This window comes from Streptomyces sp. NPDC007863 (assembly GCF_040633895.1).
Lineage (GTDB): Bacteria > Actinomycetota > Actinomycetes > Streptomycetales > Streptomycetaceae > Streptomyces.
Map to the genome: position 1 here is coordinate 142,399 of NZ_JBEYEI010000013.1, position 55,710 is coordinate 198,108.

Genomic DNA, 55,710 nt, shown 5'->3' on the forward strand with positions numbered 1-55,710 from the left:
CCAGGACAACTGCACCGTCCACGTCGACCCCGGCTTCCCCGTCTCCATCGGCGACCGCGTCACGATCGGGCACAACGCCACCGTCCACGGCTGCGTCATCGAGGACGACGTCCTCGTCGGCATGGGCGCGACGGTGCTCAACGGCGCCCGGATCGGCGCGGGCTCGCTGATCGCCGCGCAGGCGCTCGTGCCGCAGGGCATGGAGGTCCCGCCCGGCTCGCTCGTCGCCGGCGTCCCCGCGAAGGTCCGCCGGGCGCTGACCGAGGAGGAGCGGGCGGGCATCCGGCTGAACGCCGAGATGTACCTCCACCTGGCCAAGACCCACGCCGAGGCCTACGAGGACTGACCGCGCCCGTCCCCTCGTACGCGACGGAGGGCGGCGCCCGGAACGCTCCCGGGTGCCGCCCTCCGTCACGTACGGACGCGTCGCGCGCTCACTCCGCCGCGACCGGCTCCCGCAGGGCCTCCGGCTCCGGCTGCGGCTGCTGTCGCGCCTCGGCGGCCGCCTTCTTGGCGCGGTTCCTGATGACGAGCATCGAGGTGACGCCGACGAGGACGGCGAGCACCAGGCCCAGCCAGGAGAAGCGCTTCAGCCACGCCTCGGCGACGATGCCGACGGAGTAGATGACGGCGGTGGTGCCGCCCGCCCAGAGGATGCCGCCGAAGACGTTGGCGATGAGGAACTTCCAGTACGGCATCTTCAGGACGCCCGCCAGCGGGCCGGCGAAGATCCGCAGCAGGGCGATGAAGCGGCCGAAGAAGACCGCCCACATGCCCCACTTCTGGAAGGAGCGCTCGGCGAGCGCGATGTTCGCCTCGCTGAAGTGCTTGGGGAACTTCCCCCCGAGCCAGGCGAGCAGCGGACGGCCGCCCTTCCGGCCGATGGCGTACCCGATCGAGTCGCCGATGATCGCGCCGGCGGTGGCACAGCCGCCCAGCACCCACGGGTTGATGTCCCCGTGCTGCGAGGCGAGCAGGGCCGAGCTGACGAGGACGATCTCGCCGGGGAGCGGGATGCCCAGGCTCTCCAGTCCGATCACCACCCCCACCAGCGCGTAGATGGCGACGGCCGGGATCGTCTCCAGCCACTCCTGGACGTGCAACGCGGGTTCCTCCCGTTGAGCCGGCACGGCCCCGGTCGCGGGCCGCTGCGGTGGCGCGCCCCGCGTCGGGCACGCCGGGGCAGCCTACCCGGTCAGCCCGAACGGACCTCGACCGTGGCCCGGAGCCCCGGGTCCGCGGCCGACCGCGCGACCCGCAGCGCCCGCCGCCCGGTGCCGAGGACGAAACCGCCGACCGCGGTCGACCAGGAGGAGAGGGTGCGGGCGGTGAGGTGGACGGTGACGCGGCGCCGCTCCCCCGCGGCCAGTTCGAGCCGCCGGTAGCCGGCGAGGAGGGAGCGGGGCTGGTCGATGCCGCGCGCGGCGAGGTCGGGCGAGGCGCCGAGATAGATCTGGGGGACGTCGACGCCGGGGCGGTCGCCGGTGTTGCGGACGGTGAAGGTGACGTCGACGCCGCCGCCCTCCCCGGGGGCCGCGATCAGGTCCTCGTGGGCGAAGCTCGCGTACGACAGGCCGTGCCCGAAGGGGAAGAGCGGGGCGATGCCCTCCTTCTCGTACCAGCGGTGGCCGATGTGGACGCCCTCGGAGTACTCCTCGATCCCGTCGCGCCCCGGGTAGCGGCGCGGGTCGCCGGCGGTCGGGTGGCGGTCCTCGGCGGCGGGGAAGGTCTGGGTGAGCCGGCCGCCGGGGTCGGCGTCGCCGAAGAGCACGGCCGTCGTCGCGGCGGCGCCCTCCTGTCCCGGGTAGTACATCTGGAGGACGGCGGCGGTGCGGTCCAGCCACTCCATGGTGACGGCCGAGGAGGTGTTGAGGACGACGGTCGTCCTCGGGTTGACGGCCGTCACCGCCTCGATGAGGTCCCGCTGGTTCCCGGGGAGCGCGAGGCTCGTCCGGTCCTGGCCCTCGGTGGCGTCCTCGTACGCGAAGAGGACGACGGCCGCCGCCACGCGCGCGTGCCCGACGGCCTCGGCCACGTCGGCGGCCCGGTCCGCGCCGGAGACGGCGCGGAGCCGGAACAGCTGCCCGTCCGTGCCGCCCGGCGCGGTGACGGCGAGGGTGTGGTCCCCGGCCGCGAGCCGCAGGGTGACGCGGCGCACGGCGAGGCCGTCGGGGGCGGCGGCGAGCAGTCCGCCGGCGAAGAACTCGGCGACGCCCTGGCGGACGGGGAAGAGTTCGGCGCCGTCGAGGGTGACGGTGGGCCGGGTGCCGCTGTAGTGGACGAGGAAGGTCCACTCGTCGGCCTCGGCGGTCGTGAGCGTGGCGGTCCGGCTCCAGGTGGCGCCGGCGGCGACCCGGACGGCGTCGAGGTCCACGGCGGGCACGAGCGGCGGCAGCGGGCGGCCGAAGAGGTCCTCGCCGACGGCGTGGGCGACGGTGGCGTCGGCGCCGGCCCGCGCGCGGATCGCGTCGAAGGGGCGGGCGGCGGCGTCGGGAACGACGTGGGCGCTGCCGCCGCCGCTGACGAAGGGGACGGACGCGGTGGGTCCGATCACGGCGATCGAGCGGGCGGCCGGGCCGGTCAGCGGGAGGGCGGCGCCCTCGTTGCGGAGCAGGGTCGCGCCCGCGGTGGCGACGCGCAGCGCGAGCCGCGCCCCGGAGGCGGCGTCCCGCGCCGGCCGGGCGGCGGGCGGCTGGTCGAGCAGCCCGAGCCGGTCGCGTACGGCGAGGGCGCGGCGTACGGCCCGGTCGACGGCGGCCTCCGGGATCCGGCCCGCGCGCACCGCGTCGCGGAGCGGGGCGCCGTAGCGGGCACCGCCCGGCATCTCCATGTCGAGGCCGGCGGTGAGCGCGCCGGCGGTGGTGTGGACGGCGTCCCAGTCGCTCATGACCCAGCCGTCGAAGCCCCAGCGTTCGCGCAGGACCGTGGTGAGGAGGGCGGCGCTCTCGGCCGCGTGGACGCCGCCGACCTTGTTGTACGCGGCCATCACGGCGCCCGCGCCGGCCGCGACGGCGGCCTCGAAGCCGCGCAGTTCGGTCTCGTGGGCGGTCTGGTCGTCGGCGCGGACGTCGACCGAGTCTCGGTCGCGTTCCTGGTTGTTGAGGGCGAAGTGCTTGACGGTGGCGACGAGGCCCTCGGCCTGCACGCCGCGGACGAGTTCGGCGACGAGGTCGGCGGAGAGGAGCGGGTCCTCGGAGAAGGTCTCGAAGTTCCGCCCGGCGTACGGGGTCCGGATCAGGTTGACCATCGGCGCGAGCAGGACGTCCTGGCCGAGCGCGCGCCCCTCGCGGCCCAGCACCCGCCCGTACGCGCGGGCGAGGCCCGGGTCGAAGGCGGCGGCGAGCATCACCGGCGCGGGCAGCGCGGTGGCCGTCCCGCGCACCCGGATCCCGGCGGGCCCGTCGGCGAGCCGCAGCGGCGGGATCCCCAGCCGGGGCACCCCGGGCACGTACCCGGCCTGCCCGAGACTCGCGGGATCGGGAGCCCCGTGGAGGAGCCCGACCTTCTCGTCGAGCGTGAGCCGGGCGAGGAGGCCGTCGGCCCGGCTGCCGGAAGCGCCGGGAGCGGCCCGCGGCCCGGCGTGGGCGGTCCCCCGGGCGAGCGCGACCGTGGCGGCGGCCCCGCCCCCGCCGGCGAGCGCCAGCAGCACCGCCCGCCGCGACAGCCGGCCCCGGCCGCCCCGCACGCGCGCGTGCCCCCGGCCAGGAGCGCCCGCGGCGACCGGAGCGGGGTCGGCGGCGTCCGGTGCGCCGGGGGCCCGGGGCGTGTCCGCGCCCTCCGTGGAGGGGCGTCCGGGGTGGGCGGAGGGTGTCGGCTCGTCCGGCATGGGGCGGCTCCTCGGGGCGGACGGCCGGCCGCCTGCCGGTCCGGCCCGTGCCCGCAGTGTGCGGGAGCGCCCGGCCGCTTCCGGGGCGCCGCCCCGGGACGCGACCGCCCCCGCACCCGAAGGGAGGGTGCGGGGGCGGGGAGGCGGTCCCTACCGGTGGCTCACTTGCCGAAGCCGTTGGGCCGCAGCGTCCACAGGACGGTCATCTCGCCGGTGACGGCGCCGTCCTCGCGGGTGATGTCGATGCGGACCGGGAACTCGGGGCGCTCCCCGGCGTCGAGCTCGGCGACGACGTCGGCGATCGGGCGGCCGAGGGTGGCGGTCGCGGTGACGACGCCCATGGCGAGCTTCTTGTACGCGATCTCCGCGTTGACGGCGAGCGGCACGGCTCGGCCGAGCTGGTCGCCGAAGGCGGCGAGGACGATGGCGCCGCTGGCGGACTCGGCGAGGGTGAACATCGCGCCGGCGTGCGGGCCGCCCACGTGGTTGTGGTACGCGGGCTGGTCGGGCAGGCGCACGACGGCGCGCTCGGCGGTGGTCTCCAGGAACTCCAGGTTGAGGGTTCCCGCCATGGGGACCGTGGCGGCGAGCATCTCGCCGACGGACTTCTGGTCTGCGCTCATGGGCCGTGATGTTACCCGCGAGTAGAAGTCTTGGCCATGCCTTCCCGGACCGAACCGTGACCGCCCCGGGCGGGGCCGGGCGTGGCCGGGCCCGCCCCACCCCTCTATCGTTACGGCCCATGTGGCCAGGACAGCAGCCGCCCGGGGGCGAGCAGAACCCGCAGGACCAGAACCAGAACCCGTACCAGCAGCCGGGATACCAGCAGCCGAACCCGTACCAGCAGCCGACGCAGCCGGGATACCCGCAGCAGGGCGGCTACCCGCAGTACCCGCAGCAGGGATACGCGCAGCCCAACCCGTACCAGCAGCCGACCGTGCCGCAGTACCAGGTGCCCGGCCCGGTCCCGCCGCAGGGCCCGGGCGGCGGCGGCCGGAAGCGGACCACGCTCATCGCGATCGTCGCCGCCACGGCCGTGGTCGTCGCGGGCGGCGTGACCGCCTTCCTCGTCCTGGGCGACGACGAGGGCAAGAAGGACGTCGCCGACAAGCCGACGACCAGCTCCTCCGCGCCCTCCTCCCCCGCGACCACGTCGAGCGAGCCCTCGGAGGCGCCGACCTCCGAGATCGACAACCCGCGCGGCGCCGGCGAGGAGTACCAGCCGACGATCCCCGGCTGGAAGGTCGTCCACAACCCCTCGTACGGCACCCTCTTCGACGTGCCGCCGGAGTGGGAGGTCGGCAAGCCGACCATGCGCGTGGGCTTCGAGGACGCGGAGAAGGGCGACGGCAGCCCGCTCGTCGTCATGTCCGGACCCGCCGACTTCAAGAGCAAGTGGTGCGCCGTCGACTCGGACAGGAGCGGCAGTCCCGAGTACTCGGGACTGGCGGGCGCCGGCACGAAGGGCGCCCAGGGCGCCAAGGACGCCGCCTCCGCCGCGCGCGGCCAGGCCGGCATGTGGGTGTGGGCGGCGTTCGCGCAGCACATGCCGGAGAAGACCATCAAGATCACCAACCCCGTCCCGTACACCACGGCGTCCGGTCTCAAGGGGAGCATGGCCACCGCCGTCGCCCCCGGCGTGAAGAAGCGCAACAAGTGCGAGACCGACGGCAAGTCGATGGCCTTCAGCTTCCTCAACGCCAAGAACGACCTCTCGACCTTCGTGCTCTACGCGGCGGACGGCGTGAAGGACGAGCTCCCGGACGCGACGATGCGGAAGATCCTCTCCACGGTCCGCCTCACCCCGGGCTCCTGAGCGTCCGCCAGGACGAATCCGGTTTGGCAGGAAGGGGAGGCGGCGGGGATAGTCCCCCAGTGACGAAACGCTCCGCCTCCCCCCGCGCCACCCGCCGCCCCGCGTGGGCCGGCCGCAACTACGTGCTGCTCACCGCCGCCACCATCGTGACGAGCCTCGGTGCGAACGGCGCCCTGATCGCCACCACCTGGGCCGTCTTCGAGTCCGGCGGCGACGCGGGCGACGTGGGCCTCGTCGCCATGGCGCGCTTCCTGCCGCTCGTGCTGTTCCTGCTCATAGGCGGCGCGGTCGCCGACCGCTTCCCCCGGCACCGCGTGATGGTCGCCGCGAACACGATGAACTTCGTCTCCCAGGCGGTCTTCGCGGCGCTGGTCCTCTCCGGCACCGCCGAGATCTGGCAGATGATGGTGCTCACCGGCCTCTGCGGCGCCGGGCAGGCCTTCTTCAACCCGGCGGCCGAGGGCATGCTCATGTCCAGCGTCTCGGGCGAGCAGGCGAGCCGGGCCTTCGCCTTCTACCGGATGGCGATGCACGGCGCGGGCATCGGCGGCGCCGCGCTCGGCGGCGCGCTCGTCGCCTTCGTCGGCGCCGGCTGGGTCCTCGCCGTCGACGCCGCCGCCTTCGCCGTGGCGGCCGCCCTGCGCGCCTTCCTCGACGTCAGCGGCATCTCGGAGCGCAAGCCCGGCGGCGGACTCCTCTCCGATCTGCGCGAGGGCTGGCAGGAGTTCGTCGGCCGCCCGTGGCTGTGGTCGATCGTCGCCCAGTTCTCCGTCGTCGTCGGACTCATCGGCGCGGTCGAGTCGGTGTACGGACCGCTGGTCGCCCGGGACGAGCTCGGCGGCGCCCGCCCCTGGGGCATCGCGCTCGCGGGGTACGGCGTGGGCACGGTCGTCGGCGCGATCCTGATGACCCGGTGGAAGCCGCGCCGGATGCTCCTCGTCGGCACCCTCGGCGTCTTCCCGATCGCGCTGCCCTCGGCGGCGCTCGCCGTCCCGCTGCCCGCGATCGGCCTCACGGCCGTGATGTTCGCCAGCGGCGTGGCGATGGAGATCTTCGGCGTCTCCTGGATGACCACGCTGCACCAGGAGATCCCGGAGGAGAAGCTGTCCCGGGTCTCCGCCTACGACTGGTTCGGCTCCACCGCGCTGCTGCCCCTGACGACCGCCCTGGCCGGGCCGTCCGAGACGGCCTTCGGCCGGACGGCCTCGCTGTGGGGCGCGGCGGTCCTGATGACCCTGGTCACCGCGCTCGTCCTGCTGGTCCCCGACGTCCGCAACCTGACGCGGCGTCCGCACCGGGAGGGGGCCGCCGCGGCGGGCGGCGGCACGACACCCGCCGCCGTCCCCGCGCCGGGTGCGTCAGCCGATGCCGAAGGCGCCCTCGGGCGGCACGGGTGACCCGACGGCCTCCGCGTCGCCGACCGGGGGCGCGCCCCCGGTGAACCGCGCCAGCGCCTCCCCGTGCTCCACGCGCGCGGGGAAGGCGTCCGCGGCCGCCCGGCGGGTCAGCCCGGCCACGTCGAGGGCCTCGTCGGAGGCGACCAGGACCGCGTTCCCGAACCGCCGGCCGCGCAGCACCGCCGGCTCGGCGATCAGGGCGAGCTCGGGGAAGACCGCCGCGAAGGTGGCGAGCTGGCCCCGGAGGAAGCCGAACGGCGCCCCGTCGGCGAGGTTGGCCGCGTAGATCCCGCCCGGGCGCAGCACCCGCCGGACCTCCCGGGCGTACGTGAGCGAGGTCAGGTGCGCGGGGACGCGCGAGCCGCCGAAGACGTCGCCGACGATCAGGTCGGCCGAGGCGGTGGGCGCCGCCTCCAGCCAGGCGCGGGCGTCGGCGGTGTGCACGGTGACGCCGGAGCCGTCCGGCAGCGGCAGGTGCTCGGCGACGAGCGCGACGAGCCCGCCGTCGGCCTCGACGACGTCCTGGCGCGACCCGGGCCGGGTGACGGAGACGTACCGGGGCAGCGAGAGGGCCCCGCCGCCGAGGTGGAGCACGTCCAGCGGCGCCCCCTCCTCGGCGGCCGTGTCGACGACGTGGCCGAGCCGGCGGGCGTACTCGAACTCCAGGTGGCCGGGCTCGTCGAGGTCGACGTACGACTGCGGCGCCCCGTCGACGGTGAGCAGCCAGGCCCGCTCCCGGTCCACGTCGGGCATGAGGCGCGCGGTGCCGTGGTCGACCTCGCGGAGGACGGGAATCTGCTCGTTCACCCCTTCATTGTGCTCCCGCGCGGATCATGCTCGCGCCCTCCCGTCACCCGGCCAGGACGGCGGCGACCGCCTTCGCGTGCGCGGCGGCCTGGGCGCGGCCGGCACGGGCGGCGGCACCCCGCTGGGCGGGGTCGAGCGCGCGGGCGCCGATGACGGCCTTGGCGTCCGCGTCGGGGGTGATCACCACGACACGGCTGCCGGCGGCGGTGAGGGCGGCGGCCTGCCGGGCCGGGGAGTGCACGGCCTTGTTGCCCATGGCGCTGGGCGCGACGACGATCACCCGTTCCCGGCCGGCGGCGAGGTGGGCGTTGGCGGTGGAGTGGACGCCGCCGTCGATCCAGCGCCGTCCGGCGAGGCTCGCGGGCGGCCAGACACCCGGGATCGCGCAGCCGGCCGTGACCGCGTCGACGAGCCCGACCCCGTCCGGGCCGCCGTCGAACACGCCGAGCGCGCCGCTCTCCGCGTCGACGGCGGTGAGCCGCAGCCGGCCGGCGCCGGGCCACTCGGTGGCCTCGCCGAGGCGCTTCGCGACGACGGCCCGCCGGGCGGCCTCGTCGACGGTGCGGGCCCGCAGGGCGAGCCGGCCGAGCTTGCGGCCGTACGCCTCCGGGGTGCGGGAGGTGAGGACGGCGAGGGTGTAGCGGAGGAGGGTCCCGGCGCCGAAGCGGACGGCCGGCTCGGTGTCGGTGCCGTCGAGCTGCCGTTCGTACAGCTCGGCGAGAGGGGTGGTGCCGGCGGTGAGCAGGGCGCCGACGACGGCGCCGGCGGAGCTGCCGACGACCAGGCCGGCGTCGGAGAGGTCCGTGCCCGCCTCGGCGAGGCCGTGGAGGAGCCCGATCTCCCAGGCGGCGCCGACCAGGCCGCCCGCTCCGAGGACCAGTGCGGTCCCGCCGTCCGTCGTGCCGCCCCCTGGCGTGTCCGTGTCGCTCATGGCCCGAGTCTCGCGCAGCCGCCCGGCGCGGCCCCCGGCAGGGTGGGTCACAGGTGCTTGAGGGCCTCGCGGACCGAGAGCGGGGAGAGGAGGGAGCGGTGGTCGGCGACGAAGGCGCGCACCTCGCCCGGGGCGGTTTTGCCGTACTCGCGCAGGCTCCAGCCGATGGCCTTGCGCAGGAAGAAGTCGGTGTCGGCGGCGCGCCGCAGGCAGTACGCGAAGAGCCGGTCGGCGTCCGTGTCCTCCTTGAGGCGCAGCTGGTGGAGGAGGGCGGTGCGGGCGATCCACAGGTCCTCGTCGTCGATCCACCGGTCCATCTCGGCGCCGAGCGCCGGGTCGGCGGCGACGAGTCCGCCGACGACGTGGGCGGCGAGGTGGTCGACGGTGTCCCACCAGGAGACCGTGGTCACGAGCCGCCGGGCGACGGGCAGGAAGCCGGACGAGCACCGCTTCACGTGGCGGCGCAGGTAGTCGACGGCGAAGTAGTGGTACTCCCGCTCGGGGAGCGCGAAGCAGCGCAGCGCGACGGCCGCGCAGTCGTCCTCGGCGGGCCGCGGGGTGCCGTCGAGGACGGTGCGGGAGAGGGCGCGGCGCTCCGGCGTCCGGATGCCGAGGAAGGGCGCCACGCCCTTCATGTACGCGACCATCTCCTGCGCCCGGAAGGGGTTCCCGGCGGCGGGGTAGAGCGTGGTGAGGCGGCCGAGGACGGTGTCGGCGAGCTCGCTGTCGGGGACGTCGCTGTCGGGGACGTCACGCGGGAGCGGTCCGGGGACGTCGTACGGAGGCTGCCCCGGCCCGGGGTCGAGCGGCCGGCCGGGGTCGGACATGGCGCACATTACGGCGATCATACGGAGGTCTCCGCTACTCTCCCCGGATGCTCGCTCCCGTGCCCCGGCCGACGGACCCGTTCGCCGTCCGCTGCTCCCGGGCCCTGATCTCGCCCCGGTCGCGTCTCGCGCTGCTCGCGCTCGTCCTGCTGACCGCCGGCACGCTGGTGGTGCTGTACGAGCCGCAGCGCCTGCTGGCCTCGGGGTGGCCGCGGACGGACGGAGCGGGTGCGGGCGCGGTGCTGCTGTTCGGTCTGGCGTACGGGCTGTGCACGGCGGCGTTCGTGCCGCGCCCGGTGCTGAACCTCGCGGCGGGGGCGCTCTTCGGTTCCGCGTACGGGCTGACGGCCGCGGTGGCGGGGACGGTGCTCGGCGCCGGCATCTCGTTCACCCTGGGCCGGGTGCTCGGCCAGGACGCGCTGCGGCCGCTCCTCAAGGGGCGCTGGCTGCGGGCGGCGGACGGGCAGCTGAGCCGGCACGGCTTCCGCTCGATGCTGGCGATCCGGCTCTTCCCCGGCGTGCCGTTCGCCGCGGCCAACTACTGCGCGGCGGTCTCGCGGATGGGGTACGTGCCGTTCCTGCTGGCGACGGCGATCGGGACGGTGCCGAACACGGCGGCGTACGTGGTGGCCGGCGCTCAGGCGGGCGAGCCCGGTTCGCCGGCGTTCCTGTTCTCGGCCGGTTTCATCGTGGTGTCGGGGCTCGCGGCGGCGGTGGTCGCCTGGCGGAAGCGGCACGCCCTGCGCCGGCCGCGGGTGCCCGCGACCGCCGACGCCACCTGATCACGGACGCGTCACCTTGGGGCGGTACGCTGCGCTCGACCTTCTGACCGCACACGTACATACGGGACGGCCCAAGCCCCATGAGTTGGTTCGAATCGTTCATCCTCGGACTCGTCCAGGGGCTGACGGAGTTCCTTCCCATCTCCTCCAGCGCACATCTCCGGCTCACCGCCGCCTTCGCCGGCTGGGAGGACCCGGGCGCGGCCTTCACGGCGATCACGCAGATCGGCACGGAGACCGCCGTCCTGATCTACTTCCGCAAGGACATCGGCCGGATCATCTCGGCGTGGTTCCGCTCGCTGACGGACAAGTCGATGCGCTCCGACCACGACGCCCAGATGGGCTGGCTGGTGATCGTCGGCTCCATCCCGATCGGCGTCCTCGGCGTCACGCTCAAGGACCAGATCGAGGGTCCCTTCCGTGACCTGCGGCTCATCGCCACCACGCTCATCGTGATGGGCGTCGTCCTCGGCGTCGCCGACCGGCTCGCCGCCCGCGACGAGATCGGCGGCCGCCACCGGGTGGTCCGGGAGCGCAAGACGCTGAAGGACCTCGGCGTCCGCGACGGCCTGATCTTCGGCTTCTGCCAGGCGATGGCGCTCATCCCCGGCGTCTCCCGCTCCGGCGCGACGATCTCCGGCGGTCTGCTGATGGGCTACACCCGCGAGTCCGCCGCCCGCTACTCGTTCCTCCTGGCGATCCCCGCCGTCCTCGCCTCGGGCGTCTTCGAGCTGAAGGACGCGACCGAGGGCGGGCACGTCTCCTGGGGTCCGACGATCTTCGCCACGATCGTCGCCTTCGGCGTGGGCTACGCGGTGATCGCCTGGTTCATGAAGTTCATCACCACGAAGTCCTTCATGCCGTTCGTGTACTACCGCATCGCGCTGGGCATCCTGCTGTTCATCCTGGTCGGCACGGACGTCCTCAGCCCGCACGCGGGCGAGTCCGGCGACTGACCGGAAGCCGAGACACCCCACCAGGGCCCGCACGGCATGCCGTGCGGGCCCTTTCGTCTCCGAGGAGAACCGTCCTGCGCGCGACTACTCGTCGGGGATGCGCGCCGCGCAGGTGCTGAACGGCTCGTTCAGGACGCAGTCGAAGAGCGCGGCCCAGCCGCTGCCGCTGTCCGCGGCGCCCGCCTTCACCGTGGCCTCACAGGACGTGTCGGTCAGGCCCCAGAGGGAGCCGTCCGGCCAGCCGGCCTGCTGCGTCCGGGTCTGGACGACGTCGAGGCAGGCCTGCGGTGCCTTCAGGCGCTTGAGCTCCGCCACGAGCTTCAGGTACGCGGGGTCGTTCACCGCCCGTGCCTGCTCGTCGAGCGTCGCCTTGGCCTCGGCCCGCTCCGACTCGGAGGAGCCGGCGCTCTGATAGACCTTCAGCGCCGCCGCGTTCTTCTGCAGCTGCTCCTGGGTCTTCTTCTTGTCCTCCGGATTCGTCGGCGCGGTGCCCGTCTCCTCGGCGGCCAGCAGGCCGCCGAGGAGCACGTCGACGTACTTGGTGTAGAACGCCTTGCCGTCCGCGTCGAGTGCCGGGTCCGTGAGGCCCGTGATGACGGCGTTCAGGTTCGTGAGGATGTCCCCGTAGATGAGCTGGTCCTCGACGGACGCGTTCGGGGCGAAGACCTTCGCGGACGCCTCGCCGATGCCGCGCGCGATCTTGTTGAACCTGTCCCGCTCCTCCTGCGACAGGGTGTCGTCCTGACCGAGCCTCAGGGCCTCTCCCAGCCCCTGCGCGAGGCTCGCCGCAATGGCCTTCTCCTCCGCCGACCCGTTGGTGGCGAGCTCGACGAGGTCGTCCAGGGCCTTCTGGGCCTTCGCCTTGTCCGCGGCCGAGAGCTGGGACTCCGCGATCCGGGTGGTGACCTGCTTCTGGATCTCTTCGGGAGGCAGGTTCGGGAATTCGGCGGTCTGGGCCGCAGGGGCTTCCTCGCCCTCGGCCGGCAGTTCGCCCTCCACTCCGGCCCCCTGCCCTTCCTCCGGCGGGACCTGCTCGCCCTCCTCCGGCGGGACCTGCTCGCCCTCCTCCGGCGGGACCTGCTCCTCACCCTCCTCGGGCGGGACCTGCTCGCCCTCCTCGGGTGGCACCTGCTCCTCCTCGCCAGGAGGCGGGTCCACCGGCTCCCCTGGATCCACCGGCTCCACCGGCTCCGCCGGCTCCACCGGCTCCGCCGGGTCCCCGTCCTCCGGAGGTGGTGGCGGTGTCGGCTGGGCCGGCTCGGCGCCCACGGCCTGGAACTGCGGGGGCGCGGCGGCCGCCGTGGCGCCCATTCCCGCCGACAGGGCCATGCCTGCCGCCAGGAGGGACGCGCTCGCGGCGCGGACGACTCGTCTCTGGGCGGATCTGGTCATGGTGGATCCAGGTAGCTGTAGCTGTAGCTGTAGCTGTAGCTGTAGCTGTCAGTGTGCTGCTTCGTCCGCGGGGGCCGACCCGTGTAGCGGCCCGAGGTGACCGGAGTTCCACGACTCAACGGTGCACAGGAATCACACGGCCCACTCTTCTCCTGTGCCCCCGAGTTGGCAACTCGGGCGGCGGTGCGGGCCGGGACGCGCAGCGGCCGCGAGTGGGCCGACGAGTCCGCTTCGGTCTCGCAGGGCGTGAGCGGGCGTCAGATCGGTGCCCCGGACCCGCCGTTCCCTCCGTGAGCACGGTGCCGTGCTCACGGAGGCGCGTCGTTCAGGCCTGGTAGGGGACCCGGGCGATCTCCCTGACGCCGCCGAGGGTGCCCCACTCGTTCTTCCCGAGCCGGGTCAGCGGGCGCATCCGGGTGATCTCGGGGTGGCCGTCGTCCAGGAACGCCTCGTCGACGGCGACGTGCACGACCCGGCCGAAGACGACGGTCGAGTCGCCGATCCGGAGCGTGCTGTGGAGCTCGCACTCCAGGGCCACCGGGGAGGCGGCCACGCGGGGCACCTTCACCCGGCGGCCCGGTTCGCGCTCCACCCCGCAGGCGTCGAACTCGCTCGTGCCGCGCGGGAAGTCCGTGGCCGTCGCGTTGATCTGCTCGAAGAGCCCCTCGGGGGCGAGGTTCACCACGAACTCGCCGGTCTCCTCCACGTTGCGCAGCGAGTCCTTCCGGCCGACGGAGGTGAACTGCACGACCGGCGGGTTCACCGAGGCGATGGTGAAGAAGGAGTGCGGCGCGAGGTTGTCCGTGCCGTCGGCGGCGCGGGTGGAGACCCAGGCGATCGGCCGGGGCACCACCGTCGCGGTCAGCAGCCGGTAGACGGCGGTGGGGTCGGTCAGAGCGGGGTCGACGTCGATGCGCATCCGGCCAGTATGACCGCGGCCCGGGACGGGGCGACGCGCGCACGCCTCTTGGCGCCGTGCGCCCGCTGCCCGACACTGAGGCGATGACGCAGCGCGTGGACCTCGCGAACGTGATGGACCGGCTCGCCGTCGACGACCTGGTCACCGGGTACGCGGCGGCCGTGGACGACGCCGACTGGCCCGGCTACCGCGCCCTCTTCACCCCGGACGGGCGCGCCGACTACTCCGGCTCCGGCGGCATCGAGGGGCCCGCCGCCGAGGTCGCCGACTGGCTGGCGGCGACGATGACCCTCTTCCCGGTGCGCCAGCACCTGATCGTCAACCGCCGGGTGACCCTGCACCGGCCCGGCGGCTACGCGGAGACCGGCGACGGGGCCGAGGTCCGCGCCGACTACGTGAATCCGATGCGGATGGCCTCCGGGGACGACTTCGTCTGCGGCGGCCGGTACGCCTTCACGGCCCGCAGGACCGCCGACGGCTGGCGGCTGCGCTCGGTCGTCGTGGAGGAGCGCTGGCGCCGGCTTCCCTGACCGGGCGCAGACTGGAGGCGACGGGCGGGAGGCACACCATGCGGAACCCCCTGGGGCGCGTGAGGCCGGTGCGGTCGCTGCTCGCCGTCGGCTGCGGCGCGCTGCCGGCGCTCGCCTTCCCCGCGCCCGGGCTGTGGTGGTGGGCGTACGTCTGCCTGGTGCCCTGGCTGCTGCTCGTCCGTACGGCTCCGGGCCCGCGCCGGGCCGCCCTGGACGGCTGGTGCGGCGGTGTCGGCTTCCTGCTGGCCGTGCACCACTGGCTGCTGCCGAGCGTCCATGTGTTCCTGCTGGTGATGGCGGTTCTCCTGGGACTGCTCTGGGCGCCCTGGGGCGTGCTCGTACGGGCGCTGCTCGGCGGGGCTCCGACTCCGGCGCGGGCCGCCGTGGCGCTGGGCGCGGTGCCGTCGGGGTGGCTGCTGATCGAGCTGGTGCGGTCGTGGGAGGGGCTCGGCGGCCCGTGGGGGCTGCTCGGCGCGAGCCAGTGGGAGGTGCCGGCGGCGCTGCGGCTCGCCTCGGTGGGCGGGGTGTGGCTGGTGAGCCTGCTGGTGGTGGCGGTGAACACGGCGTTGGTGCTGCTCGTCGCCGTGCCCGGGCTGCGGTCGGTGGGGGTGGCGGGGCTCGCCGCGTGCGCCCTGGTGGCGGGGACGGCGGCGTGGGGCGTCGGGCCGCCGCGCCCGTCGGGCGTGGTGCGGGTCGCGATGGTGCAGCCGGGGGTGCACGGCGGGCCGGAGGGTGCCGGGCGGCGCCTGGACCGGGCCGTGGAGCTGACGCGCGGCCTCGCCGGGCAGCGGCTCGATCTCGTGGTGTGGGGCGAGAGCGGGGTGGGCCGGGACCCGGCCGGGGATCCGGCGCTGACGGCCCGGCTGACCGCGCTCGCCCGGACGGTCGACGCGCCGCTCCTGGTGAACGTGGACGCGCGGCGGGCGGACCGCCCCGGCATCTACAAGAGCGCGCTGCTGTTCGCGCCGGACGGACCGACCGGTGACCGGTACGACAAGATGCGGCTGGTGCCGTTCGGCGAGTACGTGCCCGCCCGGGCGCTGCTCGGCTGGGCGACCTCGGTGGGGAAGGCGGCCGAGGAGGACCGGCGGCGGGGCACGGCGCCGGCGGTGATGGCGCTGCCCGGCGCGGGGCGGCCGGCGATCGGGCCGCTGGTCTGCTTCGAGTCCGCGTTCCCCGACATGGGCCGGCGGCTCGCCCGGGACGGGGCGGACGTGATCGTCGTCCAGTCCTCGACCAGCACCTTCCAGGGCAGCTGGGCGCCGGCGCAGCACGCCTCGCTCGCGGCGCTGCGGGCGGCGGAGACCGGCCGTCCGGTGGTGCACGCGACGCTGACCGGGGTCAGCGCCGCGTACGGCCCCGACGGCCGGCGCGTGGGCCCGCCCGTCGGCACGGACGCGAGCACCGCCGTCGTCCGCGAACTGCCGCTGTCGGGGACGACGACGGCGTACGTCCGCTGGGGCGACTGGCCGCTGTACGGCGCCTGCGCCGTGGTCGGCGCGGTGTGCGCGGCGGCGGGCGCCGGGGCGCTCAGGAGGCCTGCTCCAGGGCGTCCCGGACGACGCGCTCGCACAGGGCGTGGGTGAGCAGGGCGTCGCGGGCGCTGAGGACGGTGCCGTCGCGGACGGCGTCGAGGAAGGCGTGGACGGCCTGTTCGATGCCCCGCTGGCGGGCGACCGGGACCCAGTCGCCGCGGCGGCGGACGCTCGGCTGGCCCTTGTGGTCGACGATCTCGGCGAGGTTGAGGACCTGGCGCTTGGTGTCCTGGCCGGAGACCTCCAGGATCTCCTCGGTGGAGCCGTTCATCCGGTTCATCATGCCGATGGCGGTGAAGCCGTCGCCGGAGAGCTGGAGCACCACGTGGTGCAGGAGGCCGTCGCGGATCCGGGCCCGGACGTCGATGTGGTCGGCCTCGCCGGGGAGGAGGAAGCGGAGGGTGTCGACGACGTGGATGAAGTCGTCGAGGACGAAGGTGCGCGGGTCCTCGGGGAGCCCGATGCGGTTCTTCTGCATCAGGATCAGCTCGCGCGGGTGGTCGAGGCACTGGGCGTAGCCGGGGGCGAGGCGCCGGTTGAAGCCGACGGCGAGGGAGACCCCGCGCTTCTCGGCCAGTTCGACGATCCGCTCGGATTCGGCGTACTCGTAGGCGAGCGGCTTGTCGACGTAGGTGGGGACGCCGGCGTCGAGGAGGCGGCCGGCGATCTCGGCGTGGGCGGCGGTGGAGGCGTGCACGAAGGCCGCGTCGAGTCCGGCGGCGAGCAGCGTGTCGAGGTCCCGGTGGCGGCGGGCGGCCGGCACGTGGAAGGTCTCGGCGACGCGGTCCAGGGTGGCCGGGGTGCGGGTCTGGAGGTGGAGTTCGACCCCGGGGAGGGTGGCGAGGACGGGCAGGTACGCCTTCTGCGCGATGTCGCCGAGTCCGATGCAGCCGATCTTCACGGGGTCTCCCTCTGCGGTGGTCCGACGGCCCGTGCTTCGGGGGCCGTTCGCGCAGGTCAGCTTACGCGGGAGGGCTCCGCGACCGGGGGCCGCCAGTCGGCGATGCCGTCGAAGCCGCGCAGGACGAATCCGGGGCCGAAGCGGGAGACGGTCCGCACGAGCGTGTCGCGCAGGGCGACGGCCGGGCGGACCGACACGAGGGTGAGGGCGCCGGTGCGGGCCGCCTTGCGGACCAGGGCGGTGGTGCGGGGCAGCCGGTCGGCGGTGTACGCGGCGAGCGCCGGGCCCGGGTCGAACGCGGCGGGGACGCGGGCGTGGTGGGCGAGGACGACGGCGTCCTCGACGGCCTGGTTCCCGCCCTGCCCGAGGCTGGGCATCATGGCGTGCGCCGCGTCGCCGAGGAGCACGGTACGGCCCTGGTGGAAGGCGGGCAGCGGGTCGGTGAGGTGGTGGACGTCGTGGCGCAGCACCCCCGCGGGGTCGGCGGCGGCGAGGATCTCGGGCACGGGGTGGTGCCAGTCGCCGAAGAGCCTGCGGAGTTCGGCGAGTTCGCCGTCGGGCGCGTGGGCTCCGGCGGGCGCGGCGGCCATGGCGTAGGAGTAGATCCGGCCGTCCTTGAGGGGCTGGGTGCCCCAGAGGCGGCCGCGGCCCCAGGTCTCGTGCGGGGCGAAGGGGCGGTCGGGGGCGGGGATGACGATCCGCCAGGTGGTGCAGCCGGAGTAGCGCGGTCCGGGGTGGCCGGGGAAGAGCGTCGTCCGGGCGGCGGAGCGGATGCCGTCGGCGGCGACGGCGAGTTCGGCCTCCAGGTCGCCGTCGGGGGTGGTGACCCGGGCGGGGGTCCGGGCGTCGCCGGGGTGGGCGAGGGCGGCGGGCGCGCCGGTGCGGACGGCCTCCGCCGGGAGGGCGGAGGCGAGGATCTCGACGAGGGTGGCGCGGTGGAGGAGGACGAGGGGGCCGCCGAAGCGCTCGGCGGCGGCGCGGGCGTCGGTGCGGGCGAGCCAGCGGCCGTCGGGGGAGCGCATGCCGCCGTCGCCCTGCCAGGCGGCGAGGTCGCGGACGCGGTCGCCGAGGCCGAGGGTGTCGAGGGCGCGCAGGGCGTTGGGGGCGAGGCCGATGCCGGCGCCGACGGGGGCGAGGTCGGCGGCGCGTTCCAGGACGGTGACGTCCCAGCCGCGCCGGTGGAGGCCGACGGCCGCGGTGAGGCCGCCGATGCCCGCTCCCAGGACGACGGCGCGGTGCTGTGTCATGACTGCTCCCTCGGTGCGACGGCCGCGTCCGCGGGCTGCGGAAGCCCGCCGACTACAGCTGTAGTAGCCGGACACCATGACCGTACTACAGCTGTAGTCGCGAGAGGAAGCGGGGAGGCGGAGGGGGCGCCCCCATGACCTAGGTTGGTCCCCATGACCGCGCACACCCCCGCCCCGGACCCCGCCCCGACCCGCGCCGAGCGGATCGGCGACGCGGCCCTCGACCTCCTGGTGGAGCGCGGGATGCGGGGGCTCACCCACCGCGCGGTGGACGAGCGGGCCGGACTGCCGCAGGGCTCCACCTCCAACCACGCGCGCACCCGCCAGGCCCTCCTGGAGACGGCCGTGCGCCGCCAGGCCGAGCGCGAGGCACGGGTCCTCGCCCCGGACGAGCTGCCGCCGCCGGGCGCGAGCCCCGAGCTCCTCGCGGACGCCCTCGCGCTCGCCCTGCACCGCTATCTGACCGACCACCGCTCGCTGCTCGTCTCCCGCTACGAGCTGGCCCTGGAGGCGACCCGCCGCCCCGAGCTGCGCGGCTTCTTCGACCGCACCGGCGCCGCCTTCCACGGCCCGGTGACCGCGATGATGCGCGGCGCCGGCTCGCCCTCCCCGGAGCGGCACGCCCTCTCGGTGATCGCCTGGTGCGAGGGGCTGATGTTCTCCTGCGCCGCCGGCTCCTTCCACGCCGCCGTGCCCAGCCGCGGGGAGCTGCGGACCGGCTTCGACGAGCTGCTGCGCGGCATGCTCACCGGTCCGTCGCGCTGAAAGCCCTGGCGCGCCGGCACGCACCTCCGCCACGATTCCTCACATGACCATCGATCACACGGCAGCACCCGAGCGCGTCGCACCCTCCACCACCGCGGACGAGCGCCAGGCCCTGGAGCAGTGGCTCGACTACCACCGCGCGACCCTGGCGACGAAGTGCGCCGGCCTCACCGACGAGCAGCTGCGCACCACCTCCGCCCCGCCCTCCGACCTCAGCCTCCTCGGCCTCGTCCGGCACATGGCCGAGGTCGAGCGCGGCTGGTTCCGCAAGGTCCTCGCCGGCGAGGAGGCCACCTGGCTGTACGCCACCGACGAGGACTACGACCGGGACATCCACGCCACCGAGGAGGACACCTACGCGGAGGCGTACGCCACCTGGCAGGCCGAGATCGCCCACGCCCGCGAGGTCGCGGCCAAGCGGTCCCTGGACGACCTCGGAGCCGGCGTCCACCGCAGCGGCGAGCTGTTCAACCTGCGCTGGATCTACCTCCACATGATCGAGGAGTACGCGCGGCACAACGGGCACGCCGACCTCATCCGCGAACGGATCGACGGCGCCACCGGCGACTGACCCCCTCGGTCAAGGAGGGTGACCGGCCGCTCACCCGTGCGGGGCATTCTCCGCCGGTAGGGGTTCGAAGATCGGCGCGGGACCAGCAGAGTGGCGCGGGTGCATGGAACCCGAACCCCCGCGCGGCTGCTGGCCGGTGCCGCCGTCGCCGTCGCCCTGACCGGGTGCGTCGCCGTCGACGGGCCGCCCCCGGCGCCCGCGCCGTCCCCCGCGCCCGCCACCGACCCCGTACGCCCCGCCCAGGACATGGAGCCGCAGATCGCCCTCCAGGGACCGGCCCGGGAGGCCCTTGAAGCGGCGCTCCCGGCGCCGGCCCGGAGCACGGCCGCCCCGCGTAGCGAGACCCGCCGGGCCACCGGCCACGCGGCCCCGTCCCGTACCGCGACCGCGTCCCCCGCCTCCCCCGCGGCCTCCGCCCCCTCCCCCGCCGCCGCCCTGCCGACCGCCGGGCACCTGGCGCGGGTGTCGCCGCCCGCCGCGCCCGAGGTCCGGGAGCTGGAGCGGCTGGCCGAGCGGCTGCGGAAGGCTCCGCCCGTCACCGGGAAGGACGTCTGCGAGCTCGGCGAGCGGTACGGCGCCCTGGACCCCGCCGGCGTCCACGGAGGGCTGTGCCGGGGCGCGGACGAGCGCTGAGGCGGCGCCCGGCGCCGCCTCAGCCTTCGCGGAGCCGCCGGTCGAGGCGGTCGATGGCGGCCCTGACGCCCCGGCCGTACCGGTCGTCGTCGAGGGCGTCCGAGGCGGCGCGGGCCCGCTCCAGATGGGCCCGCGCGGCGTCCGGCCTGCTCAGCTTGGCGTAGTCGGCGGCGAGGTCGAGGTGGAGCTTGGGGTAGAGGGCCCGCAGGGCGGCCGCCGAGTCGTGCGCGGCGAGCCGCCCGTCCTCCAGGCCCTCGGCGGCGCTGAGGGCGCGCAGGTCCCAGGCGAGCTCGGTGTCGGGGTCGTCCTGGGTGTCGGCCAGATAGTGGGCGAGGGTGCAGCGGTGGAGGGGGTCCCCGTCGGGGCCGAGCTGCTGCCACAGGGCGCCGAGGCGGTTGCGCGCCTCCTCCCGGTCTCCGCCGTGGAGGAGCATCCTGGCCTGGCCGATCCTGGTCAGGACCCCCTCGTCCGACGTCCGCTGCTGCTCGGTCACCGCGGCCTCCCGGCGCTCACCCTGCGTGGAGATCCGACGCTAACCGGCGACGGCCCCGATCGCGCCGAGGCTCAGCCGAGGTCGGGGATGCGCCAGTCGATCGGCTCGTGGCCCTGGGCGGCGACGGCCGCGTCGATCTGGGTGAACGGCTGGGAGCCGAAGAACTTCTTCGCCGACAGCGGCGAGGGGTGGGCGCCCTTCACCACGATGTGCCGCTCCTCGTCGATGAGCGGCAGCTTCTTCTGGGCGTAGTTGCCCCACAGGACGAAGACGGCCGGGTCCGGGCGGGAGGCGACGGCCGTGATGACGGCGTCGGTGAACTTCTCCCAGCCCTTGTTCTTGTGCGAGTTCGCCTCGCCGGCGCGGACGGTCAGGACCGCGTTGAGCAGCAGGACGCCCTGCTCGGCCCACGGCATGAGATAGCCGTTGTCCGGGATCGGGTGGCCGAGCTCGGCGTGCATCTCCTTGTAGACGTTCCGCAGCGACGGCGGGGTCTTCACGCCGGGGCGGACGGAGAAGCACAGGCCGTGGCCCTGGCCCTCGCCGTGGTACGGGTCCTGACCGAGGATCAGGACCTTCACCCGGTCGTACGGGGTGGCGGACAGCGCCGCGAAGACCTCGTCCTTCGGCGGGTAGACCGGCCCGGCGGCCCGCTCCTGCTCGACGAACTCGGCGAGCTGGGCGAAGTACGGCTTGTCCAGCTCCTCGCCGAGGACGCCCCGCCAGGACTCGGGCAGCATGTTGATGTCGGTCACGGTCCACAACCTCCGGTGGTTCGGCAGTTCCGGATACGGAACCTACCGGGGCCCACTGACAACGGGCCCCGGCGGCCCTCCGTACCGCCGGCTACCAGCTGGCCCGGCGGTGCAGCTCCCACAGCTGCATGACGGTCTGCGGGTCGAGCGCGCGCTCGCCGCCGCCGATGTCCTCGCGGGCGGCGATGTACAGCTTGCCCTGCCACAGCGGCAGCAGCCGGACGTCGTCGACCATGATCGCCTGGGCCTCCTCGAACTCGTCGGTGACGGCCCCCCGGTCGCTCTCGCGGCGGGACTTGGGCAGCAGCTCGTCGGTGATGCGCGGGCTCAGGTAGGGGGTGCCGAGCACGTTCTTCTTGCCCAGGAAGGGCGCGATGAAGTTGTCCGGGTCCGGGAAGTCGGGGAACCAGCCGCGGCCGAAGACGGCGTACTCGCCCTGCTGGTAGGCGGCCTGGTACTCGGTCCACGGCTTGCCCTGGATGGTGACCTTGAAGAGGCCGGACTCCTCCAGCTGGCGCTTCAGCTCGGCGAACTCGGCGGCCGTGGAGGAGCCGTACCGGTCGGTCGTGTACCAGAAGCTCAGCTCGACCTTCTCGGTGATCCCGGCCTTCTGCAGGATCTTCGCGGCCTTCTTCTTGTCCGGGTGGCCGTAGGTGTCGAAGTACTTGGTGGTGTGGGCGGCGATGCCCTTGGGCACCATCGAGTACAGCGGCTCGGCGGTGCCGCGGTAGACCTTGCTGACCAGCTGGTCGCGGTCGACGAGCTGGGCGATGGCCCGGCGGACGGCCGGGTTCGCCACCGACTCGTCCTCGGTGTTGAAGACCAGGTAGCGGATGTCGGCGCCGGTGGACTCGACGAGCTGGAGACCCTTGTTCTCCTCGCTGTCCGACTCCAGGGAGGTGACCTCCTCCGCGGTCAGGCCGCGGTAGGTGGCGTCGATCTCCTCGTCGCGCAGGGCCTTGACCATCGCCTCCGACTCGTCGAAGTACTTGATGGTCACGCCGCCGTTCTTGCGGTCGGCGAAGCCCTTGTAGTTCGGGTTGCGGGTCAGCTCGGCCTGCTTGCCCACCTCGTACGCGTCGAGGACGTACGGGCCGGAGCCGGCGATCTTGCCGTCCTTCTCACGGAGCTTGTCGGCCGGGTACTCGGCCGGGTCCACGATCGACATCGCGGGGGTGGCGAGGACGAAGGGGAAGGTCGCGTCGGCCTTGTTCAGCTTGAAGACGACGGTGCGGTCGCCGACCGTCTCGACGGAGCCGAGCGAGCCGAGCATGCCGTTGGGGCCGCCCTCGGCGTCGATGGTGCGGATGCGCTCGATGGAGTGGCGCACGGCCTCGGCGTCGAGCTTGTGGCCGTTGGAGAACTTGAGACCCTCGAGGAGCGTGCACTCGAAGACCCGGCTGGACGCGTCGGTGAATTTGCATTCGGCCGCGTCGGGCTTCGGCACATTGGATCCCGTGGGGAAGCTCACCAGGGTCTGGTAGACATTCCGGAAAAGCTCCCAGGAATTGTCCCAGGAAGCCGCGGGATCGAGCGTCGTGGGGGAACTCGTCGTCCCGATGGTGATCCTCTGCTCCCCGGCGGACTCGGCATCCGAGAAAACACCGCATCCGGATACCAGGGATATGGACGCAAGGGCTGCAGCGGCCTGCAGACTCGTCCGGTTGAACACGTGCACGCTCCTCGTTCAGCCTGGGGTCGGCCGACGATACCGCAGTACCCCGCCAGGTCAATGGGCGAGCCCGGCGGGGCACTTGAGACGATCGAGACGCAACCGGGGCCAATCCGGACAGGAAATTCCGGAAAGTGTCCGGTAATCGGTCACCCGACTCCGGCGTTCAGGAAAATGCCGCCGTCGACGACCAGGGTCTGGCCGGTGATCCACCCCGACTGGTCCGAGGTCAGGAAGGCCGCGGCACCCCCGATGTCCTCGGGCACGCCGAGCCGGCCCATGGGGTACGCGGCGGCCGCCTCGGCCTCCCGGCCCTCGTACAGCGCCTGGGCGAATTTCGTCTTCACCACGGCCGGGGCGATGGCGTTCACCCGGACCACCGGCGCGAATTCGTGCGCCAGCTGCTGGGTCAGGTTGATCAGCGCGGCCTTGCTGACGCCATAGGCGCCGATGAAGGGCGAGGCGGAGATTCCGGCGACGGAGGCGATGTTCACGATCGTGCCGCCGTTCTCCTTCTGCCACGCGTGCCAGGTCCGCTGCGCGAATCCGAGCGCCGAGACCACATTCGTCTCGAAGACCTTCCGGGCCACGTCCAGATCCAGATCGGCGATCGGGCCGAAGACCGGATTCGTGCCGGCGTTGTTCACCAGGTGGTCGATCCGCCCGAAGGCGTCCATCGCGGCCTCGACGGCGGCGGCCTGGTGGGCGGTGTCGTGGGCCTTGCCCGCGACACCGACGGCACGGTCGGCACCCAGGCGCTCGACGGCCTCCTTGAGGGCCTCCTCGCCGCGTCCGGTGATGACGACCCGGTCGCCCCGGGCGACGAGCGCCTCGGCGATGCCGAAGCCGATGCCCCGGCTGGCGCCGGTGACGAGCGCGACCCTGCCGGAGAGCTCCGGCGGCTGCTGTGCGGTCATCCCGCTCTCCTTCTCTCTTGTCGCCGGAGTCAGTTGAGCGGGCCGCCGGCCACGTACATGACCTGGCCGGAGACGAAGCCGGCGTCGTCGCCCGCGAAGAAGGCGATGGCGTTGGCGACGTCCTCGGGGCGGCCGACGCGCTGGACCGGAATCATCGAGGCGGCGGCCGCCTGGAAGTCCTCGAAGCCCATGCCGACGCGCTCGGCGGTCTGGGCGGTCATCTCGGTGACGATGAAACCGGGGGCGACCGCGTTGGCGGTGATGCCGAACTTGCCGAGCTCCTTGGCGAGGGTCTTGGTGAAGCCCTGGAGGCCGGCCTTGACGGCCGCGTAGTTGGCCTGGCCGCGGTTGCCGAGCGCCGAGGAGGAGGAGAGCGAGACGATCCGGCCGAAGCCCGCGTCCACCATGTGCTTCTGGCAGGCCTTCGCCATCAGGAACGCGCCCTTGAGGTGCACGTTCATGACCAGGTCCCAGTCGGCCTCGGACATCTTGAAGAGCAGGTTGTCGCGGAGCACGCCGGCGTTGTTGACGAGGATCGTGGGCGCGCCGAGCTCGGCGGCGACGCGGGCGACCGCGGCCTCCACCTGGGCGCCGTCGGAGACGTCGCAGCCGACCGCGAGGGCGCGGCCGCCGGCGGCGGTGATCTTCTCGACGGTGTCCTTGCAGGCCGCCTCGTCCAGGTCGAGGACGGCGACGGCGCGGCCCTCGGCCGCGAGGCGGATCGCGGTGGCGGCGCCGATGCCCCGTGCGGCACCGGTGACGACGGCTACGCGCTGCTCGGTGGTGGACATGCTTGCTTCTCCTCGCCCTCAGGGGGTTCCCGGGCTCCCCCGGGACATGAGCGACCGCTTAGTACGACCGCTGCACGAGACGCTAGAAGCCCTGGCACCCGGTGTCAACGGCCCACCGGGTGCACCCCGTCACTCCGCCGTCACCCGGCGGACGGGCGCCGTCCCCTAACGGACGAGGACGTCGAGCAGGCGTTCCACCTCGGCCTCGGGGTCCCCGGTGAGGCCGGTGTGCACCGGGCCCGGCTGCACCACCGTGGAGCGCGGCGCGATCAGCCACCGGAAGCGCCGCCCCGCGTCGTCCCCGGAGGCCTGCCCCGCCGCCTCGCCGCCGAGGCAGACGCCCTCGACGGCCCGCAGGGCGGCGCGGACGCCGGTGACGTCCGCCGCCGGGTCGAGCGCGGCCAGCTTCGCCTCGTCCAGGTGGGTGCGGGCGGCGACGAAGGACCGCGCGCGGCAGTAGACGACCACGCCCGCGTTGAAGCACTCGCCGCGCTCGACGCGCGGCACCACGCGCAGCAGCGCGTACTCGAAGACATCGCGGTCGGTCACGGGGTGGCGTCCTTCTGGGCGGGGCGGGGGGCGAGGCGCTCGGCGAGCCAGCCGGGCGGCTGCTGCGGACGGCGGTCGGTGCGCGGGCCGAGGGTGATCCGCTCGTGGATGGTGGCGGCGCGCGGCAGCAGCGCCTCGACGTACGCGGCGCGCAGGGCGTCGGTGGAGTCGAAGCCGGGCTCGTCGACCAGCCACTCGTCGGGCACCTCGGCGGCGACCTCGTCGAGCAGCTCCCGGGTGACGAGCGGCGCGAGCTCGGCGGCGGCCGCGGCGACGTCCGGACCGAAGGGGGCGAGGGCGTGGTCGGACGCGTCGTACGGCTTGGCGGCCGAGGCGGCGGCGCCCGGCCAGTTGTGGTGCCAGATCATGGTGGCGCCGTGGTCGATGAGCCAGAGCTCACCGTGCCAGACGAGCATGTTCGGATTGCGCCAGGACCGGTCGACGTTGTTGATCACCGCGTCGAACCAGACGACCTTCCCGGCCTCCGCCGGGTCGACCTCGTACGCCAGCGGGTCGAAGCCCAGCGAACCGGGGAGGAAGTCCATCCCCAGGTTGAGCCCGCCGCTCGCCTTGAGCAGCTCCTGCACCTCCTGGTCGGGCTCGGAGAGCCCGATGACCGGATCGAGCTGGATGGTGACCAGCTCGGGCACCCGCAGCCCGAGCCGCCGGGCGAGCTGCCCGCAGACCACCTCCGCGACGAGCGTCTTGCGCCCCTGTCCCGCGCCGGTGAATTTCATGACGTACGTGCCGAGGTCGTCGGCCTCGACGATCCCGGGGAGCGAGCCGCCCTCACGCAGGGGCGTGACATAGCGGGTCGCTGTCACCTCTGTAAGCATTTCCTCAGGCTATACGCCTCAGTCCCCTGGCAATCAACGGAAGGACTCTGCGGTCTACGACCGGGCGGCCCATACCCTGGGGAGAATCCGGGGAGTTTGGGCGACAAAGTGCCCAGGTCGGCGACCTCGACGATCCCTGGCAGCGAGCCAGCCTCACACATGGGCGCTACATGGCAGGTCACTACGAAGTCTTCCAGTGCTTTCCCAGGCCGCTCATCTATTCAACCTTGCAATCCATAGGTGACTTCTTCAGGGCGTAGAGGTCGGAATCGCCGACCAACGACGCTGGGGAGAATCTGGGGAGTTTCGGCCGGCAAGCCAGTCTCCCCGCTCCCCAAGCAGACCGTCGATGGTGCCGTGCCCATTACCGCCAGCCTCCGGCATGAAGGGAGCGCAGTAACCGAGGATGATCGCTGGCGAGGGTGTCCGAGCCGGCGGGCCAGGGTGACAACGGACCCCCACTGCCAGGGAGACGTGCTCGCCCGCACCGAGGCGCTGCGCTCGGTCTACGCCGACGCCTTCTGCGCACCGCCCTGGAACCGCCGATCGTTGGATCACCTGTCAGGTTCCCCAGCCCGGAAGCGCGTGAGCCCCCATGAACAGTCGGACCCCCCGCCCCACAGCCCGCATCCTCGGCGGCAACCACGAGCTCGTCGTCGACAGTCTGTCGCTGGACGAGGACTCGTTCACCGTCCGTTACACGGTCAGGCCGCCCCTCCCCGAGGGGCAGGAAGGCGGGTCGCCCGTCCTGCTGGCGCTGGAGGCACGTGACGACGTCGCCAACGAGTACACCGACTGGGGCGGGGCGTACGGCCTGAGCGACGACGGCGGTCACACGGACGGCTCGATCAGCGGGCAGCCGGCCGTCGCCCAGTCCGCGCGTGTCCTCACGGTCCGCCTCACGTTCCTGCGGGAAGGGCGGGAATTCCCCTGCGACCTGCCGCTTCAAGTGCCGGGCACCCGACCGGACTCCGACTGACACGACCAGGCCCTCCACCGGCCTCATGTCGTCTTCTCCGGGGAGACAGCCGGACGTGACGGCGAGGGTCCGTCCGGCGTACGCAGGCCGAGGACCATGGTCAGCCCGCCCCCTGGGGTGTCCTCCGCCATCACCGTGCCGCCCATCGCCTCCAGGAAGCCGCGCGCCACGGCGAGGCCGAGGCCGACCCCCTCACCGCGCGGGGCGTCGCCGTACCGCTGGAAGGCGCCGAAGATGCGGTCCTTGGCCTCGTCGGGGACGCCGGGACCGCGGTCGACGACGCGGAGTTCGACGCGGTCGGCGAGGGCGCTCGCCGCGACGAGGACCGGTTCTCCGGGCGGGCTGTACTTGACGGCGTTCTCGACGATGTTGGCGACGGCCCGTTCCAGCAGGCCGCGGTCGACGGCGACCATCGGGAGCGTCTCGGGGATGTCCAGTTCGACGCTGTCCTCGGGAACGCCGAGCAGGGCCATCGGGACGACCTCGTCGAGGTCGGTCTCCCTGATCACGGCCGTGACGGTGCCGGTCTCCAGGCGGGACACGTCGAGGAGATTGCCGACGAGGTGGTCCAGCCGGTCGGCGCCGTCCTCGATGGTCGCGAGGAGTTCTGCCCGGTCCTCGTCCGACCACTCCACGTCGTCCGCACGCAGGGAGGAGACCGACGCCTTGATGCCGGCGAGCGGAGTACGCAGATCGTGGCTGACCGCGGCGAGCAGCGAGGTGCGGATCTTGTTGCCCTCGGCGAGCTTGCGGGCTTCCTCGGCCTGGTCCACGAGGCGTTGGCGGTCGAGGACGACGGCGGCCTGGGCGGCGAAGGCGCCGAGGACGCGCCGGTCCTCGGCCGGCAGGACGCGGCCGGTCAGGGCGAGGGTCAGGTGGTCGCCGACGGGCATGTCCACGTCGGCGTCTTCGGGGCGACCGATGGTGGGGTGGCCGACGGCGGTGACGCACGACCACGGTTCGGTGTCCTCGCCGCGTTCCAGGAGCGCCACCGATTCCATGGAGAAGGTCTCGCGGAGCCGTTCGAGCAGGGCATCAAGACTGGTCTCGCCGCGCAGGACGCTGCCGGCGAGGAAGGAGAGCGTCTCCGCCTCCGCACGTAGCCGGGCCGCCTGATGGGTGCGGCGGGCGGCGACGTCCACGACCGAGGCGACCGAGATCGCGACTCCGACGAAGATCACCAAGGCGACGATGTTGCGCGGGTCGGCGATCGTGAGCTGGTGGAGCGGCGGGGTGAAGTACCAGTTGAGCAGGAGCGATCCGACGGCCGCGGACGCCAGGGCGGGTCTGAGGCCGCCGAGGAGGGCCGCGGCCACGGTCAGGGTCAGGAAGAGCAGGACGTCGTTGGCCAGGCCGACGTCGGGCAGGGCGCTGCTCAGGAGCAGGGTGAGCAGGACGGGTCCGGCGAGGCCGACGGCCCAGCCCCACAGGGTGCGGGACCGGCCGAGCCTCGTCCGGCCGGCGGTGGGCAGGCCGCGGCCCTTGGCGGCTTCGTCGTGGGTGACGATGTGGACGTCGAGATCGGGGCCGGAGTCGCGGGCGACGGTGGCGCTGACGCCGGGCCCGAAGGCGTACTGCCACGTCCGGCGGCGGCTGACGCCGAGGACGATCTGGGTGGCGTTGACGCCTCGGGCGAATTCGAGCAGGCCGGTGGGGACGTCGTCGCCGACGACGTGGTGGAAGGTGCCGCCCAGGTCCTCGACGAGTGTCCGCTGGAGCGCCAGCTCCTTGGGCGAAGCGGCGGTGAGCCCGTCGCTGCGGGAGATGTAGACGGCGAGGACCTCCCCGCCCGCCCCCTTCTCGGCGAGGCGGACGGCGCGCCGGATGAGGGTGCGTCCCTCGGGGCCGCCGGTGAGGCCGACGACGATCCGCTCGCGGGAACCCCAGATCTTCGAGACCCGGTGCTCGGTCCTGTACTCCTGCAGGTATTCGTCGACCCGGTCGGCGGTCCACAGGAGGGCGAGTTCGCGCAGGGCGGTGAGGTTGCCGGGGCGGAAGTAGTTGGAGAGCGCCGCGTCGACCTTGTCGGGCTTGTAGACGTTGCCGTGTGCCATGCGGCGGCGCAGCGCCTGCGGCGACATGTCGACCAGCTCGATCTGGTCGGCCCGGCGGACGACCTCGTCGGGGACCGTCTCCTTCTGACGTACGCCGGTGATCGCCTCGACGACGTCCCCGAGGGACTCCAGGTGCTGGATGTTGACCGTGGATATGACGTCGATGCCCGCCGCGAGGAGCTCCTCGACGTCCTGCCAGCGCTTGGCATTGCGGGAGCCGGGAACGTTGGTGTGCGCGAGCTCGTCGACGAGCGCGACGGCCGGACGGCGGGCGAGGACCGCGTCGACGTCCATCTCGGTGAAGACGGTGTCCCGGTACGCGATCTCCTTGCGCGGCATCGCCTCCAGGCCGTGCAGCATCACCTCCGTACGCGGCCGGTGGTGGTGTTCGACGAAGGCGACGACGCAGTCGGTGCCGCGTTCGACCCGGCGGTGGGCCTCCGAGAGCATGGCGTACGTCTTGCCGACGCCGGGTGCCGCGCCGAGGTAGATGCGGAACTTTCCACGTCCCATGGTGATGTGCGCTGCCGTTCTCGTGCGATGGTGTCCGGAGGGGGTCAGGGTTCGAAGCGGTAGCCCATGCCGGGCTCGGTGACGAGGTGACGGGGGTGCGCCGGGTCCGGTTCCAGCTTGCGCCGGAGCTGGGCCATGTACACCCGGAGGTAGTTGGTCTTGGTGCCGGAGCTGGGTCCCCAGACCTCGGTGAGCAGGCGCCGCTGGCTGATGAGGACGCCCGGGTTGCAGACGAGGATCTCCAGGAGGTGCCACTCGGTCGGCGTCAGCCGTACGTCACGGTCCTGCCGCCGGACCTTCTTGGCCACGAGGTCGACGGTGAACGACTCGGCCGTGACCAGACTCGTCGTGAGCGGTCGGCTGGACGCCTCTTCGGTGCGCCGGGTCGCCGCCCGCACGCGGGCGAGCAGCTCGTCCATGCTGAACGGTTTCGTCATGTAGTCGTCGGCGCCGCAGTCGAGCGCGCGGACCTTGTCCTCGGAACCGCTGCGCGCGGAGAGCACGAGCACCGGGGCCCTGCTCCATCCCCGGAGCGCCTTGATGACGTCGACTCCGTCCATGTCGGGCAGACCGAGGTCGAGCAGGATCATGTCCGGCCGCTCCGAGGCCACCAGGCGCAGCGCCGTGGCGCCGTCGGGTGCGGCGTCCACGGAGTACTTCCGCGCCTGCAGGTTGATCACCAGTGCGCGTGCGAGCTGCGCGTCGTCCTCGACGACCAGCACCCGGGTCATCGGTGCTGCCCCTCCTGTCGTGGTTCGGTGTGCGGCGGAAGCCGGCGGGCCGTGGATCGTCCATGGCCGCGCCGGCTCCGCTGTCGTTCGGTTAAGCCCATCAGCTCTTGGCCACCAGGTCCTTGAGAGCGATGTTGAGCTTCAGGACGTTGACGCGGGGTTCGCCGATGAAGCCGAGGATCCGGTCGTCGGTGTGCTCGGCGACCAGCTTCTCGATCGTCGCGACGTCGAGCTTGTTGCGTTCGGCGACGCGGTGGATCTGGAGCCTGGCGTACTCCGGGGAGATGTGCGGGTCGAGGCCGGAGCCGGAGGAGGTGACGGCCTCGGCGGGGACGTCCGACGGCTTCACCTGGTAGTCGGCCGTGGAGTTGTCCTTGACGACGGCGGCCTTGGCGTCCTTGACCCAATTGATCAGGTCCTCGTTGTCACCGGAGCGGTTGGTGGCGCCGGAGAGGATGATCGAGTACTGGGTGTTGACGCTGTTGGTGCCGAGGCCGTTGGAGGGGCGGGGCTGGAACCAGCGCAGGTCGGGGGCCGGGGTCTCCTCGCCGTCCTTCAGGGGGAGGGTGTAGGTCTGGCCGATGAGTTCGGAGCCGACGACCTTCCCGCTCGCGTCCTCGATCTCGGAGCCGTTCGCCCTGCCGGGCATGGTGAGCTGGGCGATGCCGGTGACGGCGAGCGGGTAGAGGACGCCGCAGACGAGGGTGAGGACGAGGAGGGCGCGCAGGCCCGCCCACAGGACACGGCCGGTGTTCGCCGCTGAGTTGTTCATCGTGGTCAGCCGATTCCGGGGATGAGGGAGATGAGGACGTCGATGATCTTGATACCGATGAACGGGGCGATCAGGCCGCCGAGTCCGTAGATCCCGAGGTTGCGCCGCAGCATCGAGTCGGCGCTCGCCGGGCGGTAGCGCACACCCTTCAGCGCCAGCGGGACGAGGGCGATGATGATCAGGGCGTTGAAGATGACCGCGGACAGGATCGCGGACTCCGGCGAGGCCAGGCCCATGATGTTGAGCTTGTCCAGCGACGGATAGGCGACCGCGAACATGGCCGGGATGATCGCGAAGTACTTCGCGACGTCGTTGGCGATGGAGAAGGTGGTCAGGGCGCCCCGGGTGATGAGGAGCTGCTTGCCGATCTCGACGATCTCGATGAGCTTGGTCGGGTTGGAGTCGAGGTCGACCATGTTGCCGGCCTCCTTCGCGGCCGACGTGCCGGTGTTCATCGCCACGCCGACGTCCGCCTGCGCGAGCGCCGGGGCGTCGTTGGTACCGTCGCCGGTCATCGCGACGAGCTTGCCGCCCGCCTGCTCGCGCTTGATGAGGGCCATCTTGTCCTCGGGGGTGGCCTCGGCGAGGAAGTCGTCGACCCCGGCCTCCTCGGCGATGGCCTTGGCGGTCAGCGGGTTGTCGCCCGTGATCATGATCGTCTTGATGCCCATGCGGCGCAGTTCGTCGAACCGCTCCCGCATGCCCTCCTTGACGACGTCCTTCAGGTGGATGACGCCGAGAACCCGCGCACCCTTGTCGTCGCACACCGCGACGAGCAGCGGGGTGCCGCCGGCCTGGGAGATCCGGTCCGTGAGCGCCTGCGCGTCCTCGGCAACGCTGCCGCCCTGCTCCTTCACCCACGCGACGACCGAACCGGTCGCTCCCTTGCGGACCTTGCGTCCGTCCACGTCGACGCCGGACATGCGGGTCTGGGCGGTGAACTCGATCCAGACCGCTTCGGACAGTTCGCCCTGGTGGCGTTCGCGCAGGCCGTACTTCTCCTTGGCGAGGACGACGATCGAGCGGCCTTCGGGCGTCTCGTCGGCGAGCGAGGAGAGCTGGGCGGCGTCGGCTACCTCGGCCTCGGTGGTTCCGCGTACGGGGACGAACTCCGACGCCTGGCGGTTGCCGAGGGTGATGGTGCCGGTCTTGTCGAGCAGCAGCGTCGACACGTCGCCGGCGGCCTCCACCGCGCGCCCCGACATGGCCAGGACGTTGCGCTGGACGAGCCGGTCCATGCCCGCGATGCCGATCGCGGAGAGCAGCGCACCGATGGTGGTCGGGATCAGGCAGACCAGCAGCGCCGTGAGGACGATGAGGGAGGTCTGGTCGTCGGCGCCCGCGTAGATCGCGAACGGCTTCAGTGTCACGACCGCGAGCAGGAAGACGATGGTGAGGGACGCCAGCAGGATGTTGAGGGCGATCTCGTTCGGGGTCTTCTGCCGGGCCGCGCCCTCGACCAGGTTGATCATCCGGTCGATGAAGGTCTCGCCGGGCTTCGTCGTGATCTTGATGACGATCCGGTCGGAGAGCACTTTCGTGCCGCCGGTGACCGCGCACCGGTCGCCGCCGGACTCGCGGATCACGGGGGCGGACTCGCCGGTGATCGCGGACTCGTCGACGCTCGCGACGCCCTCGACGACGTCGCCGTCGCCGGGGATGACGTCCCCGGCTTCGCAGACCACGAGGTCGCCGACGCGCAGCTCGGTGCCGGCGACCTCTTCCTCACCCTTGCCGTCCCAGGTGAGACGGCGGGCGACGGTGTCGGTCTTGGCCTTGCGCAGCGTGTCGGCCTGCGCCTTGCCGCGGCCCTCGGCCACCGCCTCCGCGAGGTTGGCGAAGATCGTGGTCAGCCACAGCCAGACGGTGATGGCCCAGCCGAACCAGTCGCCCGGGTTCTTGATCGCCAGCGCGGTCGTGACCACCGAGCCGACCACCACGACGAACATCACCGGCGACTTGATCATCACGCGCGGGTCGAGCTTCTTGATCGCGTCCGGGAAAGAGGCGATCAACTGCTTCGGATCGAAGAGGCCGCCGCCGACCCGGCCGGCCGACGGGTGCCCGCCGGACAGGTCGCCGTGTGGTGCTTTCGTCGAGGGGACGGAGGTGGACATGTCGTCCTCGTGCTTCTTTACGTCGATGGTCATGCCGCGAGCCCTTCGGCGAGCGGTCCCAGCGCGAGGGCCGGGAAGTAGGTGAGACCGGTGATGATCATGATCGTGCCGACCAGCAGGCCGGTGAACAGCGGCTTCTCGGTCCGCAGCGTGCCCGCGGTCTCGGGGACGGGCGTCTGCTCGGCGAGCGAGCCGGCCAGCGCGAGGACGAACACCATGGGCAGGAACCGGCCGAGCAGCATCGCGATGCCGATCGTCGAGTTGAACCACTGGGTGTCCGCGTTCAGGCCGGCGAAGGCCGAGCCGTTGTTGTTGGCGCCCGAGGTGTAGGCGTACAGGATCTCGGAGAAGCCGTGCGCGCCGGAGTTCGTCATCGAGTTGGCCGGGGTGTCCAGGACGAAGGAGGCGGCGGTGAAGCCGAGGACAAGCGCCGGGGTGACCAGGATGTAGCAGGCCGCGAACTTGATCTCGCGGGTGCCGATCTTCTTGCCCAGGTACTCCGGGGTGCGGCCGACCATGAGGCCGGCGATGAACACGGCGATGATCGCCATGATCAGCATGCCGTAGAGGCCGGAGCCGACACCGCCGGGCGCGATCTCGCCGAGTTGCATGCCCAGCAGGTTGATGCCGCCGCCGAAGCCGGTGTTCGACGAGTGGAAGGAGTTCACGGCGCCGGTCGAGGTCAGCGTAGTGGCGACCGAGAAGAGCGCGGAGGCGCCGATGCCGAACCGGGTCTCCTTGCCCTCCATGGCGCCGCCGGCCAGCTCGAACGCCGGGCCGTTGCCCGCGAACTCGGTCCACATCATCAGCGCGGTGAAGCCGATCCAGATCGCGGCCATCGTGCCGAGGATCGCGTAGCCCTGCCTCAGCGACCCGACCATGCGGCCGAAGGTCCGCGTCAGCGCGAAGGGGATGACGAGGATCAGGTAGATCTCGAAGAGGTTGGACAGCCCGCTGGGGTTCTCGAAGGGATGGGCGGAGTTGGCGTTGAAGTAGCCGCCGCCGTTGGTGCCCAGCTCCTTGATGACCTCCTGCGAGGCCACCGCCCCGCCGTTCCACTGCTGCGTCCCGCCCATGAACTGGCCGACCTCGTGGATGCCGGAGAAGTTCTGGATCGCGCCGCAGGCCACCAGGACGAGCGCGCCGATCACGGAGATCGGGAGGAGGATGCGGACGACCCCGCGGACCAGGTCGGCCCAGAAGTTGCCCAGCTCGCCGGTGCGGGAGCGGGCGAAGCCGCGCACCAGGGCGACCGCGACGGCCATGCCGACCGCCGCCGACACGAAGTTCTGCACCGCGAGGCCGCCGGTCTGCACGACGTGGCCCATGGCCTGCTCGCCGTAGTACGACTGCCAGTTGGTGTTGGCGACGAAGGATGCGGCGGTGTTGAACGCCTGGTCCGGGTCGATCGACACGAAGCCGAGCGAGCCGGGCAGCGACCCCTGCACCCGCTGCAGCAGATAGAGGAAGAGGACGCTCACCGCGGAGAAGGCGAGGACGCCGCGCAGGTACGCGGGCCAGCGCATCTCGACCGCCGGGTTCGCGCCGATCGCCTTGTAGATCCACTTCTCGGGCTTCAGGTGCTTCTCCGAGGAGTACACCTTCGCCATGTGGTCACCCAGCGGCCGGTACGACAGACCGAGCGCGACGACCAGTGCCAGGAGCTGGAGGATTCCAGCCAGGACGGGACTCATATCCGTACTCAGAACCTCTCCGGCTTGACCAGCGCGAGGACGAGGTATCCCAGCAGGGCGGCGGCGACGAGCAGACCGATCACGTTCTCGGCACTCACAGCTTCGCCACCCCCTTGGCGATGAACGCCACCAGCGCGAAGACCGCGACCGTGGTGACGACGAAGGCCACGTCGGCCATCGTGAACTCCCGGAAGAAGGAAGAGCGGATTATCTGACGAGATGAGGAAACAGCCTCTTCGGCCGCTCTCCGTCGTCGTTGACGCCGCTCTAACGTCCTTGACGCCGCTCTTGACGCGTCCCCTACGCGACCGGCTCCTGTGCCCGGCTGGAGGGCATCGTTCGCACGGCCCAGGCAGCTGTCAGGGCTCCGTGGGGACGGGGACACCCTGCGTCCGGGAGTGCGCGCAGGGCAGCGTGACGACCATGGTCAGTCCTCCTCCGGGGGTGTCCTCCGGGGTGAGCGTGCCGCCCATCGCCTCGGTGAACCCTCGGGCCAGGGCCAGGCCGAGGCCGACACCGGTGGTGTTGTCGGTGTCACCGAGGCGCTGGAAGGGCTCGAACACGCGCTCACGGTCCGCCGGCGGCAGACCGGGGCCCCGGTCGACCACGCGCAGCTCGACGCGGCCGGCGAGCGTACTGGCTCCGAGGAGGACGGGGTGTCCGGGCGGGGAGTGGCGTACGGCGTTGGCCACGAGGTTGGCGACGACCCGTTCGAGGAGCGGAGGGTCGGCGAGGACGAGCGGTGCCTCCTCCAGTCCCTGGAGGGACACCCGGCGTCCCGCGTCTTCCGGGAGGCCGTCCAGGGCCGCCGGGACGACCTCTTCCCAGGCCGTGGGGCGGAGGTCCAGGGTGAGGGCTCCCGCCTGGAGGCGGCTCATGTCGAGGAGGTTGTCGACGAGCCCGCTGAGCCGGGCCATGGACTCGTCCGCCGTGGCCAGCAGCTCCGCCTGTTCCTCCGGTGTGAAGTCCACGTCGGGGCTCCGCAGGGAGGCCACGGCTGCCCAGCCCGCGGCGAGCGGGGTCCGCAGATCGTGGCTGACGGCGGCGAGGAGGGCGGTGCGCATCCGGTCCGCGGCCTTCGCGGTCTCGGCCTCGGCCGCTGACTCGGCGAGCCGGGCCCGTTCGACGGCGGCCATGAGGTGGGCGGCGAACGCGGTGAGGACGCGGCGGTCGGCGGCCAGCAGGGTGCGGCCACGCAGGACGAGGTGGCTGCCGTCGCCCATCGTGACCTGGCTCGCGGTGGGGTCGTCCACGGGGTGGTCGGTCAGTTCGGCGGCGTGGGCGGCGAAGGTCTCCCGGGTGCGGGCGAGCAGGTCGGGGACGGTGTGTTCGCCCCTGACGACGGAGCCGGCGAGCGCCGAGAGGGTCTCGGCCTCGGCCGTGGCGCTCGCGGCTCTGCGCGACAGCCGCAGCGACCGGTCCACGACCGCCGCGACGGCACCCGCGACCACGACGAACACGCCGAGGGCGAGGACGCTGTCGGTGTCTTCGAAGGAGAACGCCCCTATGGGCGGCACGAACCAGTAGTTGAGCAGCAGGGAGGCCGTCACGGCCGCGACGAGCGCGGATCCGACGCCGCCGATGCAGGCCACACCGACCACGGCCAGCAGGAAGAGCAGGGCCTCGCTGGTCAGGCCGATGCTGCCCCTGACCCGGTCGAGCAGCAGGGTGAGGAGGACGGGGAGGACGACACCTGCGAGGGGTCCGGCAATGCGCCGGGACAGCGGGAGGGTGCGTCGGCGCGTGGGGAGCAGGCGTCCCCGGCCCGCCCGCTCATGGGTGACCATGTGCACGTCGATCCCGCCGGAGAGCGAGACGGTGGTCTCGCCGATGCCGCGCCCGGTGAGGAAGCGTTCGAAGCGGCCGCGTCTGCTCGTGCCGAGGATCAGCTGGGTGGCGTTCCCGGCCCGGGCGAAGTCCAGCAGCGCGGTCGGCACGTCCTCGCCGACGACCGTGTGGTAGCTGCCGCCGAGGCTCTCGACCAGACGCCGCTGCCGTGCGAGTGCCGTGGACGAGGCGCCCGCCGCGAGCCCGTCGCCCCGCGCGACGTGTACGGCCGACAGTTCGCCGCGGGCCGACCGGGCGGCGATCCGGCCGGCGCGTCGTACGAGGGTGTCGCCCTCCGGGCCGCCCGTCAGTCCGACGACCACGCGCTCCCGGGCTTCCCAGATCCCGCCGATGCCGTGCTCGGTGCGGTATCTCCGAAGGGCGTCGTCGACCTGGTCGGCGACCCAGAGCAGGGCGAGTTCCCGCAGGGCCGTGAGGTTGCCGGGGCGGAACCAGCTGGCCAGGGCCGCGTCCACCATCTCCGGGGGGTGGATGTTCCCGTGCGCCATCCGCCGGCGCAGGTCCTCAGGATCCACGTCGACGAGGACGATCTGGTCGGCACCGCGGACGAAGCCGTCCGGGACGCCGTCGCCGGGCGGTACCTCGGTGATCGTCTCGACGACGTCGCTCAGGGACTCCAGGTGCTGGACGTCGATGGTCGTCAGGACGTCGACGCCGGCCGAGAGGAGTTCCTCGACGTCCTGCCAGCGGCGGGCGTTGCGGTGACCGGGCGGGTTGGTGTGGGCCAGGTCGTCGACGAGGAGCAGTCCGGGGCGGCGGCGCAGTGCGGCGTCCAGGTCGAAGCCGCCGTGACCGTCCGCGGGACGGCCGAAGGCCGCGTCGTCCCGGTGTCCCAGGAGCTCCAGGCCGTCGAGGAGTGCCTCGGTGTGCGGTCGGCCGCGGCAGTCGGCGGCGCCGACGACCACGTCCGTCCCCCGCGCCGCCCTGCGGTGGCCCTCGTCGAGCATCCGGTACGTCTTGCCGACGCCGGGCGCGGCGCCGACGAGCACCTTGAGCCGTCCCCGGCGTCCGGCGGACGGGCCCGGCTGCGGGCGCCCGGTGAGCGACTGCGTCGCCGGACGCCCGGCACGGTTCAGAACTTCTCCGGGCGGATCAGCGCGGCCACCAGGTAACCGACGAGACTCAGGGCGACGACGAGACCGACGACGTTCTCGACACTCACGAAAGACCAACTCCCCATGGGGTACGGCCGATGCCGGCACACGAAGGGCGCCGGAACGCGGTCGCCCACTGCCATCGAAGCCCGCACCGGGCGGCAGCCCGCCCACCTTGACGTCGTCCTGTCGACCGCGCCCCGGAAGCTGACGGGGCCTTGACGGTTCCCGTACGGGCGGTTCACACGGCCGGGCGCGCACGTCCGCCGATCCCGGTCCGGATGTCTGTGCACAGGAGGGGGTGGCTGTCGTACAGGAGGGCTCGTCCGGCCCGCGGCCACCCCCTGGTGCCGCGGGCCGGAACGTCCCTCTCGTCGGACGGTCCCGCTCGCTCGTACCGAGGTGTCGGTCCGGGCCGTCGGTCACGGACCATGCGCGCCGCCTCGGCGGCACGCCCCTCCCACCCCATGCGTTCGAACGGTCGTCCGATCCCCCGTGAGGAGATCATCCTGTGCCACGACCGGGCGGAGATCCGGCCTTCTTGACGCCGTTCTGACATCAGGTCACCTCGCTTTGACGGGACCTTGACGAGCACGTCCAACGGCTCGTAAGAGGCTCGTCAAAGGCTGCGCCGACTTGGCTTCACCCGGGCGTCGAGCGTCTAGATTCATCCTCGGTCGCTCACCGGCCCAGGGACGTCAGTGGCCTGATCGTCCCGGCCGCGGGGGCACGGACCGCCCTCCCATCCGGCGTCCGTGCCCCCGCGTCGCGACCGCGCTGTCCGTCCACAGCCGCACCCCGGGTGCCGGGTCCACACGGCCCGGCACCCGTAGGCGCGGGCCGGACAGTCCACTCCTCCGGGACTTCTTCCCGGGAGGGGCCCAGCCGTTTCTCCTCGGCCTCCGCCGCACGGACGGCCGGGATCTTCCCGAAGGTCTTCCGCGATGCATTCCGCCGCGCCCCAACCGGCGCACCCTCCCGCCGGCCCGCCCACTTCCACCGGCCCGCAGGTCCCTGCCGGTTCACCGTACTCCGACGGACCGCCCTTCCCCGGCCCCCCGCCGGCCCCGCCCCGCAACCCCGCCCCCCGCTTCCGTCCCGGGCGCCGGCGGGCGGGCCACGGCGGGCTCCTCGACCCCGTGCAGCTCGTGAAGTCCTTCCCCGAGGCGCTGCGCAAACTGCACCCGCGCACCCTCGTCCGCAAGCCCGTGCTCTTCGTGGTGGCCGTCGGCTCGGCGCTGACCACGCTCTCGGCGCTGTTCGACCCGACCGTGTTCACCTGGACGGTCAGCGTCTGGCTCTGGCTGACCGTGGTCTTCGCGAACCTCGCGGAGGCCGTCGCCGAAGGCCGGGGCCGCGCGCAGGCCGAGTCGCTGCGCAGGGCCCGGACGGACACGGTCGCGCTGCGCCTCAACCACTGGCGGTACGGCACCGATGTCGACCGCGCCGCGACGGAGGCGGTGGCCGCGACCGACCTCAAGCAGTTCGACTTCGTCCTCGTCGAGGCGGGCGAGCTGATCCCGGCGGACGGCGACGTCGTCGCCGGGATCGCCTCGGTCGACGAGTCAGCCGTCACCGGCGAGTCCGCGCCCGTGATCCGCGAGGCCGGCGGCGACCGCTCCGGGGTCACGGGCGGGACGACGGTGCTCTCGGACCGGGTCGTCGTACGGGTCACGTCCCGGCCCGGGCACTCCTTCATGGACCGGATGATCGCCCTGATCGAGGGCGCGGAACGGCAGAAGACCCCGAACGAGATCGCCCTCAACATCCTTCTCTCCGCCCTGACCGTCGTCTTCATCCTCGTGGTGGTCGCACTGAAGCCGATGGCGGGATACGCAAACGCCGCCCCGTCCACCACCGTCCTCGTCGCCCTCCTCGTCACGCTCATCCCCACCACGATCGGGGCCCTGCTCTCCGCGATCGGCATCGCCGGCATGGACCGGCTCGTGCAGCGCAACGTCCTCGCCATGTCGGGCCGGGCCGTCGAGGCGGCAGGTGACGTGAACACCCTGCTCCTCGACAAGACCGGCACGATCACCCTCGGCAACCGTGAGGCCGCCGCCTTCATCCCGCTCCCAGGTGTGGAGGCCGCCCTCCTGGCCGACGCGGCCCAGCTCTCCTCGCTCGCCGACGAGACCCCCGAGGGGCGGTCCGTGGCCGAGCTCGCCCGGCGGCAGTACGGTCTGGAGGCTCCCGCCGAGGGCGAACTGGCGAACCCCCGGTTCGTGGAGTTCAGCGCGCAGACCCGGATGAGCGGCGTCGACCTGCGCTGGGACGGCGGCGCCTGCCACATCCGCAAGGGGGCCGCGGCCCAGGTCGTCGCCTGGGTGGAGATGTACGGGGGCGCGGTGCCGCCCGAGGCCCGAGACTGGTCCGACGCGATCGCGGACGCCGGCGGCACGCCCCTCCTCGTGGCCCTTCACGACGGCGACGGCCCGCGGGTGCTCGGGATCGTCCACCTCAAGGACGTCGTGAAGGAGGGCATCCGGGAACGGTTCGCGGAGCTGCGCCGCATGGGCATCCGTACCGTCATGGTCACCGGGGACAACCCGCTCACGGCCCGGGCCATCGCCCACGAGGCCGGCGTCGACGACTTCCTCGCCGAGGCCACCCCCGAGGACAAACTCGCCCTGATCCGAAAGGAGCAGGAGGGCGGAAAACTGGTCGCGATGACCGGTGACGGCACCAACGACGCCCCGGCGCTGGCGCAGGCGGATGTCGGCGTGGCAATGAACACGGGCACGTCGGCCGCGAAGGAGGCCGGCAACATGGTCGACCTCGACTCCAACCCGACCAAGCTCATCGAGATCGTCGAGATCGGCAAGCAACTCCTCATCACCCGTGGAGCGTTGACCACCTTCTCGATCACGAACGACGTCGCGAAGTACTTCGCGATCATCCCCGCGATGTTCGCGGGCGCGTACCCGGGGCTCGAAGCACTGAACATCATGGGGCTGAGCAGCCCCACCTCGGCGATCACCTCCGCGATCATCTTCAACGCCCTGATCATCGTGGTTTTGATCCCGCTCGCCCTGCGCGGCGTCCGCTACACCCCGGCGTCCGCGCACGAGCTGCTGCGCCGCAACCTGCTCGTGTACGGGCTCGGGGGCCTGGCCCTGCCCTTCGTCGGCATCAAGGCCATCGACCTGCTCGTCTCGACCGTCCCCGGACTCGGGTGAAAGACCATCAGGACTGCGTCAGAAAAAGCCGGTTGAGCTTGCGGCCGAATCGCCCTGAGGCTTCGATGGAGAGCATGGACAGCGCGTGGCTCCTGCTCGACCGGCCGCCTCATCGGGCGCCCCGTCGTGAGCCCCGCTGCCCGGAGACCGCAGTACGCCGCTGATCCTCTCCGGCCCTGCCACGGGGCGTCGTGACCTCTCGCGTCCGGCGCCCCTTCTCCGTACCCGAACACCTTCGAAACCCGTGAGGGACTGACCAGTCATGTCCGTTTCCGACCTTTCCTCCCGCACCGTCCTGGTGACAGGCGCCACCTCCGGCATCGGCCACCAGACAGCCCGGATCCTCGCCGAGCGCGGCGCCACCGTCCTCGTCCACGGCCGCACCGCCGAGGAGGCTCACGCCGCCACCGACCGGCTCATCACCCTGGCCGACATCGACGAGGCCCGCCTGCACCCGCTCGGCGCGGACTTCACCCGCCTGGAGGAGGTCGAGCGCCTCGCGCACCGCGTCCTGGCCGAGCACCCGCGCCTCGACGTGCTCGTCAACAACGCCGGCATGGCCGCGCCCGAACGCCACACCGTCACCGCCGACGGCAACGAGATCGCCTTCCAGGTCAACTTCCTCGCCCACTACCTCCTCACCCACCTCCTCGAACCCGCCCTCACCAGCGACCCCGGCGGCCGGGTCGTCAACGTCTCCTCCGTGCTCCACCGCACCGGCTCCATCCAGTGGAACGACCCCAACCGCGTCCGCCGCTACTCCCGCCTCGCCGCCTACGCCCAGTCCCAGCTGGCCCTCACCGTCTTCGCCGCCGATCCCCGGGTGACCGCCGTCTCCGTCCACCCCGGCATCTGCGCCACCAGCCTCCTCCCCCTCTACGCGCACGAGGGTGTCGCCCCGGCCGAGGGCGCCGCCCATGTCGTGCGCCTCTGCGACCCGGCCACCGAGATCGTCAACGGCGCCTACTACGACCGCGACCAGCGCGTCACCCCGGCACCGATCGCCCTGGAGGAACGCAGCGTCAAGCGCCTCACCAAGCTCGCCGACCTCCTCGTCGGCCAGAACGCCTGAAGGGGGCACCGGACATGTCGAAGCGCGCCCGCAAGAAGAAGGCCCGCCGCAGGAAGAAGGCGAACCACGGCCGCAAGGCCGGCCAGAGCTGACCCTCTCCCGCCGTTCCCACCACGGGGCGGCCCGCACCACGACGGCGGGCCGCCCCGCTCCCCGTACTCCCGGAGGTTCCCGTGATCCCCCACCCCGCCCACCAGCCGCCCTCCGCCGCGCGGGCCTTCCCCACCGGCGCGCCCGGCACGGCGACCCTGGCCGAGCACGTCCTCGCCACCGGCCACGGCACCTGGTGGACCGACCGGGTCGTCCACCCCCGCGTCATCGCCGTCACCAGCGGCCGCCATGCCCTGCTGGCCGGCGACCCCACCGCCCTCGCCCCCTCCGATCTCGCCCCGCTGGCCGGCCACTGCGTCGAAGCGTCCCCCCGCTTCCTGCCCGTGCTCGCCGCCGCCTTCGACCTCCTGCACCCGTGGGACCGCATGCTCTACGTACAACAGGCGGAGGCGGCCGCGACGCGGGTCCCCCACGGGACGACGGTCCGGCGCCTGCGCGCGGAGGACGGCCCGGCACTCGCCGCAGCCGGTCTCTCCCTCGGCCGGCCCTTCGCCACCTGGGGCGGTCCCGACGGCCTCGCCCGTTCCGGGCACGGCTGGGCCGCCTTCCGCAAGGAACGGGTTCTGGCCGTGGCCTGCTCCCGCTTCACGGGCAGCCGGTACGAGGACGTGGCCTGCGCCACCGACCCCGCCGAGCGACGGCAGCACCTCGCCCTCGCCTGCGTCGCCGGCCTGACCGCCGACATCGCGGCCCGCGGCCGGACCGCCACCTGGAGCTGCTCCCGCGAGAACCGGGCGAGCCGTCTGCTCGCCTGGACCGCCGGGTTCCGACTCCACCGCGAGTACGTCCACCACACCACCGGCCCGCACACCGCCGTCAGCGGCACGTCAAATCTGCGGGCCGCCGCGTAAACAGCGCGTAGCCCACACCGCGCACGCGGGGTGCCCGGCCCTAGCGTCAGCGCCATGCAGCCACCGCTCCCCTCTCCCCGCCCCGCCGCCGACGTGCTGCACGACGCCGGATGGCCCGGTGAGGCCCGGGCCGCCCTGCTCTGCTCGGGTCTCCTGCTCGGCGTCGCGCTGGTCGTCGATGCCGGAACCCCGCACGGCCTGACCTTGCCGGGAGCCCTGGGCTGCATCACGCTGTGCGTGCTCCTGCTGGTCATCCTGCTGCCCGCCCGGGTGAGCGCCGCGCCGGGCCTCCTGACGGTGCGGGGCCTGTGGGTCACCCGGACGGTGCGCACCGACCGGCTCGTGGCGGTCGCCTGGCCGGCGGACACCGCCGGACGCCTCGCGCTGCGGGACGAGGACGGCGGCCGCGCCGAGGTCGACCTCCGCGTCCTCCTCGCCAACCCCGCCCTGTGGCTACGCGTCGAAGCGGACGCTCGCACGTCCCGCGCGCACGGCACTCTGGATCACGGCACGGCCGACCTCGCGCGGCTCGCCCTACACGTCCATTCCGAGACGGCCCGCACCGTCCTCAGGGTCTCCGGTCTGGACTAGCGGCCCCCAGGCTTCGAGCGCGACCGCGGCGAGTCCCGCCAGGTCGACGGCGACGAGCCGCGCCTCCACCGGGACCGGTACGGCTCCGGGAGCGGGCGTCAGCAGAAACCGACCCCGCACCATGCCGCCCGCCACCGCCGGCAGCTCGGTCTCCCCGTCCGGCCACCCCTGACGCTCCAGGTCCCAGATCCAGCCCTCCACCCGCACCGACCCGTCCGTCTGCAGTCTGGGCGGCGGAGAACCGACGGTCTCCGCGTCGCGGGTGAACCGGCACTCCCGCAGCTCCAGCACCTCCGCCAGGTCCCGCCGCACCCGGTCGATCAGCTCGGCCTTCGTGCCGCCGCCCGAGCGCATCAGGCGGATCGTGCGGTGCAGACGCTCCAGGTGCTCCGCGTCCGTGCCCGCGACCGACCGCATCACGCGGGCCCGGGCGGCGAGCTGGGACACGAGCAGACCGACGACAAGCAGCAGGAGCGCCGTCTCGACGTCAGCCCGGTCCCGGATGTCGAAGCTCTGGTACGGCTCGGTGTGGAAGAAGTCGAACCAGGCCACCGCCGACACCGCGGCAAGGGCGCCGGCCCACCGGTTCCCCAGCGCCGAGACAGCGACGACCACGACGACCAGCACCAACGCGAGGTTGGTGGGAGCGACGCTCGCACGGACCGGCAGCAACGCGAGCGCCACCAGGAAGGGCGCGATGACCGCGGCCGCCACGGCGGCCACGTCCCGGAACGGCATGCGCATCGTCGGCCTCCTCGGTGGCCCCCCATACGCCGGGTACGCCTCAAGGCTGCGCCCGGTGTGAGGAAGGTGACGCCCGACCGGCGGATCTTGACGCTTCCCTGACGCGCTCGACGGGTGGACCCTCTCACCCGCTGCTTACGCTGGCTCGGCCGCGCGACCAGCGGCCGGAATCCCTTCCTCGAGCAGACCCCAGGAGCACCCCCATGGCCACCACGGACGAGACGCGCGGCAGCAGGCTGCGCGCGTGGATGCTGGAAGGGCTGTCCGACATGGGCAAGGGCAAACCCTCCCGCCTGAAGGAGACGGCCCAGGACGCCGGGCACAAGGGGCAGCCCTGGTGGCGCGTGATGTGCCTGACCGGCGTCGACTACTTCTCCACCCTCGGCTACCAGCCCGGCATCGCCGCCCTGGCCGCCGGGCTCCTCTCCCCCATCGCGACGATCGTCCTGGTGATCGTGACGCTGGCGGGTGCCCTGCCGGTCTACCGGCGGGTGGCGGAGGAGTCCCCGCACGGCGAGGGCTCGATCGCGATGCTGTCGCGCCTGCTGTCCTTCTGGAAGGGCAAGCTGTTCGTCCTCACCCTGCTGGGCTTCGCGGCCACCGACTTCCTGATCACGATCACCCTGTCGGCGGCCGACGCCTCCACCCACCTGGTGGAGAACCCGCACCTGGAGTCGGCGCTCCACGACAAGCAGGTGATCATCACGATGATCCTGATCGCGCTGCTCGGCGCGGTCTTCCTCAAGGGCTTCCTGGAGGCGATCGGCGTCGCCGTCGCCCTCGTCGGGATCTATCTCGCGCTGAACGCGGTCGTCGTGGTCACGGGGCTGTGGCAGGTGATCACCGAAGGCCACGTCGTCACCGACTGGACGGCCGCCCTGACCCAGGAGCACGGCAACGTCTTCGTCATGATCGGCGTCGCGCTGATCGTCTTCCCCAAGCTCGCGCTCGGCCTGTCCGGCTTCGAGACCGGCGTCGCCGTCATGCCGCACGTCAAGGGCGACCCCGACGACACCGAGGCCAGGCCCGCCGGCCGGATCCGGGACACCAAGAAGCTGCTGACGACCGCCGCGCTCATCATGAGCGTCTTCCTGATCTGCACCAGCTTCATCACCACCGTGCTCATCCCCCACGAGGAGTTCGAGTCCGGCGGCAAGGCCAACGGCCGCGCCCTGGCTTACCTCGCCCACGAGTACCTGGGGAACGCCTTCGGCACCGTCTACGACGTCTCCACGATCCTCATCCTGTGGTTCGCGGGCGCCTCCGCCATGGCCGGCCTGCTCAACCTGATGCCGCGCTACTTGCCGAAGTACGGCATGGCTCCGCACTGGGCGCGGGCCGTCCGCCCGATGGTGATCGTCTTCACCCTGGTCGCCTTCCTGGTGACGTGGATCTTCGACGCCGACGTCGACGCCCAGGGCGGCGCCTACGCCACCGGCGTCCTGGTGCTCATCTGCTCGGCCGCCATCGCGGTGACCATCGCGGCCCGCAAGGCAGGGCAGCGCGGCTGGACGATCGGGTTCGGGATCATCTCCGTCGTCTTCCTCTACACGACGGTCGTCAACGTCATCGAACGCCCGGACGGCGTGAAGATCGGCGCCTGCTTCATCGCCGGCATCATCCTGATCTCGCTGCTCTCCCGGCTCGGCCGCGCCTTCGAGCTGCGGGTCACCCACGTCGAGCTCGACGACATGGCCGAGCGGTTCATCCGCGACATCGCCAGCCGGACCCCGCGCTTCATCGCCAACGAGCCGGACAATCGCGACGCGGAAGAGTACCGGTCGAAGAAGGACCAGATCCGCGCCGACAACGACCTGCCCGGCACCGAGGACTTCGTCTTCATCGAGGTCACCGTCACCGACCCCTCCGAGTTCGAGGCCGGCCTCACCGTCCGCGGCGAGGTCATGCACGGCCGCTACCGCGTGCTCACCGTCGAGTCCTCCTCCGTCCCCAACGCCCTCGCGGCCCTCCTGCTCCACGCCCGGGACATGACCGGCGTCCGCCCGCACGTCTACTTCGAGTGGACCGAGGGCAACCCGTTCGCCAACTTCCTGCGCTTCTTCCTCTTCGGTCAGGGCGAGATCGCCCCTGTCACCCGCGAGATCCTCCGCGAGGCCGAGTCCGACCGCGACCGCCGCCCCCGCGTCCACGTCGGCTGACCGGGCGGCCGCCCATCGGCCCTGGTGAAGCGGCCGGTCGTGAAACCCGTGGCGACGGGGTCCACATCCGGCGGCATGTCCGCGTCGGAGTCATGGCGGACACGATCCAGCCGGCTAGCGATCCCGGAGCCGGAACCTCAGTCGGCAGATCACGGCGTCGGTGTCCCGGCGTACGGCATGGGCGACGACGGCGCCGCGCTGGTTCTGCAGCAGCCGCTGCCACAGGCTCTCGGGCTCGGCCTCAGGGATGAGGACGGTGACACGGGTTGCGGAGTCGGCGTCGCGCAGTGCGCGCACGTAGGCGCTGATGGGCCGGCCGAGCGAGCGGCGTTCGAAAGGGAGCCGGACGAGGGCGACCCCCGGGTTCCACAGGGCCCAGTCCCGCTCCAGAGCCTCGGTGGCCGCGAGGTCCTCGGGGTCCGGATGGCAGACGGTCACCGCGCGGACCTCGTCGCCGAGGGAGACCGCGGTGGTGAGGGCCTCGCTGGTGAGCCGGGTGAGCGAGGAGACGGGGACCAGGACCAGGGAGCGCTCACGGTGCGGCGGCTCAGGGATCCTGCCCACGCCGAGGCGCTCACCGATCCGCCCGTACGCGCGGTGGACGGTCTCGAAGGCGAGGACGAGTGCGGGCAGGGCGACCACGATCAGCCAGGCCCCGTCGTGGAACTTGGTGGCGGTGACGACAACCGCTGAGACACCGGTCAGGACGGCGCCGAGACCGTTGAGGAAGGCCCTGCCCCACTGCCGGGTGGCCCGCCAGTGCAGGACCATGCCGCTCTGGGCGATCGTGAATCCGACGAAGACGCCGATCGCGAAGAGCGGCACCAGGGTATTGGTGTCGCCGCCGGAGAAGACCAGCAGCGCCGCCGACACCACCGCCAGCCACACCACGCCGTGCCGGTGCACCTGCCGGTCCGCCTTCAGGCCGAAGACGTGCGGTGCGTAGTTGTCACGGGCCAGCAGCTTCAGCAGGACGGGCAGACCGCCGAAGGACGTGTTCGCCGAGAGGGCCAGCAGCACCATGGTGGCGAACTGGACGACGTAGAAGGCCCCGTTGTGGCCGAGGGAGGCGTCGGTGAGCTGGGCGAGGACGGTGACGCCCTCCACCGGCTGGAGCCCGAAGCGGGAGATGAGCACCGACAGACCGATCAGCATCACGCCCAGCAGCCCGCCCAGCGCCACCTCCGCCCGCATCGCACGTCGGGCGGCCGGTGCCCGGAAGGACGGCACCGCGTTGGCTATCGCCTCCACACCGGTCAGCGCGGAGCAGCCGGAGGCGAACGCCTTGAGGAGGAGCAGAGCGCCGACGGTGGTGGCGTTGTCGGCAAGGACGGAGGTGTGCCCGTCGGAGGCCGCGGTGGAGACGGGCGCGTCGCGGAACAGGCCGACGGCGATCACGACGAGGATCGCTCCGACGAAGACGGCGGTGGGGACGATGAAGGCGCGGGCCGAGTCGACGATCCCGCGCAGGTTGACGGCCGTGATGAGCACCAGGACACCGAGGCAGATCACCAACCGGTCGCCGTACAGGCCCGGGAAGGCGGACGTCAGCGCGGCCACGCCGGCGGTGACGGCCACGGCCACGTTGAGGACGTAGTCGAGGACCAGCGAACCGGCCGCGACCAGGCTCGTACGCCGCCCCAGGTGCGCCTTCGCCACGGCGTAGGAACCGCCGCCGTCCGGGAACGCGGCGATGACCTGCCGGTACGAGGCGACCAGCACCGCGAGCAGCCCCGCGATGGCGAGCGTCACCGGCAGCGTGAACCCCAGCCCGTAGCCACCGGCGGCCGCGAGGACCAGCACGATGGCCTCGGGCCCGTACGCCACCGACGCCATCGCGTCCAGGGACAGGGCCGCGAGCCCGGTGACGGCGGTCAGCTTGTGCCGCGCGCCGGTATCGGGCGGTTCCTCGGCGCCGGGCACGGCGCCCTTCTCAGCGGTCACGGTGATCATGCGGACGGACTCCTTCGGATCGGGCTCCGCTCAGCTTCCGCCCGCCTCCCGGCCCTGTCCGCCCTCCCTGGCGCGTTCTTGGCGCCACCCCTCCTTCCCCTGACAACTCCTTGACGCCCGCCTCCACCCAGCACGGGGGCATCAGAGTGGTGTGAAGACTTCCCGGGCATCGGCAGTCCCGCCCGACCGCAGCCCTACAGTGCGCCCCATGAGCCCTCATGACGGACGCCTGCCCTCCGACCACCGCGTGCGCCGCCTCTCCCGCACGCTCTTCGTCGGCGCATCCCTCACGAGCGCCGTCGGGCTCGCCCTCGACAGCATGTGGCTGCTCGCCGTCGGCGCGTGGCAACTCATCGCAGCCGTCATCCTGGAACTGGTCTACCGCCCGTGACCACCAACATCACGGGGCTTCTTGGGGCGTCGGAAAGCGTCGACGACAAGCCCGCGGGCCGGGCAGGAGCACTCCGGCCAACGCCTTGCGCTCACCCTCCCGGCGCTTCGGCGCTGCCCTACAGACGGTGACTCAGCATGCCTTTGACGGCGCCTCCGACGGGTCGACCTCGCCGTGCCACCACAGCCCGCCGCAACGGCACTCCTTGGGGAGAATCTGGGGAGTATCGACGGGCCTGGGGAGCGCGTGGGGAGGATCGGCCGCGTAACGCAGCACGATCCCGAAAGACGCTGAAAGATCCATCCGCGCAGGTCAGGGGCGGGCACAGCCGCATCGATGCAGGTCAGCGCCACCAGGTGGACAACTTCATGACGTACGTGCCGAGGTCGTCGGCCTCGACGATCCCGGGGAGCGATCCGCCCTCACGCAGGGGCGTGACATAGCGGGTCGCTACAACCTCTTCCAACAATTTCCCAGGCCACCCATCTCTTCAGCCTTACAATCCACGGACGACTCCTCCGGAATGCAGAGGCAGGAATCGGCGGTCGACGGTGCGCGGGGAATCTGGGGAGTTTCGGCCGACGAGCCGGTCTCCCCCGCTCCCCCAGCAGCTTGTCGATGGTGCCACGTGCCTTGCTGCCGGCTCCGGCATGAGTGAGCAGCGTAACCGAGAGTGATCGCCGACGAGGAGTGGCCGAGCCATCGAGCCAGGGTCACGACGGGCCCTCCGGCTTCCGGCATGATCGAGGCGCAGGTATGCCGAAGCGCGTGGAAACCGTCCTTCGAGGCCACCGCCCGCCGCCATGGCTTCGCCGCCTCCGCGCGTGACGGGATGACGCCGGGCCCCGTCAGGGCCGGCTTCCGGGTGTACGTGTTCCGGGTGTTCACCGCGACGGCGTTACCGAAGCTCGTGGAGGGACCCCGGCCGGGTGGGCCGGTACCGCTTCTCCCCCGCTCCCGGCGCGCCGGCCGGCTCCTCGGTGCTCGTCGGTCACGTCGACGCCACCGGCCGGGGTCGCGGGCCGCTCGCCGCCCTCGCCGACCTACGGGAGGGCGATCGCGTGGTCGTGGGCAGGCGTGACGGGACCACGGCCTCCTCTCGCGTCACGGCACGGCGCATGATCGCCAAGGATGCCTTGGCGGCGTCCGGTGTGTTCCGACCCGAGGGATCACCCGTCCTCACGCCGATCACCTGCGCCGGCCGGTACCTCCGGGACGAGGGCGGGTACCAGAACGACCTGGTCGTGACCGCGGTGGAGGCGCCGCGGTGACGGCACGACGCAGCACCGGCCGGAGGCTCCGGTCGCCCGCCGGGTTCGGCCGGTCGTGTGCGCTGCGTGAGCTGCCGGCGGAGGTGCCGCCCGGTCTGCCGGTACGGTTCCCCGTCCGCGGGACGTGACCCGGCGGCGGGGTCAGAGGCCGAGGGCCCGGAACAGGAAGAAGAGTCCGCCGAGGACGGCGCCGAAGAGAATGACGGAGACCCAGATCATCGGATGCTCCCAGATGCCGCCGTCGGCGCGTTCGGGGTGCGCCGAGGAGGTGGAGCCCTCGGACGGCGGGGTTTCCTCAGGGGGTACGAACGGCACGCTCACGATCTCTCCCTGGAAGTGGGGCGGCCGGACGCCGCCGGCTCTCCACCGTCTCCCGCCGGTGGCCGCGGTTGCCAGACGCGTCGATGCTGCATCGATAAGGGGTACGCCGATGTGCCCGCGCCGGTGATGGCGCGGACCTTATTCCTCCGGAGGCGTCCCGGGGGGCCCGCGAACGGGAAGTTCGCCCGTGCCCGCAGAGTTCCGCGGCGCCCCCACCAGCGGTGCACGATCGATGCGGCTTGTCGCCCCCCGCACGCGGTCGGCGCATCCGGTCGGGCCCGGCGGCCGGAATCCCTGACGACCGGGGCCGTCGCGTGCCCCGCGGACAGCGGAAGGAGGGCCGTTGCGGTGGTGAGCGTGGAGCGGGTGATGGTGGTGCGGCGCCCATGGGCCGAGGTCGTGGCCTATCTGGAGGACTTCGCCCGGACAGAGGAGTGGGATACCGGCACCGTCCGCTGCGTGCGGCTCGACGACGGGCCGGTGCGGCCGGGAGCGCGGTGGCGGAACACGCCCCGGCTGGCCGCACCCTTCTTGCGCGGGGAGTTCGAGGGGCTGGCCGGCGGTGCGGTCACCCGCCTGCCGGCGGCCGCCGAGGCGTGGCGCCCGTGACCGCGCCGCCCAGCTCGCATCGCTTCCGCATCGTACGGTGGTGAGCATGCACGACACCGCGCACGGAATCACCACGGGCGCCGTGGCCCGCCGTCTGGGGGTCTCCCCCACCACCGTGCGGTCCTGGGACCGGCGGTACGGAATCGGTCCCGCCGTCCGCGGGGACGGACGGCACCGGCGGTGGGGGCCCGAGGACGTCGCGATGCTGGAGGAGATGTGCCGCCTGACGGCGTCGGGCGTCCCGCCCGCCGAGGCGGCGCGGGCCGCCCGCGAGGTGCGGGCATCCGTGGAGGACGACGGGACGGTCGCATCCGTCGTGCCCGTCGCGGAGGCGGCGGCGGCGTCGGCGGTGCGGCGTACGGCGGAGACGGAGACGGAGACGGCGCCGGGTCCGCATCCGGCGGAGCCGGTGACGGCGCGGGGTCCGGCGGGCGGGGGCGGTCTGCCGCTGGGCGACGTGCGGCAAGAGTGCCGCGGGCTCGCCCGTGCCGCCGTACGCCTCGACGGGCCGGCCATGGAGGCGCTGCTGCAGGCGGCGCTCGCGGAGCACGGGCTCGTGACCGCCTGGGAGGACATCATGGCCCCGACACTGCACGCCGTGGGCCGCAAGTGGGAATCGTCCGGCGACCGCTACGTCGAGGTCGAGCACCTGCTCTCCTGGCACATCTCCACCGCGCTGCGGCGGGCCGCCGTCACCGGGCCGGCGCAGGCGTCCCCGGCACCGCCGGTCCTGCTGGCGTGCGTCCCCTCGGAGCAGCACACACTGCCGCTGGAGGCGCTCGCCGCCGGGCTGGCCGAACGGTCCCTGCCGACCCGGATGTTCGGCGCGGCCGTTCCCGCCGAGGCCCTGGACGCGGCCGTGCGGCGCTCCGGACCGGCCGCCGTCGTCCTGTGGTCCCAGGCACGCTCCACCGCGAACCACGCGCTGGCCCGGCACGTCGCCGGGACGACGTTCGGGGTGCGGGGCGCGCGCACCGCTGCCCTGGTCCTCCTCGCGGGCCCCGGCTGGCTCGGCCGGACGCCCGCCCCGGGCATGGTGCGCCCCGCCGGCCTGCGCGAGGCGCTCGGCGTCGTCGCCCGGCTGTACGGGGAGCGGGCCGATGAGGCGGAGGCGGCGGAGCGCGGCAGGGGCTGAACCGCGCGGTCCGTCAGGGGCGGGGACGGTCCGCGGCGCCGGGCCGGGGCGTCCTGGGCGGCAGGGGAACGAAGCCGCCGGTGCGGGGCCCGGTAGGCGGCGTGCCCGGGCCGGTCGGCCATGTGGGCCTCCAGGAGCCGTTTGCCGCTGCCCCAGATGAGCAGGGCGCTCATGACGAGCGGGGAGACGAGCTTGAACCGGGCGAGCTGGTGGTCGCCCACCGCCTCGAAGGCGCGCCCGGGCGCCCACAGGGCGTGCCCGAGGAAGGCCGTGGCCTCCAGCGGCCGGTGCAGCAGGCCCCCCGGCTTGCACGGGCAGGGAGACGAGCAAGACGAGGGCGCCCTGGAGGAGGTAGACCTTCCGCAGGGCGTAGAGGGTGGGGTGGCCGCCGCCCCCAGACGACGTACGGGGCCGGACGCGGAGGCCTTCAGGTACAGGTGGACGCCGTCGCGGCGGATGTCGAGGGAGACGGCCGCGCCGAACGCCAGGACGCCGAGCACACCCGCGCGCCGGTACCGCAGCGACACGATCCCGAGGCCCGCCGCGAAGAGTGCCGGCAGGACGAGGATGCCGGGCTGGAGCACGGCCTTGCCGCTCTCCCCGAAGGTGCGGACCGCGAAGTCCTTCACCGGCACCGGTGTCCGGTCGACGACCGCGCCGCCGACGACCGTCACGGGTCCGGGGCCGGCCGCACCAGGGCCTCGACCAGCTCGGCCACCGCGAGGGCGGTGCAGTCGGCCGTCACGCCGGCCAGGGCGCCGCGGGAGAGGGGGCCGAGGGTGTCCGGAGGCTGCTCGTACTCCGTCCTTCGGCAGCGACCGCCCGGTGGATGGGAGCCACCACCCGAATGGGTGGGGGACACGACGGAGGCAGCATCCTCGCGGCGCCGGGGCGGAATCGTGACCCGCCCGAGACCATCCGCGGCAGCGTCCGCGCCGAACAACGTCCGGGAGGCGGCGCGCGCCCCGCGTCGCCCCTCACCGGCCTGACCGACACATCCCGCCGCACCCGCGAAGGACCAGCATGCGACAGTCCCGTTCTCCCCGGACGACCGCCCCCCGCGGCTCCGCCCGGTGCCCGCTCCCGGAACCCGCCCGATGACCCGGCCCCTGCCCTCCGGCGCCCCGGAGGCCGGCCCCCGGGGCGACGTCCTCGCCGCGGTGATGCGACGGGTCGCCCGCGGCGACAAGGACGCCTTCGCGACACTCTACGACGCCCTCGCACCGCTGGTGTTCGGCATCGTGGTGCGGGTGGTGCGCGACCGGGCCCAGTCCGAGGAGGTGCTGCAGGAGGTGATGATCGACCTGTGGCGGCAGGCCGCCCGCTACGAGCCCGCGGCCGGAACCGTGACCACCTGGGCGGCGACCATTGCCCACCGGCGCGCGGTGGACCGGGTCCGGTCGGCCCAGGCCGCCTCCGACCGGGAGCTCACCCAGGCGGCACGCGAGCACACCATCGCCTTCGACGAGGTGGCGGAGCAGGTCGAGACCCGGCTGGAGAGCGAGCGCGTACGCCGCTGCCTGCGCGGTCTCACCGAGCTCCAGCGTCAGGCGGTCACCCTCGCCTATTACCGGGGCCTGACCTACCGTGAGGTGGCCCAGACGCTGCGGACCCCGCTTCCCACGGTCAAGACACGCATGCGCGACGGGCTGATCCGTCTCCGCGACTGCATGGGGGTGACCTCGTGACCCGGCACCACCCGGACCTCCACTCCCTCACGGCCCCCTACGCGCTGCACGCGCTCGACGCGGCCGAACGCGAGGCGTTCGACGCCCATCTCGCGCACTGCGAGGAGTGCCGCGGGGAGGTGGCCGAGTTCGAGGCGACGGCCGCGCGCCTCGCGTCCGCCGTCGCCCAGGACCTCCCGGACGAGTTCAGGCAGAGGACGCTGACCGCCGTCGAGGGCGTCCGCCAGCTCCCGCCGCGGGTCCCCGCCACCCGTCCGGCGACGGGCATCGCCCGGCGGCTGAGGCGGCGAGCCGTGCCGCTCGCGCTCGCCGCGAGCATCGCCGCCGCCGTCGCCTTCGCCGGACTCGCCGCCTGGCAGCAACAGGGGAACGAGGACGCGCGCCGACGGGCACTCCAGGCCGAACGGCGGCTGGAGGTGGTCAGCGGCGTGCTGGCCGCCCCCGACGCGCGGACCGTGCACGGGCGGACGACCAACGGCGCCCTCGCCACGGTCGTCACGTCGGACCGGCAGAACCGGGCCGTGTTCACCGCCACCGGGCTGCCCGCCCCCGCCCCCGGGCACACGTATCAGCTGTGGCTGGACCACGAGGGCACGATGCGGCCCGCCGGGCTCCTCGGCTCCGACGGCACCGTCCTCGTCGACGGCGATCCCGCCGACGCCACGGCGGTCGGGCTCACCCTGGAACCGGACGGCGGCTCCGCCCAGCCCACGACGCAGCCCCTGCTCCTGCTCTCCCTCCAGTCCTGAAAGTCGCTCCCCCGTCCGCGGCCGCCCGGTGCGGCGGGTCCACGGACGGGGGCAGGGGTCAGGGGCGGTGGCGGAGCGTGCCCGGCCACCAGACTGCGGGGCCGATGCGGCAGGCGCGGGCGCGGAAGGAGGGTCAGGAACCGCATCCGCCGGACGTCCCGCGGCGGAAGAACCCTGTGGACGGAACCGAGGCCTTCGCCGCCGGGCGACGCCCGGCGGCCTGCGGACCCGCTCACGACGCACCCACGAGAACGAGGACGGCATGGAGAGGACGAAGGACGGCACGCGATACGACGCGGTGGTCGTCGGAGCGGGGGCCGCGGGCCTCGCCTGCGCGGGCGACCTGTGCGGGGCGGGACTGCGGGTGCTGCTCCTGGAGGCGGGCGACACGGTCGGCGGCAGGATGCGCACCGACCAGGTGGCCGGCTTCACCACGGACCGCGGCTTCCAGGTGTTCAACACCTCGTATCCGCAGGTGAAGCGGCGCGTGGACCTGAAGGCGCTGCGGCTGCGGGCGTTCACGCCGGGGGTCCTCGTGCACACCGACCGGGGGCCGCGCCGGTTCACGGACCCGACGCGTCGGCCGCGGGACAGCCGGGATCTGCTGCCGGGGCGGCTCGCGTCGGCACGTGATCTGGCGGCGCTCGCCGCCCTGTCGGCACGGGACGCGCTGGCGCCGGCGTCCGTGCTGCGGCGCGGCGCCGACGGCACGACGCTCGGCGCCCTCGCCGCGGCGGGCGTGTCGCCGCGGCTGGTGGAGACCTTCTTCCGGCCGTTCCTCTCCGGGGTGTTCCTGGAGGACGGCCTGGAGACCTCGGCGCGCTTCTTCCACCTGGTGTGGCGGAGCATGCTGCGCGGCACGTTGTGCCTGCCGGCGGACGGGATCGGCGCGGTGCCCGCGCAGCTCGCCGCCCGGCTGCCACGGGACGTGCTGCGGACCGGGACCGCCGTCTCGGCGCTGGCGCCCGGGGGCGTCAGCCTCACGGACGGGCGCGAGGTGCGCGCCCGGGCCGTCGTCGTCGCCACCGGGCAGCGGATCGCCGGTGAGCTGCTGCCGGGCTTGCGCGTGCCCGACGGACGGACCGTCACCACGCTGTACCACGCCGCCGTCCGTTCTCCGCTGGACGAGCCGGTGCTGGTCGTCGACGCTCGGCGCAGGTTCCTCAACACCTGTGTCCTCACCGCCGTCCAGCCCCGGTTCTCCGCCGACGGCCGGGCGCTGGTGTCGACGTCCGT

The 55,710-nt window shown here is 73.1% G+C and carries 53 protein-coding genes and 1 pseudogene (2 of these 54 cut by a window edge); 23 read left to right on the forward strand and 31 right to left on the reverse strand.

Annotation, left to right across the window (positions count from 1 at the left end):
* A protein-coding gene (locus tag ABZ621_RS21520; RefSeq protein ID WP_360606834.1) for a gamma carbonic anhydrase family protein crosses the window boundary here: on the forward strand, positions 1–346 show its 3' portion. Its footprint begins 182 nt before the window's first position; 346 of the gene's 528 nt are visible here — the last part of the coding sequence; its start codon lies off the left edge, out of view; it ends in the stop codon at positions 344–346.
* Between the two features lie 88 nt (positions 347–434).
* Here ABZ621_RS21520 and ABZ621_RS21525 read toward each other — a convergent pair whose 3' ends face one another.
* From ABZ621_RS21525 to ABZ621_RS21535, 3 genes are all read right to left on the reverse strand, one after another.
* Positions 435–1,103, reverse strand: coding sequence for a DedA family protein (locus ABZ621_RS21525; RefSeq protein WP_360606836.1), 669 nt, complete (start codon positions 1,101–1,103; stop codon positions 435–437).
* A gap of 92 nt (positions 1,104–1,195) precedes the next feature.
* Positions 1,196–3,826: a glycoside hydrolase family 3 C-terminal domain-containing protein gene (locus tag ABZ621_RS21530; RefSeq protein ID WP_360606838.1), complete on the reverse strand. Its 2,631-nt coding sequence runs from the start codon at positions 3,824–3,826 to the stop codon at positions 1,196–1,198.
* 161 nt (positions 3,827–3,987) lie between these two features.
* Positions 3,988–4,449, reverse strand: a complete 462-nt coding sequence (locus ABZ621_RS21535) for a DUF4442 domain-containing protein (protein WP_360606840.1) — start codon at positions 4,447–4,449, stop codon at positions 3,988–3,990.
* A gap of 119 nt (positions 4,450–4,568) precedes the next feature.
* On the opposite strand from ABZ621_RS21535, the gene ABZ621_RS21540 reads away from it, so the two are divergent.
* Positions 4,569–5,642 (forward strand): hypothetical protein, encoded by a 1,074-nt coding sequence (locus ABZ621_RS21540; protein WP_360606842.1) that lies wholly within the window; start codon positions 4,569–4,571, stop codon positions 5,640–5,642.
* A 59-nt stretch (positions 5,643–5,701) separates the two neighbouring features.
* Positions 5,702–7,039, forward strand: coding sequence for an MFS transporter (locus ABZ621_RS21545; protein WP_360606844.1), 1,338 nt, complete (start codon positions 5,702–5,704; stop codon positions 7,037–7,039).
* Here ABZ621_RS21545 and ABZ621_RS21550 read toward each other — a convergent pair.
* Genes ABZ621_RS21550 through ABZ621_RS21560 form a run of 3 tightly spaced genes read right to left on the reverse strand, consistent with a single transcriptional unit; the run spans position 7,001 to position 9,625 of the window.
* Positions 7,001–7,846: a fused MFS/spermidine synthase gene (locus tag ABZ621_RS21550; protein WP_360606846.1), complete on the reverse strand. Its 846-nt coding sequence runs from the start codon at positions 7,844–7,846 to the stop codon at positions 7,001–7,003. The genes ABZ621_RS21545 and ABZ621_RS21550 overlap by 39 nt on opposite strands.
* A 43-nt stretch (positions 7,847–7,889) precedes the next feature.
* A complete protein-coding gene (locus ABZ621_RS21555) occupies positions 7,890–8,777 on the reverse strand; it encodes a patatin-like phospholipase family protein (protein ID WP_360606848.1) in 888 nt (295 codons plus the stop codon).
* Positions 8,778–8,824: 47 nt separating this feature from the next.
* On the reverse strand, positions 8,825–9,625 hold the full coding sequence (locus ABZ621_RS21560; protein WP_360606850.1) for a DNA alkylation repair protein: 801 nt from the start codon (positions 9,623–9,625) through the stop codon (positions 8,825–8,827).
* A gap of 26 nt (positions 9,626–9,651) precedes the next feature.
* Here ABZ621_RS21560 and ABZ621_RS21565 point away from each other — a divergent pair, with 26 nt between their 5' ends.
* Entirely contained in the window at positions 9,652–10,386 is a 735-nt protein-coding gene (locus tag ABZ621_RS21565; protein WP_360606852.1) for a TVP38/TMEM64 family protein, read from the forward strand.
* 80 nt (positions 10,387–10,466) lie between these two features.
* Complete coding sequence (locus ABZ621_RS21570; protein ID WP_360606854.1) at positions 10,467–11,342, forward strand: undecaprenyl-diphosphate phosphatase; 876 nt, start codon at positions 10,467–10,469, stop codon at positions 11,340–11,342.
* An 84-nt stretch (positions 11,343–11,426) separates the two neighbouring features.
* On the opposite strand, the gene ABZ621_RS21575 is transcribed toward ABZ621_RS21570, so the two are convergent.
* Both ABZ621_RS21575 and ABZ621_RS21580 read right to left on the reverse strand, forming a co-directional pair.
* The gene (locus ABZ621_RS21575; protein WP_360606856.1) at positions 11,427–12,734 is read right to left on the reverse strand and encodes a hypothetical protein; all 1,308 of its coding nucleotides are present in this window, start codon (positions 12,732–12,734) and stop codon (positions 11,427–11,429) included.
* A gap of 325 nt (positions 12,735–13,059) precedes the next feature.
* Positions 13,060–13,653, reverse strand: coding sequence for a flavin reductase family protein (locus ABZ621_RS21580; protein WP_360606858.1), 594 nt, complete (start codon positions 13,651–13,653; stop codon positions 13,060–13,062).
* A gap of 83 nt (positions 13,654–13,736) precedes the next feature.
* Here ABZ621_RS21580 and ABZ621_RS21585 point away from each other — a divergent pair, with 83 nt between their 5' ends.
* Both ABZ621_RS21585 and lnt read left to right on the forward strand, forming a co-directional pair.
* Positions 13,737–14,183, forward strand: coding sequence for a nuclear transport factor 2 family protein (locus ABZ621_RS21585; protein WP_360606860.1), 447 nt, complete (start codon positions 13,737–13,739; stop codon positions 14,181–14,183).
* A 38-nt stretch (positions 14,184–14,221) separates the two neighbouring features.
* Positions 14,222–15,769 (forward strand): apolipoprotein N-acyltransferase, encoded by a 1,548-nt coding sequence (gene lnt, locus ABZ621_RS21590; RefSeq protein ID WP_360606862.1) that lies wholly within the window; start codon positions 14,222–14,224, stop codon positions 15,767–15,769.
* Here the strand turns inward: lnt and ABZ621_RS21595 are convergent.
* The gene (locus tag ABZ621_RS21595) at positions 15,714–16,619 is read right to left on the reverse strand and encodes a Gfo/Idh/MocA family oxidoreductase (RefSeq protein WP_360606864.1); all 906 of its coding nucleotides are present in this window, start codon (positions 16,617–16,619) and stop codon (positions 15,714–15,716) included. The genes lnt and ABZ621_RS21595 overlap by 56 nt on opposite strands.
* 56 nt (positions 16,620–16,675) lie before the next feature.
* Positions 16,676–17,866, reverse strand: a complete 1,191-nt coding sequence (locus tag ABZ621_RS21600) for an FAD-dependent monooxygenase (RefSeq protein ID WP_360606866.1) — start codon at positions 17,864–17,866, stop codon at positions 16,676–16,678.
* A gap of 153 nt (positions 17,867–18,019) precedes the next feature.
* Here ABZ621_RS21600 and ABZ621_RS21605 point away from each other — a divergent pair, with 153 nt between their 5' ends.
* From ABZ621_RS21605 to ABZ621_RS21615, 3 genes are all read left to right on the forward strand, one after another.
* Positions 18,020–18,631, forward strand: coding sequence for a TetR/AcrR family transcriptional regulator (locus tag ABZ621_RS21605; RefSeq protein ID WP_360606868.1), 612 nt, complete (start codon positions 18,020–18,022; stop codon positions 18,629–18,631).
* Positions 18,632–18,674: 43 nt separating this feature from the next.
* A complete protein-coding gene (locus ABZ621_RS21610; protein ID WP_360606870.1) occupies positions 18,675–19,202 on the forward strand; it encodes a DinB family protein in 528 nt (175 codons plus the stop codon).
* A gap of 99 nt (positions 19,203–19,301) precedes the next feature.
* A complete protein-coding gene (locus tag ABZ621_RS21615) occupies positions 19,302–19,835 on the forward strand; it encodes a hypothetical protein (RefSeq protein WP_360606872.1) in 534 nt (177 codons plus the stop codon).
* 19 nt (positions 19,836–19,854) lie between these two features.
* Here the strand turns inward: ABZ621_RS21615 and ABZ621_RS21620 are convergent, their stop codons facing one another.
* The 7 genes from ABZ621_RS21620 to ABZ621_RS21650 form a co-directional block, all read right to left on the reverse strand.
* Complete coding sequence (locus tag ABZ621_RS21620; RefSeq protein WP_360606874.1) at positions 19,855–20,328, reverse strand: hypothetical protein; 474 nt, start codon at positions 20,326–20,328, stop codon at positions 19,855–19,857.
* A 71-nt stretch (positions 20,329–20,399) separates the two neighbouring features.
* On the reverse strand, positions 20,400–21,083 hold the full coding sequence (gene ung / locus ABZ621_RS21625) for a uracil-DNA glycosylase (RefSeq protein ID WP_360606876.1): 684 nt from the start codon (positions 21,081–21,083) through the stop codon (positions 20,400–20,402).
* A gap of 91 nt (positions 21,084–21,174) precedes the next feature.
* Complete coding sequence (locus ABZ621_RS21630) at positions 21,175–22,755, reverse strand: ABC transporter substrate-binding protein (protein ID WP_360606878.1); 1,581 nt, start codon at positions 22,753–22,755, stop codon at positions 21,175–21,177.
* A 149-nt stretch (positions 22,756–22,904) separates the two neighbouring features.
* Positions 22,905–23,672 carry an SDR family oxidoreductase gene (locus ABZ621_RS21635; protein WP_360606880.1) on the reverse strand — a complete coding sequence of 256 codons (768 nt, stop codon included), beginning with the start codon at positions 23,670–23,672 and terminating at the stop codon, positions 22,905–22,907.
* 29 nt (positions 23,673–23,701) lie between these two features.
* On the reverse strand, positions 23,702–24,463 hold the full coding sequence (fabG, locus tag ABZ621_RS21640; protein ID WP_189947116.1) for a 3-oxoacyl-ACP reductase FabG: 762 nt from the start codon (positions 24,461–24,463) through the stop codon (positions 23,702–23,704).
* A gap of 165 nt (positions 24,464–24,628) precedes the next feature.
* A complete protein-coding gene (locus tag ABZ621_RS21645; RefSeq protein WP_360606882.1) occupies positions 24,629–25,012 on the reverse strand; it encodes a DUF3037 domain-containing protein in 384 nt (127 codons plus the stop codon).
* Entirely contained in the window at positions 25,009–25,848 is an 840-nt protein-coding gene (locus ABZ621_RS21650; RefSeq protein WP_360606884.1) for a HipA family kinase, read from the reverse strand. Before ABZ621_RS21650 ends, ABZ621_RS21645 begins: the two co-directional genes overlap by 4 nt.
* Before the next feature lie 595 nt (positions 25,849–26,443).
* On the opposite strand from ABZ621_RS21650, the gene ABZ621_RS21655 reads away from it, so the two are divergent.
* Positions 26,444–26,827, forward strand: coding sequence for a hypothetical protein (locus ABZ621_RS21655; protein ID WP_360606886.1), 384 nt, complete (start codon positions 26,444–26,446; stop codon positions 26,825–26,827).
* A 23-nt stretch (positions 26,828–26,850) separates the two neighbouring features.
* Here ABZ621_RS21655 and ABZ621_RS21660 read toward each other — a convergent pair whose 3' ends face one another.
* The 8 genes and pseudogenes from ABZ621_RS21660 to kdpF (ABZ621_RS21695) all read right to left on the reverse strand — a co-directional run bounded on the left by ABZ621_RS21660 (position 26,851) and on the right by kdpF (ABZ621_RS21695) (position 37,718).
* The gene (locus tag ABZ621_RS21660; RefSeq protein WP_360606888.1) at positions 26,851–29,394 is read right to left on the reverse strand and encodes a sensor histidine kinase KdpD; all 2,544 of its coding nucleotides are present in this window, start codon (positions 29,392–29,394) and stop codon (positions 26,851–26,853) included.
* Positions 29,395–29,438: 44 nt separating this feature from the next.
* The gene (locus tag ABZ621_RS21665) at positions 29,439–30,125 is read right to left on the reverse strand and encodes a response regulator (protein WP_360606890.1); all 687 of its coding nucleotides are present in this window, start codon (positions 30,123–30,125) and stop codon (positions 29,439–29,441) included.
* A 100-nt stretch (positions 30,126–30,225) separates the two neighbouring features.
* Complete coding sequence (locus ABZ621_RS21670) at positions 30,226–30,897, reverse strand: potassium-transporting ATPase subunit C (protein WP_360606892.1); 672 nt, start codon at positions 30,895–30,897, stop codon at positions 30,226–30,228.
* Positions 30,898–30,902: 5 nt separating this feature from the next.
* Positions 30,903–33,014, reverse strand: coding sequence for a potassium-transporting ATPase subunit KdpB (kdpB, locus tag ABZ621_RS21675; RefSeq protein ID WP_360607008.1), 2,112 nt, complete (start codon positions 33,012–33,014; stop codon positions 30,903–30,905).
* Positions 33,015–33,043: 29 nt separating this feature from the next.
* Positions 33,044–34,708: a potassium-transporting ATPase subunit KdpA gene (kdpA, locus tag ABZ621_RS21680; RefSeq protein ID WP_360606894.1), complete on the reverse strand. Its 1,665-nt coding sequence runs from the start codon at positions 34,706–34,708 to the stop codon at positions 33,044–33,046.
* A gap of 8 nt (positions 34,709–34,716) precedes the next feature.
* Positions 34,717–34,806, reverse strand: coding sequence for a K(+)-transporting ATPase subunit F (kdpF, locus tag ABZ621_RS21685; protein ID WP_200427395.1), 90 nt, complete (start codon positions 34,804–34,806; stop codon positions 34,717–34,719).
* A 261-nt stretch (positions 34,807–35,067) separates the two neighbouring features.
* Positions 35,068–37,563, reverse strand: a pseudogene (locus ABZ621_RS21690) (ATP-binding protein); the annotation flags it as partial.
* A 65-nt stretch (positions 37,564–37,628) separates the two neighbouring features.
* Complete coding sequence (gene kdpF, locus ABZ621_RS21695; protein WP_037878462.1) at positions 37,629–37,718, reverse strand: K(+)-transporting ATPase subunit F; 90 nt, start codon at positions 37,716–37,718, stop codon at positions 37,629–37,631.
* Positions 37,719–38,789: 1,071 nt separating this feature from the next.
* Between kdpF (ABZ621_RS21695) and kdpB (ABZ621_RS21700) the strand changes: the two genes are divergently transcribed.
* The 4 genes from kdpB (ABZ621_RS21700) to ABZ621_RS21715 all read left to right on the forward strand — a co-directional run bounded on the left by kdpB (ABZ621_RS21700) (position 38,790) and on the right by ABZ621_RS21715 (position 43,454).
* A complete protein-coding gene (kdpB, locus tag ABZ621_RS21700; protein ID WP_360606896.1) occupies positions 38,790–40,829 on the forward strand; it encodes a potassium-transporting ATPase subunit KdpB in 2,040 nt (679 codons plus the stop codon).
* A 262-nt stretch (positions 40,830–41,091) separates the two neighbouring features.
* Positions 41,092–41,901, forward strand: coding sequence for an SDR family NAD(P)-dependent oxidoreductase (locus ABZ621_RS21705; RefSeq protein WP_360606898.1), 810 nt, complete (start codon positions 41,092–41,094; stop codon positions 41,899–41,901).
* Positions 41,902–42,074: 173 nt separating this feature from the next.
* The gene (locus ABZ621_RS21710; RefSeq protein ID WP_360606900.1) at positions 42,075–42,863 is read left to right on the forward strand and encodes a GNAT family N-acetyltransferase; all 789 of its coding nucleotides are present in this window, start codon (positions 42,075–42,077) and stop codon (positions 42,861–42,863) included.
* 54 nt (positions 42,864–42,917) lie between these two features.
* A complete protein-coding gene (locus ABZ621_RS21715; RefSeq protein ID WP_360606902.1) occupies positions 42,918–43,454 on the forward strand; it encodes a hypothetical protein in 537 nt (178 codons plus the stop codon).
* Here the strand turns inward: ABZ621_RS21715 and ABZ621_RS21720 are convergent.
* Positions 43,398–44,198 carry a DUF4118 domain-containing protein gene (locus ABZ621_RS21720; RefSeq protein ID WP_360606904.1) on the reverse strand — a complete coding sequence of 267 codons (801 nt, stop codon included), beginning with the start codon at positions 44,196–44,198 and terminating at the stop codon, positions 43,398–43,400. The genes ABZ621_RS21715 and ABZ621_RS21720 overlap by 57 nt on opposite strands.
* 203 nt (positions 44,199–44,401) lie before the next feature.
* Between ABZ621_RS21720 and ABZ621_RS21725 the strand changes: the two genes are divergently transcribed.
* Entirely contained in the window at positions 44,402–46,357 is a 1,956-nt protein-coding gene (locus ABZ621_RS21725) for an amino acid transporter (protein WP_360606906.1), read from the forward strand.
* A 114-nt stretch (positions 46,358–46,471) separates the two neighbouring features.
* On the opposite strand, the gene ABZ621_RS21730 is transcribed toward ABZ621_RS21725, so the two are convergent.
* Positions 46,472–48,310 (reverse strand): APC family permease, encoded by a 1,839-nt coding sequence (locus ABZ621_RS21730; protein WP_360606908.1) that lies wholly within the window; start codon positions 48,308–48,310, stop codon positions 46,472–46,474.
* A gap of 208 nt (positions 48,311–48,518) precedes the next feature.
* On the opposite strand from ABZ621_RS21730, the gene ABZ621_RS21735 reads away from it, so the two are divergent.
* A complete protein-coding gene (locus tag ABZ621_RS21735; RefSeq protein ID WP_107049206.1) occupies positions 48,519–48,701 on the forward strand; it encodes a hypothetical protein in 183 nt (60 codons plus the stop codon).
* Between the two features lie 343 nt (positions 48,702–49,044).
* Here the strand turns inward: ABZ621_RS21735 and ABZ621_RS21740 are convergent, their stop codons facing one another.
* Together ABZ621_RS21740 and ABZ621_RS21745 are read right to left on the reverse strand one after the other, a co-directional pair.
* Positions 49,045–49,167 carry a hypothetical protein gene (locus tag ABZ621_RS21740; protein ID WP_263973268.1) on the reverse strand — a complete coding sequence of 41 codons (123 nt, stop codon included), beginning with the start codon at positions 49,165–49,167 and terminating at the stop codon, positions 49,045–49,047.
* Entirely contained in the window at positions 49,152–49,442 is a 291-nt protein-coding gene (locus ABZ621_RS21745; protein ID WP_360607010.1) for a hypothetical protein, read from the reverse strand. The genes ABZ621_RS21740 and ABZ621_RS21745 overlap by 16 nt, the downstream gene beginning before the upstream one ends.
* A gap of 188 nt (positions 49,443–49,630) precedes the next feature.
* Between ABZ621_RS21745 and ABZ621_RS21750 the strand changes: the two genes are divergently transcribed.
* Positions 49,631–49,972 carry a class F sortase gene (locus ABZ621_RS21750; protein WP_360606910.1) on the forward strand — a complete coding sequence of 114 codons (342 nt, stop codon included), beginning with the start codon at positions 49,631–49,633 and terminating at the stop codon, positions 49,970–49,972.
* A gap of 141 nt (positions 49,973–50,113) precedes the next feature.
* Here the strand turns inward: ABZ621_RS21750 and ABZ621_RS21755 are convergent, their stop codons facing one another.
* Positions 50,114–50,293: a DUF6480 family protein gene (locus ABZ621_RS21755; RefSeq protein ID WP_360606912.1), complete on the reverse strand. Its 180-nt coding sequence runs from the start codon at positions 50,291–50,293 to the stop codon at positions 50,114–50,116.
* Positions 50,294–50,641: 348 nt separating this feature from the next.
* On the opposite strand from ABZ621_RS21755, the gene ABZ621_RS21760 reads away from it, so the two are divergent.
* Together ABZ621_RS21760 and ABZ621_RS21765 are read left to right on the forward strand one after the other, a co-directional pair.
* Entirely contained in the window at positions 50,642–50,902 is a 261-nt protein-coding gene (locus tag ABZ621_RS21760) for a hypothetical protein (protein ID WP_360606914.1), read from the forward strand.
* Positions 50,903–50,948: 46 nt separating this feature from the next.
* Entirely contained in the window at positions 50,949–52,037 is a 1,089-nt protein-coding gene (locus ABZ621_RS21765) for a MerR family transcriptional regulator (RefSeq protein WP_360606916.1), read from the forward strand.
* Between the two features lie 670 nt (positions 52,038–52,707).
* Here ABZ621_RS21765 and ABZ621_RS21770 read toward each other — a convergent pair.
* Positions 52,708–52,899, reverse strand: coding sequence for a hypothetical protein (locus ABZ621_RS21770; RefSeq protein WP_360606918.1), 192 nt, complete (start codon positions 52,897–52,899; stop codon positions 52,708–52,710).
* Positions 52,900–53,134: 235 nt separating this feature from the next.
* Between ABZ621_RS21770 and sigK the strand changes: the two genes are divergently transcribed.
* The 3 genes from sigK to ABZ621_RS21785 form a co-directional block, all read left to right on the forward strand.
* Entirely contained in the window at positions 53,135–53,725 is a 591-nt protein-coding gene (gene sigK, locus ABZ621_RS21775) for an ECF RNA polymerase sigma factor SigK (protein ID WP_360606920.1), read from the forward strand.
* Positions 53,722–54,474, forward strand: coding sequence for an anti-sigma factor (locus tag ABZ621_RS21780; RefSeq protein WP_360606922.1), 753 nt, complete (start codon positions 53,722–53,724; stop codon positions 54,472–54,474). Before sigK ends, ABZ621_RS21780 begins: the two co-directional genes overlap by 4 nt.
* 262 nt (positions 54,475–54,736) lie before the next feature.
* Positions 54,737–55,710, forward strand: the 5' portion of a protein-coding gene (locus ABZ621_RS21785; RefSeq protein WP_360606924.1) for an NAD(P)/FAD-dependent oxidoreductase. 283 nt of this gene lie beyond the right edge of the window; only the first 974 of its 1,257 coding nucleotides appear in the window; it begins with the start codon at positions 54,737–54,739; its stop codon lies beyond the right edge, outside the window.

Excerpts from the sequence above, each read along its gene's own strand:
- ABZ621_RS21665 (WP_360606890.1), bottom strand. The coding sequence starts at position 30,125 with ATGACCCGGGTGCTGGTCGTCGAGGACGACGCGCAGCTCGCACGCGCA.
- ABZ621_RS21670 (WP_360606892.1), bottom strand. The coding sequence starts at position 30,897 with ATGAACAACTCAGCGGCGAACACCGGCCGTGTCCTGTGGGCGGGCCTG.
- sigK (WP_360606920.1), top strand. The coding sequence starts at position 53,135 with ATGACCCGGCCCCTGCCCTCCGGCGCCCCGGAGGCCGGCCCCCGGGGC.
- ABZ621_RS21610 (WP_360606870.1), top strand. The coding sequence starts at position 18,675 with ATGACCATCGATCACACGGCAGCACCCGAGCGCGTCGCACCCTCCACC.
- lnt (WP_360606862.1), top strand. The coding sequence starts at position 14,222 with ATGCGGAACCCCCTGGGGCGCGTGAGGCCGGTGCGGTCGCTGCTCGCC.
- ABZ621_RS21605 (WP_360606868.1), top strand. The coding sequence starts at position 18,020 with ATGACCGCGCACACCCCCGCCCCGGACCCCGCCCCGACCCGCGCCGAG.
- ABZ621_RS21600 (WP_360606866.1), bottom strand. The coding sequence starts at position 17,866 with ATGACACAGCACCGCGCCGTCGTCCTGGGAGCGGGCATCGGCGGCCTC.
- ABZ621_RS21560 (WP_360606850.1), bottom strand. The coding sequence starts at position 9,625 with ATGATCGCCGTAATGTGCGCCATGTCCGACCCCGGCCGGCCGCTCGAC.
- ABZ621_RS21655 (WP_360606886.1), top strand. The coding sequence starts at position 26,444 with ATGAACAGTCGGACCCCCCGCCCCACAGCCCGCATCCTCGGCGGCAAC.
- ABZ621_RS21580 (WP_360606858.1), bottom strand. The coding sequence starts at position 13,653 with ATGCGCATCGACGTCGACCCCGCTCTGACCGACCCCACCGCCGTCTAC.
- ABZ621_RS21660 (WP_360606888.1), bottom strand. The coding sequence starts at position 29,394 with ATGGGACGTGGAAAGTTCCGCATCTACCTCGGCGCGGCACCCGGCGTC.
- ABZ621_RS21570 (WP_360606854.1), top strand. The coding sequence starts at position 10,467 with ATGAGTTGGTTCGAATCGTTCATCCTCGGACTCGTCCAGGGGCTGACG.
- ABZ621_RS21730 (WP_360606908.1), bottom strand. The coding sequence starts at position 48,310 with ATGATCACCGTGACCGCTGAGAAGGGCGCCGTGCCCGGCGCCGAGGAA.
- ABZ621_RS21745 (WP_360607010.1), bottom strand. The coding sequence starts at position 49,442 with ATGCCGGAAGCCGGAGGGCCCGTCGTGACCCTGGCTCGATGGCTCGGC.
- ABZ621_RS21575 (WP_360606856.1), bottom strand. The coding sequence starts at position 12,734 with ATGACCAGATCCGCCCAGAGACGAGTCGTCCGCGCCGCGAGCGCGTCC.
- kdpB (WP_360607008.1), bottom strand. The coding sequence starts at position 33,014 with ATGTCCACCTCCGTCCCCTCGACGAAAGCACCACACGGCGACCTGTCC.
- ABZ621_RS21585 (WP_360606860.1), top strand. The coding sequence starts at position 13,737 with ATGACGCAGCGCGTGGACCTCGCGAACGTGATGGACCGGCTCGCCGTC.
- ABZ621_RS21765 (WP_360606916.1), top strand. The coding sequence starts at position 50,949 with ATGCACGACACCGCGCACGGAATCACCACGGGCGCCGTGGCCCGCCGT.
- ABZ621_RS21540 (WP_360606842.1), top strand. The coding sequence starts at position 4,569 with ATGTGGCCAGGACAGCAGCCGCCCGGGGGCGAGCAGAACCCGCAGGAC.
- ABZ621_RS21530 (WP_360606838.1), bottom strand. The coding sequence starts at position 3,826 with ATGCCGGACGAGCCGACACCCTCCGCCCACCCCGGACGCCCCTCCACG.
- ABZ621_RS21535 (WP_360606840.1), bottom strand. The coding sequence starts at position 4,449 with ATGAGCGCAGACCAGAAGTCCGTCGGCGAGATGCTCGCCGCCACGGTC.
- ABZ621_RS21735 (WP_107049206.1), top strand. The coding sequence starts at position 48,519 with ATGAGCCCTCATGACGGACGCCTGCCCTCCGACCACCGCGTGCGCCGC.
- ABZ621_RS21715 (WP_360606902.1), top strand. The coding sequence starts at position 42,918 with ATGCAGCCACCGCTCCCCTCTCCCCGCCCCGCCGCCGACGTGCTGCAC.
- ABZ621_RS21565 (WP_360606852.1), top strand. The coding sequence starts at position 9,652 with ATGCTCGCTCCCGTGCCCCGGCCGACGGACCCGTTCGCCGTCCGCTGC.
- ABZ621_RS21650 (WP_360606884.1), bottom strand. The coding sequence starts at position 25,848 with ATGCTTACAGAGGTGACAGCGACCCGCTATGTCACGCCCCTGCGTGAG.
- ABZ621_RS21555 (WP_360606848.1), bottom strand. The coding sequence starts at position 8,777 with ATGAGCGACACGGACACGCCAGGGGGCGGCACGACGGACGGCGGGACC.
- ABZ621_RS21705 (WP_360606898.1), top strand. The coding sequence starts at position 41,092 with ATGTCCGTTTCCGACCTTTCCTCCCGCACCGTCCTGGTGACAGGCGCC.
- ABZ621_RS21725 (WP_360606906.1), top strand. The coding sequence starts at position 44,402 with ATGGCCACCACGGACGAGACGCGCGGCAGCAGGCTGCGCGCGTGGATG.
- fabG (WP_189947116.1), bottom strand. The coding sequence starts at position 24,463 with ATGTCCACCACCGAGCAGCGCGTAGCCGTCGTCACCGGTGCCGCACGG.
- ABZ621_RS21635 (WP_360606880.1), bottom strand. The coding sequence starts at position 23,672 with ATGACCGCACAGCAGCCGCCGGAGCTCTCCGGCAGGGTCGCGCTCGTC.
- ABZ621_RS21720 (WP_360606904.1), bottom strand. The coding sequence starts at position 44,198 with ATGCGCATGCCGTTCCGGGACGTGGCCGCCGTGGCGGCCGCGGTCATC.
- kdpA (WP_360606894.1), bottom strand. The coding sequence starts at position 34,708 with ATGAGTCCCGTCCTGGCTGGAATCCTCCAGCTCCTGGCACTGGTCGTC.